Genomic DNA, 55,490 nt, shown 5'->3' on the forward strand with positions numbered 1-55,490 from the left:
CCCTGAATCATCTGGTGCAGGTCACCGAGCACAAGGCCGTGCAGGTTCACGCCTTCGTCAAGACCGGCCGCACGCACCTGATGGACGCCATGCCGGTGCGCATGAGTCAGGTGCTCAACGGCTGGTCGCAGCAGATCCGCGCCAACATCGAACATCTTCAAGGCTTGCAACCCAGCCTGCAGTCTCTGGCGCAGGGCGGTACGGCAGTCGGCACCGGGATCAATGCGCATCCCGAGTTTGCGGCCCGTTTCAGCGCGCACCTCAGCACACTGAGCGGCGTCACGTTCACGCAGGGCAAGGACCTGTTCGCCTTGATTGGCTCGCAGGACACCGCTGTTGCCGTCTCGGGCCAGCTCAAGGCAACGGCCGTTTCGCTGATGAAGATTGCCAACGATCTGCGCTGGATGAATTCCGGCCCCTTGGCGGGTCTCGGTGAGATCGAGCTTGAGGCGCTGCAGCCGGGTTCTTCGATCATGCCGGGCAAGGTCAATCCGGTGATCCCGGAAGCCACTGCGATGGTGGCCGCGCAGGTCATCGGCAACGACGCCACCATCACTGTGGCGGGCCAGTCCGGCAACTTCGAGCTCAATGTGATGCTGCCGATCATCGCCCAGAACCTGCTCAGCAGCATTGAATTGCTGGCCAATTCCAGCCGGTTGCTGGCTGACAAGGCGATTGCCAGCTTCAAGGTCAACGAGGCCAAGCTCAAGGAAGCGCTGTCGCGCAATCCGATTCTGGTCACGGCGCTCAATCCGATCATCGGATACCAGAAGGCCGCTGAAATCGCCAAAAAGGCCTATCAGGAAGGTCGTCCGGTGATCGACGTTGCGCTGGAACACACCGATCTGCAACGCGACCAGCTGGAAGTGTTGCTCAACCCCGAAAAACTCACCGCCGGCGGCATCTGATTCGGTCCGGCCAACGCACCTGGAGGTATGTCATGCAGCATTGGAAACGCACCATTGAACTGGCCAATCGCTGTTTCAATCTCGGCGAATGGGTCGAGGCCCGCGAGCTGTACCTCCAGGCGCTGGCGCTGGCACAGGTGCTGTTCGAGCGCTGGCCGGATGCCGACGAAGCCGTCGCGGCCTGTGTCATTTCCCATCACAACCTGGCCGATCTGCATTTGAGTCTGGGCCAGCCGGAGGAGAGCGCCGAATACCTCTGCGCGATCCACCAGCATCTGCTGCGAACCATGCAGGACCAGCGCCTGCAGCCTGCACTGCGCCAGGCTGCGTTGCGGCACAGCAGTAAAACCTACGTCGAACTGTTGGGTTTCATCAGTGAACACGGCGAATACCCGCGCACGCATCGACTTCTCAACAGCAGCAGTGAACACACTCGCTCGTCGTTGCAGCGCGATTCAGCGGCCAACCCCGGTCTTTTCTACGGAGCACATTGAAATGCCTTACACCCTTCCCGAACTGCCTTACGCCTACGACGCCCTGGAGCCGCACATTGATGCGCAAACCATGGAGATCCATTACACCAAGCACCATCAGACGTACATCAACAACCTCAATGCTGCGGTCGAGGGCACCGAATACGCCGAGTGGCCCATCGAAAAGCTGGTCGCCAGCGTCAAGCAGCTGCCTGAAAACCTGCGTCCAGCGGTGATCAATCAGGGCGGCGGTCATGCCAACCATTCGTTGTTCTGGGAAGTCATGGTGCCCGGCGGTGGCGGTCTGCCAAAAGGGGAGGTGGCTCAAGCGATCGACGCCCAGTTGGGCGGCTTCGACAGCTTCAAGGAAGCTTTTACCAAAGCGGCGCTGACCCGTTTCGGCAGCGGCTGGGCCTGGCTGAGCGTGACGCCGGACAAGAAACTCGTGGTGGAGAGCAGTGGTAATCAGGACAGCCCGTTAATGAGCGGCAATACGCCGATTCTCGGTCTCGATGTGTGGGAGCACGCCTACTACCTGCGCTACCAGAACCGTCGCCCGGAATACATCAATGCGTTCTACAACGTCGTCAACTGGGACGAGGTGTCCCGACGTTATCAGGCCGCACTGGCCTGATCTTTCCAACACGAACCAGGGCCGTTTATGCGTTCTGAAATACTCGCTGTCAGCAGTGTCCGGTTGTTTCGTCTTGCAGTAGGCACCGTGCTGCTTTTGGCGGGTATGGCGTTACTGGTGGCTCAAGGGCTGGCCTGGCTGAATCTTGAGCCGCGCCTGTTGCGTGCTCTGGAAGGTGGCGCTATCTGCGCTCTGGGCACGGCACTGGGCGCCGTGCCGGTGTTGGTGATCCGCAAGATGCCGATCATGGTGTCGGACGGTTTGCTGGGTTTCGGTGCCGGGGTGATGCTGGCTGCGACGGCGTTCTCGCTGATCGTGCCGGGCCTCGCCGCTGCCGAAGGCCTTGGGTTTACACCGTGGGGCGCTGGGGGCCTGATCAGCCTTGGACTCGTTCTGGGTGCCCTTGGCCTGTTCGCGGTGGATTACAGCGTATCCCAGGGCGCGCAGTCGGGAGGCATTCAGGATCACCCGGCAATTGCACCGCGCATCTGGCTATTCGTGATCGCCATCGTGGCGCATAACATTCCAGAGGGCATGGCAATTGGTGTGTCGGCAGGCGGCGGGTTGTCGGAAGCCGACAGTCTGGCCATCGGCATTGCCTTGCAGGATGTACCCGAGGGGCTGGTGATTGCCATGGTGCTGGCGGGGGCGGGGATGTCTCGGATAAGGGCGTTTCTGATCGGTGCGGCGTCCGGGCTGGTCGAGCCGCTGTTCGCGCTGCTGGGCGCCTGGCTGGTGGCGATTGCCGAACCCTTGTTGCCGTTCGGTCTGGCACTGGCAGCGGGTGCCATGTTGCTGGTGGTGACCCACGAAATCATCCCGGAATCGCGTCTGAACGGACACAACAAAATCGCCAGCCTGGGCTTGATTGCAGGGTTCTGTCTGATGATGGTGATGGATACAGCGCTTGTCTGACGATCAGCGATCATCGTTATACACAAGTCATCTGGCTACCCAGTGAGGCAGCGACCCCCGAATCAGTGTCAGGACGAAGGAACCCCGGCGAAGCCGGGGCCGGAACCGGAGCAAAAGGCTTTGCTTACTTTGGCATTTCAAAGTAAGTCGCCGAGGGGCGAAAAGGTGACTTGAGCCATGCGCTCGGCTCACTGAGTCCGCAGTCTGTNGGGAGCGTCACGGGTGGCATGCCCACGCGGAGCGATGGGCACGATCAGTGTTGAGGCGAACTTGTGTATAACGATGAGCGATCAGCGCCGTGCAGGGAGTTCGTTTACTCGCCTTCGTCAAACTTGTTGTTGATCAGCTCGACCAGGCCATCCAGTGCTTCCTGCTCGCCTTCGCCTTCAGTCGACAGATGGATCTCGGTGCCTTTGCCAGCCGCCAGCATCATCACGGCCATGATGCTTTTGCCGTCGACCATGCTCTCAGGCGAGCGGCCAACCCGTATCTGGCAAGGGTGTTTGCCGGCGACGCCTACGAACTTGGCGGCTGCGCGGGCATGCAGGCCCAGTTTGTTGATGATGGTGATTTGACGAGCGGGCATCGCAGAGGTGTTCCTTTCAGCTGAGGTCGCGGTGGCGAACCTGAACGTTCTTGAGTAATGGTTGCAGGACCTGACCCAGTCGCTCCGTCAGATAGACAGACCGGTGATGCCCGCCCGTGCAGCCAATGGCAATGGTCACATAGGAACGATTGCTTGCGGCGAAGCGGGGCAGCCATTTGGCGAGATAGGAAGAGATGTCCTGAAACATTTCTTCGACGTCGGGCTGTACCGCCAGATAATCGATGACAGGTTGCTCAAGTCCCGAATGATCACGCAGCTCGGGTTTCCAGTACGGATTGGGCAGGCAGCGCACATCAAAGACCAGGTCCGCATCGACCGGCATGCCGCGCTTGAAGCCGAACGACTCGATCAGAAAGGCAGTGCCTGGCTCCGGCTTGTTCAGCAGGCGCAGCTTGAGCGTATCGCGCAGCTGGTAGAGATTAAGGTGGGTCGTGTTGATCTTGAGATCGGCCAGATCGATGATCGGCCCGAGCAGCGTACTCTCGTCACGTATTGCCTCGGCCAGCGAACGGTCCGATGTACTCAGCGGATGGCGGCGGCGGGTCTCGGAAAAGCGCTTGAGCAGGGTGGCTTCGTCGGCATCCAGATACAGCACATCGCACTGGATATTGCGCCCACGGACCTCATCGAGCATGGCAGGGAAGCGGGTCAGGTGACTGGGCAGGTTGCGGGCATCGATGGAAACCGCCAGCAGCGGTTCGGCCAGTTCGGTATTGATCAAGGCGCGCTCGGCGAGCTCCGGAAGCAATCCGGCAGGCAGGTTGTCGACGCAGTAGAAGCCGCTGTCTTCCAGTACATCGAGCGCCGTGCTTTTGCCCGAGCCGGAGCGGCCACTCACGATGATCATGCGCATGTTCAGTTGCCGTTCTGCACGTCTAGCACCACTTGATAGAGCGCTTCATTGGTCTTGGCGCTGCGCAGGCGTGTCCGGACATCCTTGGAGTCGAGCATGCTGGCGATCTGGCGCAGCAACTCCAGGTGCTTGTCTGTGGCGGCTTCCGGGACCAGCAGCACGAACAGCAGGTCGACAGGCGCGCCGTCGATGGCATCGAAGTCCACGGAGTCGTTGAGATGAATGACGGCACTGACAGGCTCGCCACAGGTGGCAAGACGGCAGTGAGGGATGGCAATGCCATTGCCGAAACCGGTAGATCCCAGTTTTTCACGGGCAACGAGCGCTTTGAATACTGTTTCCCAATCAAGCCCCGGTACTTCGCGGCCGATCAGTCGGGCAATATGTTCGAGTACGCTTTTCTTGCTGCCGCCCGGCACGTTCACTTCGGAACGGCCGGGGGTCAGGATTTCTTCAAGTCGGATCATGTGTGGTGAGCGTCAGCGAGCGTTTGCACCCTTGAGGATGCTTTGCTGCTTTTCCTTATGCTTGAGCAATTGTCTGTCGAGCTTGTCAGTGAGCAGGTCGATGGCCGCGTACATGTCGTCATGTTCAGCATTGGCAACTACCTCTCCACCGTGGATATGCAGCGTGGCTTCGATCTTCTGTTTCAGCTTCTCGACCGCCATCGTGACCTGCACGTTTGTAATCTTGTCAAAATGCCCTTCGAGTTTCTTGAGCTTGAGCTCAACGTATTCACGAAGTGGCTTGGTCACTTCCAGTTGGTGTCCACTGATGTTGACTTGCATACAGCTTCTCCTTTGCCAGTGCATAAAGAGGCAGGCGTGGTGCCTGCCACTGGAACGCTGTGGCTCGGCCTGCATCACATCAGTCGCTTGCGCTCGCTGGAGGGTGCAATCCCAAGAGATTCGCGGTATTTGGCAACTGTGCGACGGGCTACTTGAATGCCTTGTGCCTCCAGTAAACCAGCGATCTTGCTATCACTCAACGGCTTTTTCTGATTTTCCGCCGCGACCAGTTTTTTGATGATCGCGCGAATTGCCGTGGACGAGCACTCGCCGCCTTCCGAGGTGCTGACATGGCTGGAGAAGAAGTATTTCAGCTCGTAAATGCCGCGTGGCGTGTGCATGAACTTCTGCGTGGTCACGCGGGAAATCGTTGATTCATGCATGCCCACCGCTTCGGCGATATCGTGCAGTACCAGCGGCTTCATGGCTTCATCGCCATACTCCAGAAAGCCGCGCTGGTGCTCGACGATCTGAGTGGCAACCTTCATCAGCGTCTCGTTGCGGCTCTGCAGGCTCTTGATGAACCAGCGGGCTTCCTGCAACTGATTGCGCATGAAGGTGTTGTCGGCGCTGGTGTCTGCGCGGCGCACGAAGCCTGCATATTGAGGATTGACTCGCAGGCGCGGCACTGACTCCTGGTTCAGCTCGACGAGCCAGCGTTCGTTGTCCTTGCGCACGATGACGTCGGGAATGACGTACTCGGCTTCGGTGGACTCGATCTGCGAGCCTGGGCGCGGATTCAGACTCTGCACCAGTTCGATGACCTGACGAAGTTCGTCTTCCTTGATCTTCATGCGGCGCATGAGCTGGGCGTAGTCACGGCTGCCCAGCAGGTCGATATAATCTGTGACCAGACGCTGCGCTTCGCTCAGCCAGGGCGTTTTTGCCGGCAGCTGGCGCAGTTGCAGCAGCAGGCATTCGCTCAGGGTGCGAGCGCCGATGCCGGCCGGTTCGAATTGCTGTATGCGGTGCAGAACGGCTTCGATCTCATCGAGTTCGATATCCAGCTCGGGATCGAAGGATTCGAGAATCTCTTCAAGGGTCTCGTCGAGATAACCCTGATTGTTGATGCAGTCGATCAGCGTGACGGCGACCAGGCGGTCCTTGTCGGACATCGGAGCGACGTTGAGCTGCCAGAGCAGATGGCTTTGCAGGCTTTCGCCAACAGATGTGCGGGTGGTGAAATCCCATTCATCATCGTCATTGCTGGGCAGGCTGCTGGCGCTGGTTTGGTAGATGTCTTCCCAGGCGGTATCGACGGGCAGCTCGTTGGGAATGCGCTCGTTCCATTCACCTTCTTCGAGGTTGTCTACGGTAGGTGCAGATTCCTGATAGGTCGGTTCCTGAACATCGGGGTTGGGCTTTTGTTCGATGTTGTCCGCCATCGGGTCGGAGTTATCGAAGTCGTCGCCTTCCTCCTGGCGTTCCAGCATCGGGTTCGATTCCAGCGCCTCCTGAATCTCCTGCTGGAGGTCCAGTGTGGATAGCTGAAGTAAGCGGATTGCCTGTTGCAGCTGCGGTGTCATCGTCAGCTGCTGGCCCATTCTCAAGACTAGCGATGGTTTCATGGCAGGGGCTAAACACCTTATTCGCCGGCGCTCTCGCGCCATCCACTACAGGCGCCGAAACGCCAACTTAAGCAGATTATATGCCTGAAAGCAGGGCGTTTGCCTAGAGCGTTACTAGAAATAATACGTTGTCAACAAGCCGCACCGGTATTGGAGGCCTGGATAGGCCGGATGCGGCTTTTTCGAATGCGGCTTTTACAGGCGGAATTCGTGACCCAGATAGACTTCTTTAACCAGTTGGTTGGCCAGAATGGTTTGCGAGTCGCCCTCTGCGATCAATTGCCCGTCGTTGACGATATAGGCTGTTTCACAGATATCCAGCGTCTCGCGAACGTTGTGGTCAGTGATCAGCACGCCAATGCCCTTGGCCTTGAGGTGGTGAATGATCTGCTTGATGTCGCCTACCGAAATAGGGTCCACGCCCGCGAAGGGTTCGTCCAGAAGGATGAACTTTGGGGCTGTCGCCAGTGCACGTGCAATCTCGACGCGGCGACGTTCGCCACCCGAGAGGCTCATGCCGAGGTTGTCGCGAATGTGCGTGATGTGGAACTCCTGCAGGAGGCTTTCCAGTTCCTTGCGCCGCGCAGCGGCATCGAGTTCCTTGCGGGTCTCGAGGATCGCCATGATGTTGTCGGACACCGACAGCTTGCGGAAGATCGAGGCTTCCTGCGGCAGGTAGCCGATACCTGCACGGGCGCGGCCGTGCATGGGCTGATGGCTGACGTCCAGATCATCGATCAGCACGCGGCCCTGATCGGCCTGTACCAGCCCGACAATCATGTAGAAGCAGGTGGTCTTGCCGGCGCCGTTGGGGCCCAGCAGACCGACAATCTGGCCGCTGTCGATGGAAATGCTCACATCGCGCACGACCTGACGGCTTTTGTAGCTTTTAGCCAGATGCTGGGCTTTAAGCGTCGCCATTACTGGGCCTTCTGCGGTTGATCGGTTTTCTTTTTAGGCTGAATGACCATGTCGATCCGTGGACGTGGCGTGGTCACTTTCGCGCCACCATTGGCACGGCCCGCACTGACGACCTGCCTGACCGTGTCATAGACGATCTTCTCGCCTTCGGACGTGTTGCCGTCGTTGACGACCTTGGCCTTGTCGATCAGGACTATACGGTCCTGAGCGGCGTAATACTGAATGGTGACGGCATATGCCTGCACGATCGGCTTGTCCACCGACGGCTTCTGCTCGTAGTAGGCCAGGTTGCCGACAGACGTGAAGATATCCACTTCGCCCTGAGCGTTGCGTGTGATGGTCACGGTGTTGCCTGTGATCTTCATCGAACCCTGCGTGATGATGACGTTGCCCTTGTAGGTGGCCACGCCTTTCTTGTCATCAAGCTGCGCATCGTCGGACTGGATGTGGATTGGCTGATCACGGTCGGTTGGCAGGGACCAGGCGCTCGCGCTTCCCAGTGCTGCGCCCAGGCCGAGCAAAAAAGGAAGAGTTTTAACGAGCCTCATACTGTCCTCTGACGTTGGACAGCAGGTCCATCCTGCTGTCTTTCAAATATGCTTTCATTCCCTTGGCCGTAGTGACACCGCCCGCGGCGTCGATTCTAACGTCTTGGTCGGTCTGCGCATATTGCTTCTGTGGGAATACGGTCATGCGACTACTGGTGATGATAGTCGTACGTTGTTTTTCGTCAGTGCGCGCAACGCGAACCGAGTCGATCAATTCTACCTGTTCGCCTCCCGGGGAGACCTCGCCCTGTTTGCTCTGCACATGCCAGGGGAACTCGGTGCCGCGGTACATCTGCAGGTCGGGGGTGGTCAGTAGGGTCACGTCAGTGGCCTTGATGTGCTCGACCTTGTCAGCCGTCATTTCGTACTGAAGGCCACCGTCGGGCAGGTACTGATGGGTGTGCGTATTGACCGCATAGTAGTCAATGACGTTCTCGTCGACCGAGCTCACCGGCTGGTCCATGAAGCTTTCCGGGTTGATGTTCCAGTAGCCTACGGCACCGAACAGCAGTACCAGCACCCCGAAAAACACCAGCTTTCGAATTTTCTTGCTGAACATAAATGGCTTCTATAGATAGGCGGAGTGGGCCGCTTCAAGGTTGCCCTGCGCGCTCAGGATCAGTTCGCAGAATTCGCGTGCAGCACCTTCGCCACCGCGCGCCTGCGTAACGCCATGAGCGTGTTGGCGGACAAAGCCGGCCGCATTGGCAACCGCCATGCCCAGACCGACGCGTCGTATGACCGGCAAGTCTGGCAGATCATCGCCCAGATAGGCGACCTGTTCGTAACTCAGGTTCAATTCGGCCAGCAGTTGGTCCAGCACTACCAGCTTGTCTTCACGACCCTGATAAAGGTGTTCGATGCCGAGGTTTTTTGCCCTGCGCTCGACCACAGGTGTCTTTCTGCCGCTGATAATGGCAGTTGTCACTCCGGAGGCTATCAGCATTTTGATGCCTTGGCCGTCGAGTGTGTTGAATGTCTTGAATTCGCTGCCGTCTTCCAGGAAGTACAGCCGGCCATCGGTCAGTACGCCATCGACGTCGAAAATCGCCAGTTTGATGGCTTTGCCGCGTTGCATCAGTTCGCTGTTCGCTGCCTGAGTCTGCATTTACATCACTCCCGCGCGCAGTAGATCCTGCAGGTTGAACGCACCCGTCGGTCGGTCGTTCGCATCAACTACGATCAGCGCGCCAATCTTGTAGTCTTCCATGATTTTCAGGGCTTCGGCGGCCAGCATGTCTGCATGGGCTGTCTTGCCATGAACTGTCATGACCTCATCGATGGTCGTTTCACGGATGTCGACCGGGCGATCCAGTGTGCGACGCAGATCGCCGTCGGTGAATATTCCGGCCAGCGTGCCATCGGCTTCCAGAATTACAGTCATGCCCAGGCCCTTGCGCGTCATTTCCAGCAACGCATCACGCAGCAGCGTGCCGCGTTGAACCACGGGCAGGGCATCGCCGGAATGCATGACGTGTTCGACCTTGAGCAGCAGGCGTCGTCCCAGCGCACCTCCCGGATGGGAGAAGGCAAAGTCTTCGGCTGTGAAGCCGCGGGCTTCAAGCAGCGCAACGGCCAGCGCATCACCCATCACCAGCGTAGCGGTAGTCGATGAGGTTGGCGCCAGATTCAACGGGCAGGCTTCGTGTTCGACCTGCACGTTCAGATTGACGTCTGCGGCCTTGGCCAGGGTCGACTCGGGGTTGCCGGTCAGGCTGATCATCCTGATGCCCAGTCGTTTGATCAGAGGCAGCAGGGTGACGATCTCGTTGGTAGTGCCCGAGTTGGACAGCGCAAGGATGATGTCGTCACGGGTGATCATGCCCATGTCGCCATGGCTCGCTTCGGCCGGATGAACGAAAAAGGACGTGGTGCCGGTGCTCGCCAGCGTCGCGGCGATCTTGTTGCCGATGTGTCCGGACTTGCCCATTCCGACCACGACGACACGTCCCTTGCTGGCCAGGATCATCTCGCACGCACGCACGAAATCGGCATCAAGACGGCCCAGCAAGCCTTCTACGGCTTCGATCTCGAGGCGGATGGTGCGCTGCGCGGATTGAATCAGGTCACTGGATTGGTTCATAACTTGAAATGGTCGGCCTGCTGAAAGGCGGCGATTATAGCGGTAATGTACGATTCCCTCACGTCTGATCGTCGTTGTGTTTTTTATAAACGAATTTCCTACGCTTTGGAGGGTCTGTAGCTGGGCGGTGCAGGTTGCACTGCAAACGGCGCTGCTGATGGGGCGCTTAATGGTTATCCGGTGAATATCTGAACCTACTGGTTCTCTTCTTGGGTGGCGTGTCGCTGCGATGGTATAGTCCGCCGCTCGTTCGGCCCGCCTGGACGGCTTGTCTCCCTTTGGGGGTTGGCGGCTGAGGAGGGAGGCTGTATCGCAAGGAGTTTAGATGAGTCCTGATAACGCTTACGCGGTCGAGTTGAAAGGGGTTTCCTTCAAACGCGGCACGCGCAGCATTTTCAATAATGTCGATATTCGTATTCCTCGGGGCAAAGTCACCGGGATCATGGGGCCTTCCGGCTGCGGCAAGACTACATTGCTGCGCCTGATGGGCGCACAACTGCGTCCAAGCGAAGGTCAGGTGTGGGTCAACGGCCAGAACCTGCCGGATCTGTCGCGCAGTGACCTGTTCGACGCGCGCAAGCAGATGGGCGTGCTGTTTCAGAGCGGCGCGCTGTTCACCGATCTGGACGTGTTCGAAAACGTGGCATTCCCGCTGCGTGTTCACACCGAACTGCCGGAAGAGATGATCCGCGATATCGTGCTGCTCAAGCTGCAGGCCGTCGGGCTGCGCGGGGCGGTCGAACTGATGCCTGACGAGCTGTCAGGCGGCATGAAGCGCCGTGTTGCGCTGGCGCGTGCCATTGCCCTTGATCCACAGATTCTCATGTACGACGAACCCTTTGTCGGGCAGGACCCCATTGCAATGGGCGTTCTGGTGCGTCTGATCAGGCTGCTCAACGATGCACTGGGCATTACCAGCATCGTTGTGTCCCATGACCTGAGCGAAACCGCGAGCATTGCCGATTATCTGTACGTCGTCGGTGACGGACAGGTGCTGGGGCAGGGCACGCCGCAGGAACTGATGTCCTCGGACAATCCGCGTATTCGTCAATTCATGACCGGCGAACCAGACGGCCCTGTGCCATTTCATTATCCTGCGCCGGATTTCCGCGAAGACCTGTTGGGGAAGCGCTGATGCGCAAAAAGTCATTGATGGACCGTATCCGCCTGCTTGGGCGTGCGGCCATAGATATCGTTACCGTGCTGGGCCGTTCGGGAATATTTCTCGGCAATGCCCTGCTGGGGCGCGGCGGGACCGGCAGCAGTTTTCAATTGCTGGTCAAGCAGCTGTATTCGGTCGGCGTCATGTCGCTGGTTATTATTGTCGTCTCCGGTGCATTCATTGGCATGGTGCTGGCGCTTCAGGGTTTCAGCATCCTGACCAAGTACGGTTCCGAGCAGGCGGTCGGGCAGATGGTTGCGTTGACGCTGTTGCGTGAACTGGGGCCGGTCGTGACCGCTCTACTGTTCGCTGGCCGTGCGGGTTCCGCACTGACCGCCGAGATCGGCAACATGAAGTCTACGGAGCAGTTGTCGAGCCTGGAGATGATCGGTGTCGATCCGCTCAAGTACATCGTTGCGCCGCGTCTGTGGGCAGGTTTCATTTCGTTGCCGATTCTGGCGATGATTTTCAGCGTGGTCGGCATCTGGGGTGGATCCTGGGTAGCGATCGACTGGCTGGGCGTCTATCAGGGCTCCTTCTGGTCGAACATGCAGAACAGCGTTTCCTTCACGAACGATGTGCTCAATGGGGTCATCAAAAGCGTCGTATTTGCTTTTGTGGTGACATGGATTGCCGTTTTCCAGGGTTATGACTGCGATCCCACTTCCGAGGGGATCAGCCGTGCGACGACCAAGACCGTGGTGTATGCCTCGCTTGCAGTGTTGGGCCTGGACTTTATTTTGACCGCCTTGATGTTTGGAGATTTCTGATGCAAAACCGCGCCATCGAAACCGGTGTCGGCCTGTTCCTGCTGGCCGGGATACTGGCTCTGCTCTTGCTGGCCCTGCGAGTCAGTGGTCTGAGCACCAGTGCGACCAACGACAGTTATAAACTTTATGCCTACTTCGACAATATTGCCGGTTTGACTGTCAGAGCCAAGGTAAGCATGGCTGGTGTCACGATCGGCCGGGTCACCGCGATCGATCTGGATCGCGACACCTATACCGGTCGTGTCACGCTGGAGATCCAGAAGAAGGTAGACAATCTTCCGGCAGACTCCACGGCGTCGATCCTGACGGCGGGCCTGCTGGGTGAGAAATACATTGGTTTGAGCGTAGGTGGCGATCAAGCGCTGCTCAAGGATGGCTCGACCATCCATGACACGCAGTCATCCCTCGTTCTTGAGGACCTGATCGGGAAGTTCCTGCTCAATACTGTAAGCAAAGACGCCAAATGAGGAGCTATAAATGATCTCGATTCTGCGCCGTGGCCTTTTGGTATTGCTGGCCGCACTGCCGATGCTGGCCAATGCAGCACCAGCAACGTCGGCCCACGACCTTGTGGATCGCACCACCAAGGAATTGCTGAGCGATCTGGCGACCAACAGAGAGCAGTACAAAGCCAATCCAGGCGCCTTCTATGATGCCCTGAACCGCATCGTCGGCCCTGTGGTGGATGCCGACGGCATTTCCCGCAGCATCATGACGGTCAAGTATTCGCGCAAGGCCACGCCTGAGCAGATGCAGCGCTTTCAGGAAAACTTCAAGCGCAGCCTGATGCAGTTCTACGGTAACGCCTTGCTGGAGTACAACAATCAGGGCATTACCGTTTCGCCTGCCAAGCAGGAAGGTGCCGACCGGACCAGCGTAGACATGCAGGTCAAAGGCAATAACGGTGCGGTTTACCCGGTTTCCTACACCCTTGAGATGGTCAATGGTGAGTGGAAGGTGCGTAACGTCATCATCAACGGTATCAACATTGGTAAATTGTTCCGCGATCAGTTCGCCGACGCCATGCAGCGCAACGGCAACGATCTGGACAAGACAATCAATGGCTGGGCTGGCGAAGTTGCCAAGGCCAAGGAAACCACCGACGAAGCTGCACAGAAGCCTGCGCAATGAGTGAGACAGCTGTCCGTCTGGTCGGGCCTGGCGAGCTGAAGCTGGTCGGGGTTCTGGATTACCGCAGCGGGCCGCAACTGCGCAAGCAGGGCGCGGCGCTGATCAGGTCCGGCGACCTCGACACCCTGACGCTGGATTGTTCAGGCGTCGAGAAATCCAGCAGCGTGGGCCTGGCCCTGCTGCTGGCGTTCATGCGTGACGCCAGCGAAGCCGGCAAGTCGATCAAGGTGCAGTCGCTGCCCGAAGACATGCGTAAAATTGCCCAGGTTTCCGGACTGAACGAGCTTCTGGACATCCATTAACAGGTCAATCGGAAAAGCCCTCTGTCCGGCACCCCATCATCGGGGTTCGCATAGCATGGGCTTTTTTGTATCATGGCCGACCCGCGCGCGTTCAGCGCCGATCGAGGTTAAGCATGCAGGCCCTAGAAGTGAAAGCCTTCCTTGAAGGAAAGCTGCCCGAAATCAACGTGGAAGTCGAAGGCGAAGGCTGCAACTTCCAGCTGAACGTGATCAGTGACGAGATGGCCACATTGAGCCCCGTCAAACGTCAGCAACAGATTTATGCCCATCTGAACCCTTGGATTGCCGATGGCAGTATCCACGCGGTGACTATGAAATTTTTCAGCCGCGCTGCCTGGGCCGAGCGCACCTGAGCCAATTGGTGTCGAGATTCTAATGGATAAATTGATTATTACCGGTGGCGCTCGCCTTGATGGCGAAATTCGCATCTCCGGGGCAAAGAACGCTGCGCTGCCGATTCTGGCTGCGACCCTGCTGGCCGATGGGCCGGTTACCGTTCAGAACCTGCCGCACCTGCACGACATCACCACCATGATCGAGCTGTTCGGTCGCATGGGCATCGAGCCTGTGATCGACGAAAAGCTGAGCGTGGAAATCGATCCTCGTACCATCAAGACCCTGATCGCACCTTACGAACTGGTCAAGACCATGCGTGCGTCGATCCTGGTACTCGGCCCGATGGTCGCCCGCTTCGGCGAAGCGGAAGTCGCACTGCCTGGCGGTTGCGCCATCGGTTCGCGTCCGGTCGATCTGCACATCCGTGGTCTTGAAGCCATGGGCGCGATCATCGACGTCGAAGGCGGCTACATCAAGGCCAAGGCGCCTGAAGGCGGCCTGCGCGGTGCCAATTTCTTCTTCGATACCGTGAGCGTGACCGGCACCGAGAACATCATGATGGCCGCGAGCCTTGCGAACGGTCGCAGCGTGCTGCAGAACGCCGCACGTGAGCCTGAAGTGGTCGATCTGGCCAACTTCCTGATCGCCATGGGTGCAAAAATCCACGGCGCAGGCACCGACACCATCACCATCGATGGCGTGAAGCGTCTGGGTTCGGCGACCTACAAGGTCATGCCTGACCGTATCGAAACCGGTACCTATCTGGTTGCCGCTGCCGTCACTGGCGGTCGCGTCAAGGTCAAGGACACTGATCCGACCATCCTGGAAGCTGTGCTGCTCAAGCTCCAGGAAGCCGGCGCCGAGATCACCACCGGCAACGACTGGATCGAACTGAACATGCACGGCAAGCGGCCCAAGGCTGTGAACGTGCGGACCGCCCCTTACCCGGCGTTCCCGACCGACATGCAGGCGCAGTTCATTTCGCTCAACGCCATCGCTGAAGGCACTGGCGCCGTGATCGAGACCATCTTCGAAAACCGTTTCATGCACGTGTACGAAATGCACCGCATGGGCGCGCACATTCAGGTGGAAGGCAACACGGCCATCGTGACCGGCATGCCAAGCCTCAAGGGCGCGCCAGTGATGGCGACCGACCTGCGTGCTTCGGCCAGTCTGGTGATTTCGGCTCTGGTCGCTGAAGGCGATACCCTGATCGACCGCATCTACCACATAGACCGTGGTTACGAGTGCATTGAAGAGAAACTGCAGATGCTGGGCGCCAAGATTCGTCGCGTTCCGGGCTAGTGGTGAACGACCCTGGCGCTCCAAATGCGCCGGGGTCGTCGTTCGATAGCAGGTGTGATTTCTGATTCGTTTCACCTCGGGCATCCTGTGCCGGAGGGTTGTCATGCGCCGTTTGCGTCATGCCAAAAGTTTCCTGATAAGGACTTACGTTTCCCATGTTGACCATCGCACTGTCCAAGGGCCGCATTCTTGACGACACCCTGCCGCTTCTCGCTGAAGCGGGCATCGTGCCGACCGAGAATCCGGACAAGAGCCGCAAGCTCATCATTCCCACGACCCAGCCTGACGTACGTCTGCTGATCGTGCGTGCCACTGACGTACCTACGTATGTCGAGCATGGCGCCGCCGACCTGGGTGTGGCGGGCAAGGATGTGCTGATGGAATATACCGGTCAGGGCCTTTACGAGCCGCTGGATCTGCAGATTGCCAAGTGCAAGCTGATGACCGCCGGTGCCATCGGCGCTGTAGAGCCCAAGGGCCGTCTGCGCGTCGCTACCAAATTCGTCAACGTCGCCAAGCGTTATTACGCCGAGCAGGGTCGTCAGGTCGACATCATCAAGCTGTACGGCTCGATGGAACTGGCTCCGCTGATCGGTCTGGCCGACAAGATCATCGATGTGGTCGACACCGGCAACACACTGCGTGCCAATGGTCTTGAACCGCAGGAACTGATCGCGACCATCAGCTCGCGTCTGGTGGTCAACAAGGCTTCCATGAAAATGCAGCACGCGCGTATTCAGGCGCTCATCGACACCCTGCGCAAGGCAGTGGAGTCGCGACACCGCGGCTGACCCGATCACGCAACGTTGAGTTGCGTCCAGCTATCCGTGTCATAGCCAAATTTCTCAGGTGCCTGCGCGGATAGCTTGGTAGCTTTAGGCTCCTGAGCATCCGCCAATTATTGAGGCCCTCGCCATGACCACTTCCACCGCTATTCGCCGACTCGATGCTGCCGACCCGGATTTCGCCCGACATCTGGATCATCTGCTGAGCTGGGAAAGTGTGTCTGACGACTCGGTCAATCAGCGCGTGCTCGACATCATCAAGGCCGTGCGTGAGCGAGGCGACGCTGCCCTGGTCGAGTTCACCCAGCGCTTCGATGGTCTGCAGGTCGCCTCGATGGCCGATCTGATCCTGCCCCGCGAACGTCTGGAACTCGCGCTGACTCGCATCACGCCAGTCCAGCGTCAGGCGCTTGAGAAAGCCGCCGAGAGGGTTCGCAGCTACCACGAAAAGCAAAAGCAGGATTCCTGGAGCTACACCGAGGCCGACGGCACCGTGCTTGGCCAGAAGGTGACGCCGCTGGATCGTGCCGGTCTGTACGTACCGGGCGGCAAGGCGTCCTACCCGTCATCGGTGTTGATGAACGCCATTCCCGCCAAGGTGGCGGGTGTGACCGAGGTGGTCATGGTCGTGCCGACGCCGCGTGGCGAGATCAATGAACTGGTGCTGGCTGCGGCCTGCATTGCGGGCGTTGACCGTGTATTCACCATTGGTGGCGCGCAGGCTGTTGCCGCACTGGCCTACGGCACCGAGAGCGTGCCGAAGGTCGACAAGGTGGTCGGCCCGGGCAACATTTATGTCGCCACGGCCAAGCGCCACGTGTTTGGCCAGGTGGGCATCGACATGATCGCAGGTCCCTCCGAGATTCTGGTGGTGTGTGACGGTCAGACCGATCCTGACTGGATCGCCATGGACCTGTTCTCCCAGGCCGAGCATGACGAAGACGCGCAGGCGATTCTGGTCAGTCCGGACGCTGAGTTCCTGGACAAGGTCGCGGCCAGCATCACTCGTCTGCTGCCAACGATGGAGCGTGCGGCCATCGTCGAGACATCCATCAATGGTCGCGGCGCGCTGATCAAGGTGGCTGACATGGCGCAGGCCATTGAAGTGGCCAACCGCATTGCCCCCGAGCACCTGGAGTTGTCGGTGGCCGACCCTGAAGCCTGGCTGCCGCAGATTCGTCACGCCGGTGCGATCTTCATGGGCCGTCACACGTCCGAGGCGCTGGGCGATTATTGCGCCGGCCCCAACCACGTATTGCCAACCTCCGGCACTGCGCGTTTCTCGTCGCCGCTGGGTGTCTACGATTTCCAGAAGCGCTCCTCGATCATTTATTGCTCGCCGGAGGGCGCATCGGAACTGGGCAAGACGGCATCCGTGCTGGCCCGTGGCGAATCGCTGAGCGGCCATGCCCGCAGCGCCGAATACCGAATTACCGACCCGAGCTGGAAAGCCGGCAGCACAGAGGAAGGCAACTGATGAGCAAATTCTGGAGTCCCTTCGTTCGCGATCTGGTGCCTTATGTGCCGGGCGAGCAGCCGAAGCTGAGCAAGCTGGTCAAACTCAACACCAATGAAAATCCCTACGGCCCGTCGCCCAAGGCGCTTGAAGCCATGCGCGCTGCGCTGACCGACGACCTGCGTCTTTACCCGGATCCCAACAGCGATCTGCTCAAGCAGGCTGTGGCCCGTTATTACAGCGTCGAGCCGAACCAGGTGTTTCTGGGCAACGGCTCAGATGAAGTGCTGGCGCATATTTTCTACGGGTTGTTCAAGCACGATGCACCGCTGCTGTTCCCGGACATCAGCTACAGCTTCTACCCGGTCTATTGCGGCCTGTACGGCATTGATTATGAAGCCGTGGCGCTGGACAAGCAGTTCCAGATCCGTGTCGAGGATTATGCGCGTCCGAATGCCGGGATCATCTTCCCCAACCCGAATGCGCCCACCGGCTGCCTGATGGCGCTGGAGGCAGTCGAGCAGATCATCAAATCCAGCCCGGATTCGGTCGTGGTCGTGGACGAGGCGTACATCGACTTCGGCGGCGAGACCGCGATTTCGCTGGTCAATCGTTATCCGAACCTGCTGGTGACCCAGACCTTGTCCAAATCGCGTTCGCTGGCAGGCCTGCGCGTCGGTCTTGCGGTCGGTCATCCTGATCTGATCGAAGCGCTGGAGCGGGTCAAGAACAGCTTCAACTCCTACCCGCTGGACCGTATGGCCAACGTGGGCGCTGCTGCGGCATTCGATGATATCGAGCACTTCGAGGTGACGCGCAACAAGGTCATCGAAAGCCGTGAAGTACTGGTTGGACAGTTGCAGGCCAAGGGGTTCGAGGTCCTGCCTTCAGCCGCCAACTTCATCTTCGCTCGCCACCCACAGCACGATGCTGCCGGATTGGCTGCGAAACTGCGCGAGCAAGGCGTGATCGTGCGCCACTTCAAGCAGCAGCGCATCGCACAGTTCCTGCGCATCAGTATTGGTACGCCGGAGCAGCATCAGGCGCTGCTGGAAGGATTGAGCGACATCTGAGGGATGTGACGCCCTGCGTCGCATTCGACAGCGGACGCAGAGCGGCGTAAGCGCGCTGGAGCGCTCGTTGTTATACACAAGTCCGTCTCAACACTGATCGTGCCCACGCTCCGCGTGGGCATGCCGCCCGGGACGCTCCGCGTCCCATCTGGTCTGATCACGCAACAGGATCAGTCATCCCGTCCGTTTCAAATCACTCGGGATTCGCAGCAGGCGTCGGCGCAGGAGGTGGGCGTAGGCCTACTTCGGCGCTGAGGCGCAGTTCCTTGCCGTTACGCATCACGTCGATGGCAATCTTGTCCTTGGGTTTGGTGCGCGCCACCTGGTTCATCGAGCGACGGCCATCGCCGGCCGGTTCGCCATTGATACTCAGAATGACGTCACCCAACTGTAGCCCGGCTTTCTGCGCCGGTCCGTCGCGGAAGATACCGGCGACCACGATGCCCGGACGATCTTTCAGTCCAAACGACTCGGCCAGTTCCTGAGTCAGCGGTTGGACCTCGATACCCAGCCAGCCACGAATGACCTGACCGTGCTCGATGATCGACTTCATGACGTCCATCGCCAGTTTGGTCGGGATGGCAAAACCGATGCCTTGCGAGCCACCGGACTTGGAAAAGATCGCCGTGTTGATGCCGGTCAGGTTGCCGCTGGCATCCACCAGCGCGCCGCCCGAGTTGCCGGGGTTGATAGCCGCGTCGGTCTGAATGAAGTCTTCGTAGGTGTTGAGCCCCAACTGGTTGCGGCCCGTGGCGCTGATGATGCCCATGGTCACTGTCTGGCCGACGCCGAACGGGTTGCCGATGGCCAGTGCCACATCGCCGATGCGAATGCCGTCAGAGCGGGCAATGGTGATCGACGGCAGGTTTTTCAGATCTATTTTCAGGACTGCCAGATCGGTTTCAGGGTCGTTGCCGATTACCCGTGCGATGGTTTCGCGACCGTCCTTGAGTGCCACGACAATCTGGTCTGCGCCGATGGTCACGTGGTTGTTGGTCAGCAGGTAGCCTTCCGGACTCATGATCACGCCAGAACCCAGGCTGGATTCCATGCGCTTCTGCTTGGGCGTGTTGTCGCCGAAAAAGCGACGAAACTGGGGGTCTTCGAACAGTGGGTTGGCACCCTTGTTTACCATCTTGGTGGTATACAGGTTCACCACCGCGGGCGCGGCCGCGCTCACCGCGTCTGCGTAAGAGGAAGGACCTTGCATGATATTGGTCGTCTGCGGCGCCTGTTGCAGATTGACATCCAGGCTGGGCAATCCGACCCATTGTGGATAACGCTGAATGATCAGCATGGCGATAAGCACACCGGCCAGCAGTGGCCAGCCGAAAAAGCGCAGTGCTTTAAGCATTGAACAAGTCCTGGTGGTTTTGGCGCAGAAATTTTTGCCACGGGTGCGCCATAATGGCGGGCATTATACGAGCACAAAGCAGCTCTGAACTGCATATTTAGGAGTCTTTTATGGCTGTTGCCCTGAGCACCCTGGTAGAAGAAGCCGACCGTTATCTCAATAGCGCCCGTATTCAGGATTACTGCCCCAATGGCCTGCAGGTCGAAGGCCGTCCGCAGGTGATGCGGATCGTCAGCGGCGTCACGGCGAGCCAGGCGCTGCTGGACGCGGCGGTCGAGGCGCAGGCTGATCTGATTCTTGTGCACCACGGCTATTTCTGGAAGGGCGAGAACCCTTGCGTTGTCGGCATGAAGCAGCGTCGCCTGAAAACCTTGCTCAAGCACGACATCAGCCTGCTGGCCTATCACCTGCCGCTCGACGTGCATCCCGACGTGGGCAACAACGTGCAGTTGGCGCGTCAACTGGATATCACCGTCGAAGGTCCCCTGGATCCGGAAAACCCCAAAGTGATCGGTCTGATCGGTTCCTTGTCCGAGGCCGTGACCCCGCGCGATTTCGCCCGTCGTGTCCAGGAGGCGCTGGGTCGCGAGCCGTTGCTGATCGAAGGCAGCCAGATGATTCGTCGCGTCGGCTGGTGCACGGGAGGCGGTCAGGGTTACATCGACCAGGCAGTGCTTGAAGGCGTCGATCTGTTCCTGAGCGGCGAAGCGTCAGAGCAGACCTTTCACAGTGCCCGGGAAAACGACATCAGTTTCATTGCCGCCGGACACCACGCCACCGAACGTTATGGTGTTCAGGCGCTGGGTGATTATCTGGCGCGGCGCTTTGCCGTCGAGCACATTTTCATCGACTGCCCAAACCCGATCTGATCCATCAAACGGCGGAGCATATGCATAGATCGTTTCGATCTAGCCGCCGCGCTGATTAGCGATATCGTGCATGATAAAGTGCACGGCTCGAATACGGCCCGCAGGCCGCCCCGGGTTTTCCCGGTCCAACGAACGTGAGTAACCATGGTTGATAAACTGACGCATCTGAAACAGCTGGAGGCGGAAAGCATCCACATCATCCGCGAGGTCGCCGCCGAGTTCGATAACCCGGTGATGCTGTACTCGATCGGCAAGGATTCGGCCGTGATGCTGCATCTGGCGCGCAAGGCTTTCTTTCCGGGCAAGCTGCCGTTTCCTGTCATGCATGTCGATACCCGCTGGAAATTCCAGGAGATGTATCGCTTCCGCGACAAGATGGTCGAGGAAATGGGCCTGGACCTGATAACCCACATCAACCCCGATGGTGTGGCACAGGGTATAAACCCGTTCACCCACGGCAGCGCCAAGCACACCGATATCATGAAAACCGAGGGCCTCAAGCAGGCGCTGGACAAGCATGGTTTCGACGCAGCTTTCGGTGGCGCACGTCGCGACGAAGAGAAGTCCCGCGCCAAGGAGCGCGTGTATTCCTTCCGCGACAGCAAGCACCGCTGGGACCCGAAGAACCAGCGTCCCGAGCTGTGGAACGTGTACAACGGCAACGTCAACAAGGGCGAGTCGATCCGCGTGTTCCCGCTGTCGAACTGGACCGAGCTGGACATCTGGCAGTACATCTACCTTGAAGGCATCCCGATTGTGCCGCTGTACTTCGCGGCCGAGCGTGACGTGATCGAGAAGAACGGCACGCTGATCATGATCGACGACGATCGTATCCTCGAACACCTCACGGACGAGGAAAAGGCGCGCATCGTCAAGAAGAAGGTGCGTTTCCGCACGCTTGGCTGCTACCCGTTGACCGGTGCTGTCGAGTCCGAAGCCACCAGCCTGACTGACATCATTCAGGAAATGCTGCTGACGCGAACTTCCGAACGTCAGGGCCGGGTCATCGACCACGATGGCGCAGGCTCGATGGAAGAAAAGAAACGTCAGGGTTATTTCTAAGGGGGGTGTCACATGTCGCATCAATCTGATTTGATCAGTGAGGACATCCTCGCTTATCTGGGCCAGCACGAACGCAAGGAAATGCTGCGCTTTCTTACCTGTGGCAACGTCGACGACGGCAAGAGCACGTTGATCGGACGCCTGCTGCACGATTCCAAGATGATCTACGAAGACCATCTGGAAGCCATTACCCGTGATTCCAAGAAGTCCGGCACCACAGGCGACGACGTCGACCTGGCGTTGCTGGTTGACGGTTTGCAGGCCGAGCGCGAGCAGGGCATCACCATCGATGTCGCTTACCGCTACTTCTCCACGGCCAAGCGCAAATTCATCATTGCCGATACCCCGGGCCACGAGCAGTACACCCGCAACATGGCCACCGGTGCATCGACCTGCGATTTGGCGATCATTCTTGTGGACGCGCGTTACGGCGTGCAGACCCAGACCCGTCGCCATAGCTATATCGCGTCCCTGCTGGGCATCAAACACATCGTGGTCGCCATCAACAAGATGGACCTCAACGGCTTCGATGAGAGCGTGTTCGAGTCGATCAAGGCCGATTACCTGAAGTTTGCCGAAGGCATCGCCTTCAAGCCGACCACCATGGCTTTCGTGCCGATGTCGGCGCTCAAGGGCGACAACGTGGTCAACCGCAGCGAGCGTTCGCCGTGGTACACCGGCCAGTCGCTGATGGAAATTCTGGAAACGGTCGAAATCGCCAGTGACCGCAACTACACCGACCTGCGTTTCCCGGTGCAGTACGTCAACCGTCCGAACCTCAACTTCCGTGGCTTTGCCGGTACGCTGGCGAGCGGCCTCGTGCACAAGGGCGATGAAATCGTCGTGCTGCCGTCGGGCAAGAGCAGCCGCGTGAAATCCATCGTCACCTTCGAAGGCGAGCTGGAGCAGGCCGGTCCCGGTCAGGCCGTGACGCTGACCATGGAAGACGAGATCGACATCTCCCGTGGCGACCTGTTGGTGCATGCCGACAACGTCCCGCAGGTCAGCGACGCGTTCGACGCCATGCTGGTCTGGATGGCTGAAGAGCCGATGCTGCCGGGCAAGAAATACGACATCAAACGCGCCACCAGCTACGTGCCGGGTTCGATTGCCAGCATCACTCATCGCGTTGACGTGAACACGCTGGTCGAAGGTCCTGCCAGTTCGCTGCAGTTGAACGAGATCGGCCGCGTCAAGATCAGCCTCGACGCGCCTATCGCGCTGGACGGCTACGACAGCAACCGCACCACCGGTGCGTTTATCGTCATCGACCGTTTGACCAACGGCACGGTAGCGGCGGGCATGATCATCGCCAAGCCGGTCAGTGCCGGTGGCTCGACGCATCATGGCGACTTCGCGCACGTGACCACTCAGGAGCGCGCTCAGCGCTTCGGTCAGCAGCCAGCCACCGTGCTCTTCAGCGGCCTCTCGGGCGCGGGTAAAAGCACGCTGGCCTACGCGGTTGAGCGCAAGCTGTTCGACATGGGCCGCGCCGTATACGTGCTGGATGGCCAGAACTTGCGTCATGACCTGAACAAAGGTCTGCCGCAGAACCGTGCCGGCCGTACCGAAAACTGGAGCCGTGCCGCTCACGTGGCGCGTCAGTTCAACGAAGCCGGTCTGTTGACCCTGGCCGCGTTCGTGGCGCCGGATGCCGAAGGCCGTGAACGCGTGAAAGCGCTGATCGGCAAGGAACGCCTCGTGACGGTCTACGTCCAGGCATCGCCTGCCATCTGCCGTGAGCGTGATCCTCAGGGCCTGTACGCTGCCGACGGCGACAACATCCCGGGCGAGTCCTTCCCGTACGACGTGCCGCTGGATGCCGATCTGGTGATCGACACCCAGACGCTGACCGTGGATGAAGGCGTGAAGCGGGTGCTGGACGTGTTGCGCAGCCGCGGCGCGATCTGAGTCTCAGCCTGTTACAGAAACCCGCCGATGATGGCGGGTTTTTTGTTTGATCGTGGCGCCAGGGATTGAGTCGCATGACCTTGAAAAGCCCGTGCGGGCAATCAAGGATTGATCGGACAACCTCCCCGGTGCGGATCCATTGTGCATGCATGTTCAAGGTCCGGGATGCTGTGTTTGATCAGATAGCAGTCTTTCTCGCAGTCTCCTGACACGCAGCCAGACAGCATGGCGAGCATAAGCAAACAGATGATTTTTCGCATGGAGTCTCCCTCTCGGCGCTTTTATTCTCTGGATACGAAGGTAACAAACCACTTTCAATCGCCATTCATGCATTTTCGCGATGACGATGAAATGGGGCTGTCTCGCATTTGAGTGTCAGTCGGGTCTCTGGCTTGAGCTGAAAGATGTAGCAGTCCTTTACGCAATCGCCAAGAACGCAGCTGGCTGTGAGCACGCATCCCCAAGAAAATTCTATTCATCGATTCCTCCTTGAGTAGGCAGGAAGATACGGAGGCGGGGCGATGGCAGGTAGAGCGTGTAGTCCCTGACGGTCGTAGGAATTTTCTGCGTTGTCTGAGAGTCTTTGAAATCTTACGTAGTAGCTATGGCAGACATAAAAAAGCCGCCGTTCATTTCGAATGGCGGCCTTCGGTAGGACTGGCGGTTTCGTTACTTCTTCAAACCGTAATGCTCGTCCAGCATGCCCGGGGTGTCAGGCGATTTTGGCGCGTAATCCTTTGGGGCTTCGGTGTTGCGTGGCGGTGTCAGGCGGTCGCGAGGAGCCTGGTTGGCCTCCGGGTGCAGAGCGGCCAGCAAACGTTGGCGGGTCAGTTCGTCAAGGGCCAGACGGTTGGCGCCCTCGGCGAGATGCTCCTGTACGTCGTGGTAGCTTTGCGAAAGCTTCTGGACCAGATTAGCCGTACTGTTGAAGTGAGTGACCACCTCGTTCTGATAGGTATCGAAACGCTCCTGAATGTCATCCAGCTGGCGCTGGGTGCTGTTCGGAACGGTGTTGGGCAGCAGACGTGCGACCAGGAAACCAATGACGACACCGGCAACCAGGGCGAGAGTCGGCAGCAACCAGACTAAGAGCGAGTGTTCCACGAGTCCTTCCTCTATAAACGGCTTTGCTTTACGTTAACGGCTCGAACCTGCGCTGTATACCCGCGACGTGTCGTTGATATGCAAGCCACAGACAATCAGCTAGACGAGTTGACCCATTTCGAGGTCACGGAGTTCTTTTTGCTCATGCGCGAAACCCCACTATTCATCGATGGCCCCGAGGGCCAGATCGAAGCACTGTATCAGGACGTACCCGATGCCAGAGGCGTCGCACTGATCTGCCATCCTAACCCGATCCAGGGTGGAACGATGCTCAATAAAGTCGTCTCCACGTTACAGCGCACTGCGCGGGACGAAGGCCTGATCACCCTGCGCTTCAATTATCGTGGCGTCGGCGCCAGTGCCGGAACGTCAGTGGCAGGGCCTGGCGAGATCGATGACGCACAGGCTGCCGCCAAATGGCTACGTGAAAAACACCCGGATCTTCCAATGACCCTGTTCGGCTTTTCCTTCGGCGGTTACGTCGCGGCGAATCTGGGTGGCCGGCTTGAAGCACAGGGCGAAAAACTCAAGCACCTGTTTCTGGTCGCCGCCGCCGCTTCTCGCCTGCAGGACCACAGTGTGCTGCCGCAGAATTGCCCGCTGACGGTGATTCAGCCCGAAACCGACGAAGTCATCGAACCGGAAACCGTCTACGCCTGGTCGGCTGCGCTGCAGCGTCCCCATGAGCTGCTGAAAGTGGCAGAATGCGGACACTTTTTTCACGGCAAGCTGACCGATCTCAAAGAATTGATCCTGCCGCGTCTCTCCAATTGATTGCAGCCCATAGATAAGCGACCTGCCATGACCACTCGTATCCTGACCGGTATCACGACCACCGGCACCCCCCATCTGGGTAACTACGCGGGCGCGATTCGCCCGGCCATCGTCGCCAGCCGTCAGAGCGGCTTCGACTCGTTCTATTTTCTGGCCGATTACCACGCGCTGATCAAATGCGATGACCCGCTGCGCATTCAGCGCTCGCGTCTGGAAATCGCAGCGACCTGGCTGGCTGCGGGTCTGGACGTTGATCGCGTGACGTTCTACCGTCAGTCCGACATCCCGGAAATTCCTGAGCTGACCTGGCTGCTGACCTGCGTGGCCGCCAAGGGCCTGCTCAACCGTGCGCATGCCTACAAGGCGTCGGTGGACAAGAACGTCGAAGGTGGCGAGGATCCGGATTCCGGCATCACGATGGGGCTGTACAGCTATCCGGTGCTGATGGCGGCAGACATCCTGATGTTCAACGCACATCAGGTTCCGGTGGGACGCGATCAGATTCAGCACGTCGAAATGGCGCGTGATATCGGCCAGCGCTTCAACCACCTGTTCGGCAAGGGCAAGGAATTCTTTGTCATGCCCGAAGCGCTGATCGAGGAGAGTGTCGCGACGCTGCCCGGTCTGGACGGCCGCAAGATGTCCAAGAGCTACGACAACACCATCCCGTTGTTCAGCAGCGCCAAAGAGATGAAGGATGCGATTTCGCGCATCGTGACTGACTCGCGCGCGCCGGGCGAAGCGAAGGATCCGGACAATTCCCATCTGTTCACGCTGTATCAGGCCTTCTCCACGCCCGAGCAATGCGCAGCGTTCCGTACCGAGTTGCTGGAAGGTCTTGGCTGGGGTGAGGCGAAAAATCGTCTGTTCACGTTGCTGGACGCCGAGTTGGCCGAGAAGCGTGAAAAGTATCTGGGCCTGATCGAGCGTCCAGCCGATCTGGAAGACATTCTGTTGGCGGGTGCCGAGAAGGCCCGTCGTGTCGCCACACCGTTCCTCGGCGAACTGCGTGAGGCAGTCGGCCTGCGCTCGTTCCGTACCGTGGTGCAGGGCGCGGACACCGGCAAGAAGAAAGCCGCCAAGGGTGCACGCTTCGTCAGCTTCCGTGAGGATGACGGCAGCTTCCGTTTCCGTCTGCTGGCGGCCGATGGGGAACAGTTGCTGTTGTCGCGCAATTTTGCCGACGGCAAGGCGGCGGGTGCAGTGAGCAAACAGTTGCAGCAGGGCGGTGAGCTCGATCTGCGTACTGAAGCTGATCGTTTCACGCTCTGGCTGGATGACGCGTGCGTGGCCGACAGTCCGGTGTTTGCCGATGCTGCCGCACGCGACAGCGCCATCCAGACCCTCAAGTCGGCACTCGCTCCTCAACAGGACTGATTGCCATTCCCCGGGGTCGTCGTTACAGTGACGGCCCGTTTTTGTTGCCTTGCTAACGAATATGACGCCCCTAGAACGATATCAAGCTGATCTCAAGCGCCCGGACTTTTTCCATGATGCCGCGCAGGAGAATGCTGTGCGTCATTTGCAGCGCCTGTACGACGATCTGATCGCTTCCCATGACAGCAAGCCCGGCCTGTTCGGCAAGCTGTTCGGCAAGAAAGAGCCGACCCTGGTCAAAGGCCTTTATTTCTGGGGCGGAGTAGGGCGCGGCAAAACCTATCTGGTCGATACCTTCTTCGACGCACTGCCGTTCAAGGACAAGGTCCGTACTCACTTCCACCGCTTCATGAAGCGCGTGCACGAAGAGATGAAGACCCTCAAGGGCGAGAAAAACCCGTTGACGATCATCGCCAGGCGTTTTTCCGATGAGGCACGCGTGATCTGCTTCGACGAGTTCTTCGTGTCCGATATCACTGACGCGATGATCCTCGGCACCCTGATGGAAGAACTGTTCAAGAATGGTGTGACGCTGGTCGCGACGTCCAACATCGTGCCGGACGGCTTGTACAAGGATGGCCTGCAGCGTGCACGCTTCCTGCCAGCCATCGCGCTGATCAAGCAGAATACCGACATCGTCAACGTCGACAGTGGCGTCGACTATCGTCTGCGTCATCTGGAACAGGCTGAACTGTTCCACTTCCCACTCAATGAAGCGGCGCAGGACAGCATGCGCAAAAGCTTCAAGGCGCTGACGCCGGAATGCGCAGAAACCATCGAGAACGATGTTTTGGTGATCGAGAATCGCGAGATTCGTGCCTTGCGCACCTGTGACGACGTGGCCTGGTTCGATTTCCGCGAATTGTGCGACGGCCCGCGTAGCCAGAACGACTACATTGAGCTGGGCAAGATTTTCCACGCCGTGCTGCTCAGCGGTGTCGAGCAGATGGACGTCTCGAAGGACGACATCGCCCGTCGCTTCATCAACATGGTCGACGAATTCTACGATCGCAACGTCAAGCTGATCATCTCGGCGGAAGTCGAGCTGAAGGATTTGTACACCGGCGGTCGACTGATGTTCGAATTTCAGCGGACCCTCAGCCGTTTGCTGGAAATGCAGTCCCACGAGTTTCTGTCGCGGGCGCACAAGCCTTGACGGTTTGAAAGCCAGATACGGGAAGGCCTGCATTGCAGGCCTTTTTTGTTTTTGCGTCTCGCAGGTTCCAGCCGGTCAGGCGGCCTGCTGAAATTGCTGGCGATACTGATTCGGTGACAGTTCGGTGTGTTGGCGGAACAGGCGCGCAAAGAAGCTGGCGTCGTCGTAACCGACCTCGTAGCTGATGGTCTTGATGCTTTTGCGCGAGCCGGACAACAGACCCTTGGCGGTTTCGATGCGCAGGCGTTGCAGGTAATGCAACGGCTTGTCACCGGTGGCGGTCTGGAAGCGGCGCATGAAGTTGCGAATGCTCATGCCATGTTCCCTTGCCACATCTTCGAAGCGAAACTTGTCCGCGAAGTGTTCCTCGAGCCAGTGCTGGATCTGCAGAATGATCACGTCCTGATGCAGCTTCTGACCACCGAAGCCGATTCTGCCCGGTGAGTAAGTGCGCCGCACTTCATAAAGAATGTCGCGGGCCACGGCCTGTGCGACGTTTGCACCGCAGAACCGCTCGATCAGGTAGATGTACAGGTCGCAGGCAGACGTGGTGCCGCCCGCGCAATACAGGTTGTCGGCGTCGGTCAGGTGTTTCTCCTGATTGAGCAGCACGTTCGGGTAGCGCTCGGCGAACTGGTTGAAAAAACGCCAGTAGGTGGTCGCTTCCTTGCCGTCGAGCAGTCCGGCCTCGGCGAGCCAGAAGACCCCGGTGGCTTCTGCGCACAGGACTGCGCCCCGGGCATGCTGCTCACGCAGCCACGGCAGGACCTGAGGGTAATGCTGGCAGAGCGCGTCGAAATCATCCCAGAATGCCGGGATCACGATGATGTCGCTCTGGCAAAGGTCGCCATCCACCGGCAGCGTGACGTCGCTGAAGCTGCCGACGGGCTGACCGTCCGGGCTGACCAGGCGTATTTCGAAAGCGGGGACCAGGCCGTGACCCAGTTGTCTGCTGTACCTGAGGCTGGCCAGGTGGAAAAAGTCCTTGGCCTGCATCAGGGTCGAGGCGAACACCTTGTCGGTGGCCAGAATGCTGACGCGCCGCAGAGGCGTTGAGTGTTGGGTTGGCATAGTCTTTATTCTTATATGGGTAAATGGTCAATCAACGGCTGGATCGTCTTATTTTTTCTCGGGCGTGTCCAGTCAGGTTGCAGGCAGTCCGAAGTGCGCGGCCCTTCCTAAGGCTGCATGGCAGGCGGCAAATATCCTCCATCACGGCGGTCCGGAGCAATAAACAGAACGTGAACGAAAAACCGGTTGAGGTTATTTTTTCAGCCTGTATAATCCGCCAGCTCTTTGCAGTGGAAGTGATGCGCCGTCTGCCGAAGAATCTTGCCGTAGAACGGACGCGCTGACCCGAGCCCCCGATAGCGTCTGTTTCCGGCTGCCTTTGACTTGTCAAAGTACGCACTATTCAGTAAGATCCGCCGTCTCATTTTCAGGGCGGCCCCTGAGGCTATAAAGAATGAAAACTTTTACTGCTAAACCGGAAACAGTTAAGCGCGACTGGTTCGTCGTCGACGCTGCTGGTCAGACCCTGGGTCGTCTGGCCACCGAAATCGCGAGCCGTCTGCGTGGCAAGCACAAACCGGAATACACTCCGCATGTTGATACCGGCGACTACATCGTCGTGATCAATGCCGAGCAGATCCGCGTTACCGGTGCCAAGACTACCGACAAGATCTACTACTCACACTCCGGTTTTCCGGGCGGGATCAAGTCGATCAACTTCGAAAAGCTGATCGACAAAGCTCCTGAGCGCGTGATCGAGACCGCGGTCAAAGGCATGCTGCCTAAGAACCCGCTGGGTCGCGACATGTATCGTAAGCTGAAAGTCTATGCGGGCGCTGTACACCCTCATACTGCTCAGCAGCCCCAAGAACTGAAGTTTTAACGGAATAGTTCATTATGTCGGCGACTCAAAATTACGGCACTGGCCGTCGCAAGACCGCAACCGCACGCGTTTTCCTGCGTCCGGGTACTGGTAACATCTCGATCAACAACCGCACTCTGGAATCGTTCTTCGGTCGCGAAACTGCCCGCATGGTAGTTCGTCAGCCGCTGGAACTGACCGAGACCGTTGAAAAGTTCGACATCTACGTCACTGTTATCGGTGGCGGTGTAAGTGGTCAGGCTGGCGCAATCCGCCACGGTATCACTCGCGCTCTGATGCAGTACGACGAAACCCTGCGTGGCGCGCTGCGTAAAGCAGGCTTCGTGACTCGCGATGCTCGTGAAGTTGAACGTAAGAAAGTCGGTCTGCGTAAAGCGCGTAAGCGTCCGCAGTACTCGAAGCGTTAATTCGTTCTTCGTTCAAAAAGAACGCCCACCTCGTTTATCGAGTTGGGCGTTTTTTTATGGGCCGGTTTTTTTGTCCAGTCGATTTTGTGCAGGCGAGGGCATGGCTGTAACGTCTCACTTACAGTCAGTCGAGCTTTTGAGGCGGTCGTCTGCTGAAGGGTGTTTTTACCCTCCGGCAGCGTTTATAACAGCTAAATTGTTATCAGACAGACGCCTGCGTTCGACAGGTCGGATCGCTGATGGGAGAAGGTTGAATGAGCAATGACGGCGTGAATACGGGCCGGCGTCGCTTTCTCGTAGCTGCCACGTCCGTGGTGGGTGCCGCCGGGGCTGTGGGCGCTGCGATTCCGTTCGTGGGCTCATGGTCTCCGAGCGCCAGGGCTCGTGCGGCAGGCGCGCCGGTCAAGGTCAACATCAGCAAGATAGAGCCGGGCCAGCAGATGGTCGCTGAATGGCGTGGTCAACCTGTGTTCATCCTGCGGCGCGGCCCCGAGATACTGGACAACCTTGGCAAGCTGACCGGGCAGTTGTCCGACCCCGAATCCAGGGCTTCAGTCCAGCCAGGCTATGTCGATCCGGCGCTGCGCTCGATCAGGCCGGATATCGTGTTGCTGGTCGGCATCTGCACGCACCTGGGATGCTCGCCGACCTTCCGTCCTGAAGTGGCCCCTGCCGACCTTGGCAAGGACTGGGTGGGCGGCTATTTCTGTCCATGTCACGGCTCTCACTACGATCTGGCCGGGCGGGTATACAAGTCTCAGCCCGCGCCTCTGAATCTGCCAGTTCCCCCGTATTCCTACGAGTCGGACACGGTCATCGTCATTGGCGTCGATCAGGAGGGCGTGTAATGGGCAGGCTGGTGGACTGGATCGATGCGCGCTTCCCCGCCACGCGGATGTGGGAAGACCATCTCAGCAAATACTACGTACCGCGCAACTTCAATTTTCTGTATTTCTTCGGCTCGCTGGCATTGCTGGTGCTGGTCAATCAGATACTGACCGGTATCTGGCTGACGATGAGTTACACGCCCACGGCGGAGGGGGCGTTTGCCTCGATCGAATACATCATGCGTGACGTGGAGTACGGCGCCATTTTGCGGCTTCTGCACTCCACAGGTGCCTCGGCGTTCTTCATCGTCGTGTATATGCACATGTTTCGTGGATTGCTGTACGGCTCCTATCAGAAGCCTCGTGAGCTGGTCTGGATCTTCGGCATGCTGATCTACCTGAGTCTGATGGCGGAGGCCTTCATGGGGTATCTGCTGCCCTGGGGGCAGATGTCCTACTGGGGCGCGCAGGTGATCATTTCGCTGTTTGGTGCAATTCCGGTCATAGGTGAAGACCTGACCCAGTGGATCCGGGGCGACTATCTGGTGTCAGGCATCACCCTGAACCGTTTCTTCGCGCTGCATGTCGTGGCGCTGCCCATCGTGATCCTGGGGCTGGTCGTTTTGCACATTCTTGCGCTGCATGAAGTGGGCTCCAATAACCCGGACGGCATCGACATCAAGAAGCACAAGGATGAACACGGCAAGCCTCTGGATGGCATCGCCTTTCATCCGTATTTCACCCTGAAGGATCTTGTCGGCGTCGTGGTGTTTCTGTTCGTTTTTTGTACGGTTGTGTTCTTTTTTCCAGAAATGGGTGGCTACTTTCTGGAGAAGCCGAATTTCGAGCCGGCCAACGCGTTCAAGACCCCGGAGCACATCGCGCCCGTGTGGTACTTCACGCCGTTCTACGCCATCCTGCGCGCCGTGCCAGACAAACTGATGGGCGTCATGGCCATGGGGTCGGCCATTGCGGTGCTGTTCGTGCTGCCGTGGCTTGATCGCAGTCCGGTCAGGTCCATGCGTTACAAGGGCTGGATGAGCCGCCTGGCGTTGGTCCTGTTCTGCGTGTCATTCGTGACGCTCGGCTACCTGGGCGTTCAGCCGCCGACGCCTGAGGGTACGGTCGTGGCGCGCATATGCGCCTGCCTGTACTTTGCCTACTTCCTGTTGATGCCGTTCTACACCCGGCTGGAGCGCACGCGGCCGGTTCCGGAGAGGGTAACGGGGCCATGAGAAAATTTCTGGCTGTGTTGATCCTCGCGGCGCTGCCAGCGCTTGTGTTCGCGGCGGAAAGTGGAGCGCCGCTTGAGCATGTCGACATTGATGTGTCCGACAAGGCGGCCCTGCAGGACGGCGCGCGTACCTTCGTCAATTACTGCATGGGCTGCCATGGCGCCAAATACCAGCGGTATGAGCGTGTGGCCGACGATCTGGGTATTCCTCATGAGGTGATGCTGGAAAAGCTGGTCTTCACTGGCGCCAAAATCGGCGATCACATGCAGACCGGTATGCATCCGGCAGATGCGAAAGCGTGGTTCGGCACTGCACCGCCTGATCTGACGCTGGTGGCGCGTGTGCGAGGTACCGATTGGCTTTATGGCTACCTGCGTTCGTTCTATGAGGATCCGGCGCGGCCCTGGGGCGTCAACAATAAGGTTTTCCCTGATGTGGCAATGCCGAATGTGCTGGTGGGGCTACAGGGGCGCCAGGTGATCGGCTGCAAGCAGGTGCAAATCGAGGAGGACGGCAAAAAACGCTATGACCCATTGAGTGGCGCGCCTCTGACTCATGAGGCGTGTGATCAGCTGACCATCGTGCCCGGTTCGGGAAGTCTGACGCATGCGCAGTTCGATGAAAAAATCAGGAATCTGGTGACCTTTCTCGATTACTCGGCCAACCCCGTCAAGCTGCGGCATCAGCGTATCGGCACGTATGTGCTGCTGTACCTGGCCTTTCTACTGGTCTTCGTTTACCTGCTCAAACGCGAATACTGGAAAGATGTTCATTGAGCGGGTGTCATGTCTGCCTTACATAAATGCGTCATCGCGGTCGCAATGTGGATCAAATACGCGGTGAACAGCATAGCGGGGCAAGATTACAGAATTTAGCGGGCATAAATGAGCTATCGTGTCGCCCGCAGTGAGCACCTGCCCTGTCGCGCGCTTTATAAAAGGCTTTCTGTGGGCAGGTTTTCAATCTGTCCGATAAATTTCAACAAGCGAGGAGGATCGCCATGGGCGTGACCAACCGGTTGGCCTGTTACTCCGACCCCGCCGATCACTATTCACATCGTGTGCGCATTGTGCTCGCCGAGAAAAGTGTCAGCGCTGAAATCATTGATGTTGTGGCCGGGCGTCATCCGCCGCAGCTGATTGAAGTGAACCCCTACGGCAGTGTGCCAACCCTGGTCGATCGCGATCTGGCGTTGTACGAGTCTACGGTGGTAATGGAATACCTGGATGAGCGCTATCCGCATCCTCCGCTGTTGCCGGTCTACCCGGTGGCGCGTGCCAACAGTCGTCTGCTGATCCATCGCATCCAGCGTGACTGGTGCGGGCTGGTGGATCTGATTCTTGATCCGCGCAGCAAGGAGCCGGCACGTGTGCAGGCGCGCGAGGAATTGCGTGAGAGCCTGACCGGGGTTTCCCCGTTGTTCGCGGAAAAGGCTTTTTTCCTGAGTGACGAGCAAAGTCTTGTCGATTGCTGTCTACTGCCCATACTCTGGCGTCTGCCGATTCTGGGTATCGAATTGCCGCGGCCTGCCAAGCCGCTGCTTGATTACATGGAGCGCCAATTTGCGCGTGAGGCTTTTCAGGCAAGTCTGTCTGCCGCCGAACGTGAAATGCGCTAAGGCTTAAGGAGCCGTTGATGAACTCCAGTCGCCCTTATCTGGTTCGCGCTCTTTATGAGTGGATCGTTGATAACGATTGCACCCCGCATATGCTGGTCAATGCGGAGTACCCGTCCGTGCAGGTCCCACAAGGGTTTGCCAATGACGGACAGATTGTCCTGAATGTTTCGCCGAGTGCAGTGCGTCATCTGCACATGGATAACGAAGCAGTCAGTTTCGAAGGCCGCTTCGGCGGTGTGCCGCATACCCTTTACGTCCCTGTCGGTGCGATTCTGGGTATTTATGCCCGCGAGAATGGCCAGGGGATGGTTTTCGATCTGGAGCCTTCCCTTGAGGAGGATGAAGAGATCGAGCTGGACGACGGCGACGACACGCCGCCAGACAGCGATCCGCCTCGTCCTACGGGCAGGCCGAGCCTTAAAGTGGTGAAATAAAAAAAGGCGATCCGCAAGGATCGCCTTTTTCATGTCTGCCATTCAGCTGTCAGTCGATGTACTCGAACAACTTGACGATTTTCTGCACGCCGGACACGCCCTGCACCAGATTGGTGGCGCGATTGGCTTCGTCCTGAGTCACCAGACCCAGAAGGAACACAATGCCGTTCTCGGTCACGACCTTGATGCGCGAGCCGGGGATGGACGCATCAGCGATCATCTGGCTTTTGACTTTGGTGGTCAGCCAGGCGTCGTTGTTGCGGGCCAGCAGCGAGGAGGGCGCCATGACCTGCAGCTCGTTGTTGACCTTCTTGACGCGCTGTACGGAGCTTGCAGCCTGTTCGGCAATGGCCTTGAGGTCTGCGCGTGGGACCTGGCCTGCCAGCAGGACGATACCGTTGAAGCTGGTAACGACGATGTGCGAGCCTTCGGCCAGGTCAGGGTTGGCCTTGGAGATGTTCACCGCCGCCTTGGTTTCGATCAGTGAGTCGTCGATCTTGCTGCCAAAAGTGCGTGTGCCTCGATCATCCTCGATCGGCTTGTCGCGACTTGCGGTAATAACCGAGCTGCATCCGGTCACGCTCAGGCACAGTGTCAGAACCAGTAGGCTAAGACGATTAGGGGTCATTCTTCACTCCCGAACAGTTGGCTGTCGATCAGATCGCATAAGCAATGGATCGCCAGCAGATGGACTTCTTGTATGCGTGCCGTAACGGTCGCCGGCACACGAATTTCCACATCTTCCGGCAGCAGCAGTGAAGCCATTCCGCCACCGTCGCGTCCCGTCAATGCTACGACAATCATTTCGCGATCATGTGCGGCCTGGATGGCCTGAATAATATTTGCGGAATTGCCGCTGGTGGAAATCGCCAGCAGCACATCCCCCGGCTGACCCAGTGCGCGGATCTGCTTGGAGAAGATCTCGTTGTAGCTGTAATCGTTGGCGATCGAGGTGATGGTCGAGCTGTCGGTCGTCAGCGCAATGGCCGGCAGGCTGGGGCGTTCACGTTCGAACCGGTTGAGCAGTTCGGAAGAAAAATGCTGCGCATCACCTGCCGAACCACCATTGCCGCACGAAAGCATTTTGCCTTCGTTGAGCAGGGCATTGACCATGACCTGGCTGGCTTGCTCGATAAAGGGTGCAAGGACTTCCATCGCCTGTTGCTTGGTATCGATGCTGGCTTGAAACAGCCGGCGAATCCGGGATTGCATGTCCATCAATGTGACCTTAATTAGAGCGTACGGCGGCTGCCCGGCTTGCCGGAGTGCAGCCCGCAAAGCAATAGCGAAATCGGTAGTGGTAATGGCTTCTTGCCGGTCATGACTGCGCTGCGTGCCTGTCAGCTGTCGAAAGCGTTCTTGATCCAGTTCAAAGGGGCAGAGTCGCCTGCTGTTCCTTCAACCGCGACCACGTCGAAACGACAAGGATAGCGGGCCCAGCCTGACTCTTGTTGCAGGAAGAGCTGTGCAGCGGTAACGAGCTTCGCCTGTTTGCGAAAATCGACACTTTCCACCGCGCCACCCCAGCCGGAATGGCGGCGGTAGCGAACTTCGACGAATACTACTGTATCGCCGTCGAGCATGACTAGATCAAGCTCGCCACGTTTGCATAACCAGTTTTGGGCAATCAGGCGTAAACCCTGCTGTTGCAAATGCTGCAGGGCGTAGGCTTCGGCCTCGCGCCCTGCTTTTTGGCGGGTGTTGCCTGCAATCAAGGTGCAGTGTCCGGAAGGCGCTGAATCTTGCCGTCCACGAACTCTGCCCAAGGCAGCTGGCGCTCGACCCGGCGGCCAGGGTTCATGCTCAGGCTGCCGGACAGGCCGTCGATGCGGCTGTCAGGCATGGTCTTGAGCTGACCCAGGCGTGGAGCCAGGCGATAGGCGTCGATGCCCATCGCATACAGGCGACCCAGGCTGCCAGAAGCCTGTGGCCATTGGGCGGTCACTTGCTGGCGCAGAGGATCGTTGGCATCGAGCAGCCACGGTGTTTCGCAGAAACGGACACCGTTCAGGTCCATGTACTGGGCGTGATCGTTGCTGTTGGTGAACAGGTGCGAGGTGGCATAGACCGGAACGTCACCTGCGTACTGGAACACCATGGTCGGCTTGATCTGCTGGGCCTGTTGCGGCGTGGCAGCCAGGAACATGAAATCGATGTCCTGACGACGACTCGGCTGTGCGGCTACATCAGTGCCTATCGTGCTTTGCAGGCGCTGGGCACGGCCTTCGCTCTTGCGCAGCTGGAACAGATCGGCAACCTGCTGGGCCAGTTCGACCGGCTGATCAACGTGCTCGGCAGCGATCAGAGTGCCGCCCTTGGCTTGCCAGCTCTTGCGGAAAGCATCGAGTACGCGGTCGCCCCATTCGCCTTTCGGCACCATGGCAACCGCGCTGCGCTTGCCGTCTGCCCAGGCGCGACGTGCCACTTCACGGGCTTCGTCTTCTGCGGCCAGGCCGAACTGGAACAGCTGGGGAGGGCCTTCGTTGCCTGCATCGCTGTAATTGAGCGCCAGCGTGGTGATAGGCAGTTGCTCACGGCTGTTCAATTGCTTGACCAGATTCTTTTCCAGCGGGCCGACCACCAGTTGAACGCCGGCAGCCTGGGCCTGACGGTAGAACTCATCCATCGAGGTCAGGCGCGAACTGTCGAAGACCTGAATGGCTGGAGGGTTCTGACCTGCCTGCTGAGCCTGGTAGTGCGCGGCCATGAAGCCTTCACGCAGCGCTTTTGCAACGGAAGCCAGTTGACCATCCTGCGGCAGCAGCAAGGCGATTTTGGTCAGCGGTTCGCTGGTCAGGGCGCGCAGTTGGGCAAGCGTCGTTGGCAGTTGCAGTGCAGCAGGGTGCTGCGGGTTCTGGGCTTTCCAAGTGTCGATGGCGGCCTGCTGCTGTTCCAGCGTGCCTGCACCTTTCACCGAGCGCGCAAGGCTCAGCCAGCCACCCATGTCGCCGCTCGCGTTGGCCTGCAGTTGTTCGGCGGGCAGCGAGGACACCAGTTTCCAGATGGCATCGTTGTTGGCAGTGGCGTCGGCATCTTTCAGCAGCGGACCTGCGAAGACGCGCTCGTTGGCAGCGGGCAGGATCTGGCCGTCAGCTTCCAGGGCGCGTGCCTTGACCATGTGGGTGCGCACCTGCTGCTCGACCGAGAGCTCGCCCAGGCGTTGCATGCTTGGATGGTTCAGGGCGGTCAGGGCGGCCTTGGGCTGGTTACGGCCCATCGCCAGTTCGGCGGACAGCGTGCTGGCGAAGACCTGCAGGCCGGGCTTGAGTTGATCCATCTGCACCTGGGCAAGAATCTGCGCAGCGCGACCCGCATCGTTCTGGCGGTTGGCCAGGTCGGCGGCGCTCAGGCGCGATGTGGCGGCCTGTTCAGGTGTTTTGGCAGCCGAGGCCTGATCGAGCAATTGCTCAATGCTGGCATCAGGAGTGCGAGGAAGCTCGCCAAGGCTGGACGAGGGCGAGCTGGCACAGGCTGCAAGAAGGGCAGCGAGGCAGAGGGCAGAGAACAGCCGCAGGCAGGCGATCATTGATGTGTTCCTGATACTCGAGCGAATTAACGGCGAATTGTACCCAAGCACTGGCCGGGGCGCGACTTCGAAGGCGTGGTATTGATTGTCACAGGGTGTTCTATTCGACAATCCCTGTTATTGGGGGATGCATTTTCATGCTGCTTTGAACAAAGATCATGTGTCCTTACTCCTTTTTTATAGGCTTCCCTGATGCGTAAACCGCTGATCAAGGTCGTTGCCTGTACAATGCGTCTTTTACGACACCCTGCCTGATAAACATGAGGTCTGCGCTTTGACTGTCCCGGTTGCTTCGAATTCCACCCCTGGTTCGCTTTATGTGGTGGCTACACCTATCGGCAATCTGGATGACATGAGCGTGCGGGCGCTGAAGGTTCTGCGTGAGGTTACGTTGATTGCGGCAGAGGATACGCGTCACTCGTCGCGTCTGATGCAACACTTCGGTATATCCACACCGCTGGCCGCATGCCATGAGCATAACGAGCGTGATGAGGGTAGCCGGTTTATCACCCGATTGCTGGCCGGGGATGATGTCGCGCTGATTTCGGACGCGGGCACGCCGTTGATTTCCGACCCTGGCTACCACCTTGTGCGTCAGGCGCGTGCTGCGGGTATTCCTGTCGTGCCGGTGCCGGGTGCCTGCGCTTTGATTGCCGCGCTGTCCGCAGCGGGACTGCCGTCGGATCGCTTTATCTTCGAGGGGTTTCTGCCCGCCAAGGCGGTCGGACGCAAGGCCAGGCTCGAGCAGGTAAAGGAAGAGCCGCGTACGCTGATCTTTTATGAGGCACCGCATCGTATTCTGGAATGCCTGCAGGACATGGAGCAGGTGTTCGGCGCGGATCGCCCGGCCTTGCTGGCCCGTGAAATAACCAAAACTTTCGAAACCCTGAAGGGTCTGCCATTGGGTGAGTTGCGCGCTTTCGTCGAGGCGGACAGTAACCAGCAGCGTGGTGAGTGTGTGGTACTGGTCGCAGGCTGGACGCCGCCTGAAGACGAAGATGTGATCGGCGCCGAGGCACGCAGGATTCTGGATCTGCTGCTTGAGGAAATGCCGCTCAAGCGCGCTGCGGCGCTGGCTGCAGAGATCACCGGGGTGCGTAAGAATCTGCTGTATCAGGTTGCGCTGGACAAGCAGAAAGAGTGAGAAATGCCGGTTTTTCAATGGCTCACACAGGCCGCGCAAGCTTTTAAAGCTTGTTCTCGATGGCGTGTGCCGCTAACCTTGTCGGCGGAGAGTCGATTGGACAGTCGCTGCCTCTTGTTGTTCCGCAACAAGGGGGGGAGGAAAGTCCGGGCTCCATAGGGCGGAGTGCCAGGTAACGCCTGGGAGGCGCGAGCCTACGGAAAGTGCCACAGAAAATAACCGCCTAAGCACTTCGGTGCCGGTAAGGGTGAAAAGGTGCGGTAAGAGCGCACCGCACGTCTGGCAACAGTTCGTGGCAAGGTAAACCCCACTCGGAGCAAGACCAAATAGGGTTCCTAGGCGTGGCCCGCGCTGGAACCGGGTAGGTTGCTAAAGACGTCCAGTGATGGCCGTCGTAGAGGAATGACTGTCCTCGACAGAACCCGGCTTACAGATCGACTCTCCACCTTTTTCTCCCCTTCGTTTTTCAGCAGCAAAATCCCTTCGTAAGACCAAAAAAATCTTAAACCTCACAAATCACTTTAACTTCGAGCCCTAGCGGATTGAGTTGAGTGGGATTCGTCCGTCAGAACCTTCCGTAATTTAGCTAAAACCCTCCAATACCACTCCTAAATCTGCGAAATGTAAGGCTTTTCCTTGAGAGCGTGCCTTGACGGTGTGGCAGGCGCATTCCTATAGTGTGCGCAAGTGGCAGAAAGTGGCACGAAGTGGGTTTTTTGAGCGCAAAAAGCTAATATTTGGAGAATGCGCCTGTGTTCCGTGGTGCCAACGCGATCAATCTCGATGCCAAAGGCCGTCTCGCCATGCCGAGCCGGTATCGCGACGAGTTGGATTCGCGTAGCGCCGGCCAGTTGATCGTGACCATAGATGCCGTTGACCCCTGCTTGTGTCTTTATCCGCTGTCCGAGTGGGAACTGATTGAAGCCAAACTTCGTGAGCTCGCGACGTTTCGTGAAGAAAACCGCCGTTTGCAACGGCTTTTGATTGGTAATGCAGTCGATCTGGAGCTGGATGGCAGCGGACGTTTTCTGGTTCCTCCACGTCTTCGCGAATATGCCAAGTTGGATAAGCGCGTGATGCTCGTGGGGCAACTCAACAAGTTTCAATTGTGGGACGAGGACGCCTGGAACGCACTTGCTGATGCGGACCTTGCTGCCATTCAACAACCTGGCGCGATGCCTGATGAATTACGTGACCTGATCCTGTGACTATGAATAGCGGCTTTACCCACATCACCGTACTGCTCGAAGAAGCCGTGGAGGCTCTCGCGTTGCGCGCGGATGGCTGCTATATGGACGGAACGTTCGGTCGTGGCGGGCACAGTCGACTCATTCTCAGCCACCTCGGCCCTGATGGCCGGCTGCTCGGGTTTGACAAGGACCCTCAAGCGATTGCCACGGGGCAAACGCTAGCGGCCGAAGACGGCCGCTTTGTCATTGTGCAGCGCAGCTTTGCCGAATTGGGATCCGAAGCTCAGGAACGGGGTCTTGCGGGCAAAGTGAGTGGCATCCTGCTGGACCTGGGTGTGTCCTCTCCACAGCTTGATGACCCTGAACGCGGCTTCAGTTTCATGAATGACGGTCCGCTGGATATGCGTATGGATCCGACGCGTGGTGTCAGCGCTGCCGAATTCATCGCCACGGCACCTGCCGAGGAAATCGCCCGGGTCTTCAAGGAATACGGTGAAGAGCGCTTTGCCAAACGTATGGCCAACGCCGTCGTACAACGCCGCGAAGTCCAACCTTTCGAGCGCACTGCCGACCTCGCAGAAGTCCTCAAGGTTGCCAACCCTGCCTGGGAAAAAGGCAAGAATCCTGCGACGCGCGCCTTTCAGGGGCTGCGTATCCACGTCAACAACGAACTGGGCGATCTTGAAGCGGGCCTCGACGCTGCGCTGGACGCACTGGAAATCGGCGGCCGTCTGGTGGTCATCAGCTTTCACTCGCTGGAAGACCGCATCGTCAAACTGTTCATGCGCAAGCTCGCCAAGGGCGAAGCCGATAACATGCCGCGCAACCTGCCGATCCAGTACAAGGCGTTCGAGCCGAAGATCCGCATTCACGGCAAGGCCCAATTTGCATCGGACACCGAAACCAAAGCCAATCCACGCTCGCGCAGTGCTGTCATGCGCGTAGCGGAGAAGCTCAGGTGAGCCGTCTTTTCCTGAAACCCTTGCCCGGTGGCAGCTTCATTATGCTGCTGCTGTTCATCGCCGTCCTCGTTTCGGCGATTGGCGTTTCCTATAGCGCGCATTTGAACCGTCAATTGCTCAACTCGCTGTATTCGGAAATGAGCGTGCGCGACAAGGCACAGGCCGAGTGGGGCCGCCTCATCCTTGAACAAAGCACCTGGACAGCCCACAGCCGTATCGAGCAGTTGGCGACCGAACAATTGAAAATGCGCATTCCCAATGCGGCCGAAGTACGGATGGTGGCGCCATGATGAAGCTTGACGGCGCACTTTACCCGTGGCGTTTTCGGGTTGTCGTGGGATTACTGGTCAGCCTGGTGCTCGCCATCTGCTGGCGCATCGTCGATCTGCAGGTCATCGACCATACGTTCCTGAAGGAACAGGGCGATGCGCGCAGCCTTCGTCACATCCCCATTCCGGCTCACCGTGGTCTGATCACCGACCGTAACGGCGAGCCTCTGGCTGTCAGTACGCCTGTCACTACGCTGTGGGCCAACCCGCGCGAAATGCAGCAGGACAAGTCCAAGTGGCCGATGCTTGCTGCTGCCATGGGGCAGGACCTCAAGGCAATGACCGAGCGCCTCGATTCCCAGGCCACCAAGGAATTCATTTATCTGGTCCGCGGCCTGACACCTGAACAGGGTCAGTCGGTACTTGATCTCAAAGTCCCCGGTGTCTATGGCATCGAGGAATTTCGTCGTTTCTACCCCGCAGGCGATGTGACCGCCCACATGGTCGGCTTTACCGACCTGGACGATCATGGCCGCGAAGGGGTCGAACTGGCTTATGACGACTGGCTTGCCGGAGTGCCCGGCAAGCGGCAGGTCATCAAGGACCGGCGAGGCCGACTGATCAAGGACGTACAGGTGACCAAGAACGCCAAGGCCGGCAAGACCTTGGCTTTGTCTATTGACCTGCGTCTGCAATATCTGGCGACCCGTGAACTGCGCAATGCCATCGTCGAAAACGAGGCCAAGGCAGGCAGTCTGGTGATCATGGACGTCAAGACCGGCGAAGTGCTGGCGATGGTCAACCAGCCGACCTACAACCCGAACAACCGCCGCACCATGGTGCCGGCCGCCATGCGCAACAGGGCGATCATCGACGTGTTCGAGCCGGGTTCGACCATGAAGCCTATTTCGATGACGGCCGCACTGGACAGCGGTCGCTGGAAACCGACCGACAAGGTCGAGGTGTATCCGGGCACGCTGCAGATCGGTAAATACACCATCCGCGACGTGACCAAGACGGAAGGTCCGGTGCTTGACCTCACCGGCATCCTGATCAACTCCAGTAACGTCGGCATGAGCAAGGTCGCGTTCGATGTGGGCGGCGAATCGATTTTCCGTGCGATGCAGCGCGTCGGCTTTGGTCAGTACACCGGCCTGGGTTTCCCGGGCGAACGTGTAGGGAACCTGCCGAACTATCGCGAATGGCGCAAGGCTGAAACCGCCACGCTGTCCTACGGCTACGGCCTGTCGGTCACCGCGTTGCAGCTGGTGCACGCCTATGGCGCGCTGGCCAACAACGGCCGCATCGTGCCGTTGACCATTCTGAAAAGTGATGCAGCGCCGACAGCGGTTCAAGCGATTCCGGAAGCGACCGCCAAGACGCTGCAAGGCATGTTGCAACAGGTGATCGAAGACCCGCGCGGCGTCTATCGCGCTCGTGTGCCGTCCTATCACGTCGGCGGCAAGAGCGGCACGGCACGCAAGACGTCCATCGGCACCAAGGGTTACGCCGAGAATTCCTACCGTTCGCTGTTCGCCGGATTCGGTCCGATGAGCAACCCTCGCTACGCCATCGTTGTGGTGATCGACGAGCCGAGCAAGGGCGGTTACTACGGCGGCCTGGTTTCGGCCCCGGTATTCAGCAAGGTCATGTCCGGCACGTTGCGTTTGATGAACGTTTCTCCGGACAACCTCGCACCTGAGCAGGTCAACACTGCCCCGGCAGTCGTCAAAGGAGGGCGTGGTTGATGGCTTTTAATCTGAGCAAGCTTTTCGCTCACACCGACCGCGATGCATTGATTCGCGAGTTGACGCTGGACAGCCGCAACGTGCGTCCGGGCGATCTGTTTCTGGCAATCCCTGGCCTCAAGGTCGATGGGCGTGCGCACATCGCCGACGCGCTCAAGCGTGGCGCAGCCGCCGTTGCCTATGAAGCCGAAGGCTCGACCGTGTTGCCAATCACCGACGTGCCATTAATTCCGGTCAAGGGCCTGGCGGCGCAGCTGTCTGCCATCGCAGGACGTTTCTATGGCGATTCGAGCCGCAGCCTGAATCTGGTCGGCGTAACCGGCACCAACGGCAAGACCAGCGTTACTCAGCTGGTTGCCCAGGCGCTCGATCTGCTGGGTCAGCATTGCGGCATCGTCGGCACGCTGGGCACCGGCTTTTATGGCGCGCTGCAAAGCGGACGTCATACCACGCCAGACCCGATTGCCGTTCAGGCCACGCTCACTGACCTGAGAAAAGCCGGTGCTCGCGCTGTTGCGATGGAAGTGTCTTCCCATGGTCTCGATCAGGGTCGTGCGACTGCGCTGGCCTTCGATGTGGCGGTGCTGACCAACCTGTCCCGTGACCACCTTGACTACCACGGCACCATGGAAGCGTATGGCGCGGCCAAGGCGAAGCTGTTTGCCTGGCCTGATCTGAGTTGCCGGGTCATCAATCTGGATGACGAATTCGGTCGCGCGCTGGCGGCAGAAAAGCAGGAGTCACGGCTGATTACCTACAGCCTGCTGGACAGCTCGGCTTATCTGTATTGCCGCGACGCAAAGTTCGACGACGATGGTGTGCGCGCCACATTGGTGACCCCGCAAGGTCAACATTTCCTGCGCAGCAGCCTGCTGGGTCGCTTCAATCTGAGCAATGTTCTGGCTGCGGTCGGCGCCTTGCTCGGTCTGGATTACGCGCTGGACGAAATTCTCAAGGTACTGCCAAAACTGGAAGGTCCGGTCGGTCGCATGCAGCGTCTGGGTGGTGCCGACAAGCCGCTGGTGGTAGTCGACTACGCCCACACGCCGGATGCGCTGGAAAAAGTGCTTGAAGCCTTGCGCCCGCACGCGAAGGGCCAGTTGCTGTGCCTGTTCGGCTGTGGCGGCGACCGCGATCGCGGCAAGCGACCGCTGATGGCCGAGGTCGTCGAGCGTCTGGCCGACGGTGTTCTGGTCACCGACGACAACCCTCGTACAGAAGCACCGTCGCAGATTTTCGATGACATCCGTGGCGGTTTCAGCACGGCGAATAACGTGAAGTTCGTTGAAGGTCGCGGTCAGGCCATCGCGCAACTCATTGCCGGTGCCAAGGCCGACGACGTCGTTGTGCTGGCTGGCAAGGGGCATGAGGACTATCAGGAAATCGACGGTCAGCGTCACGCATTCTCGGATCTGGAAGAAGCTGCCAAAGCGTTGGCCGCATGGGAGCCTGCGCATGCTTAAGCCATTGTCCTTCAACGAACTGGTTGCACCGCTCGACGCACGCATTGTGGGCAACGATTGCAGCTTTGACGGTGTGAGCACCGACAGCCGCGCCATCATACCGGGTCAGTTGTTCATCGCACTGACCGGTCCGCGTTTCGACGGTCATGAATACCTCGATCAAGTCGCTGCCAAGGGTGCTGTCGGTGCGCTCGTCGAGCGCGAAGTGCCGGATTCGAAGCTGCCGCAACTGGTCGTGCTGGACACCCGCAAGGCACTGGCGCAACTGGGTGCGATGAACCGCAATGCGTTTGTTGATCGTCCGGTAGCGGCGGTCACCGGTTCCAGCGGCAAGACCACGGTCAAGGAAATGCTCGCCAGCATTCTGCGCACGCGCGGCCCCGTTCTCGCGACCCGTGGCAATCTGAACAATGAGCTGGGCGTGCCGTTGACCCTGCTGGAACTGGGCGCCGAGCATACGTCTGCAGTCATCGAACTGGGCGCGTCGCGTGTCGGGGAAATCGCTTTCACCGTCAGCCTGACCAAGCCGCACGTCGCCATTCTCACCAATGCGGGCACGGCCCATGTCGGCGAGTTCGGCGGCCCTGATCGCATCGTCGAAGCCAAGGGCGAGATCATCGAAGGTCTCGATGCCAACGGCACGGCGGTTCTGAATCTCGACGACAAGGCGTTCCCGATCTGGCAAGCACGTGCCGGTGACAGCAAGGTCCTGACGTTTGCACTGAACAACGAAGCAGCAGATCTGCATGCCAGTGATCTGACTCGCGACGATCGTGGCTGCCCGGGTTTCACGCTGCACAGTCCGTCAGGCTCCGCGCAGGTACAACTGAATCTTCTGGGCACGCACAACGTGACCAACGCCCTGGCCGCCGCAGCCGCTGCCTGCGCGCTGGGCGTCAGCCTGGACGGCATCGTCGAAGGCTTGAACAACGTACAGCCGGTCAAGGGCCGCGCCGTACCGCACATCGCCAGCAATGGCATGCGCGTGATTGATGACACCTACAACGCCAATCCGTCTTCTGTGAATGCCGCCGTTGATCTGCTGACCAGCTTTGCAGGGCGGACCGTTCTGGTGCTGGGCGACATCGGCGAGTTGGGCGAATGGGCCGAGCAGGGCCACCACGATGTGGGCGCATACGCGGCTGGCAAGGTCTCGGCGCTGTATGCCGTCGGCCCGCTGATGACCCATGCGGTCAGTGCCTTTGGCCCGCACGCACGTCATTTCATCACTCAGGCCGAGCTGATCGAAGCGCTGGGCGCTGAGCAAGACAAAAACACCACTTTATTGATCAAGGGCTCGCGTAGCGCTGCGATGGAAAACGTCGTGGCTGCTTTGTGCGGTTCTAGCCTGGAGAAACATTGATGCTGCTGCTGTTGGCTGAGTTCTTACAACAGTTCTACAAAGGCTTCGCAGTCTTTCAGTACCTGTCGCTGCGCGGGATCCTTGGCGTGCTCACTGCGCTGACGCTGTCGCTGTGCCTGGGCCCGTGGATGATCCGCACCTTGCAGATGCGTCAGATCGGCCAGTCCGTGCGCAACGACGGTCCGCAGTCGCACCTGTCCAAATCGGGCACGCCCACCATGGGCGGCGCACTGATTCTTTCTTCCATCGGCATCAGCACCTTGTTGTGGGCTGATTTGACCAACCGCTATGTCTGGGTCGTGCTGCTCGTCACCTTCCTGTTCGGTGCCATCGGTTGGGTCGACGATTACCGCAAGGTGATCGAGAAGAACTCCCGTGGCCTGCCGAGTCGCTGGAAGTATTTCTGGCAATCGGTATTTGGCCTCTGCGCCGCGATCTTCCTTTATACGACCGCGCCGTCGGCGACCGAAACCACACTGATCGTACCGATGCTCAAGGACGTCCGTATCCCGCTGGGCATCGGCTTCGTGGTGCTGACCTATTTCGTGATCGTCGGCTCCAGCAACGCGGTGAACCTCACCGACGGCCTGGACGGTCTGGCGATCATGCCGACCGTGATGGTCGGTGGCGCGCTGGGCATCTTCTGCTACCTGTCCGGCAACGTGAAATTCGCTGAATACCTGCTGATCCCATACGTACCGGGGGCGGGTGAGCTGATTGTGTTCTCCGGGGCGCTGATCGGGGCGGGACTGGGGTTCCTCTGGTTCAACACCTATCCGGCCCAGGTCTTCATGGGCGACGTCGGCGCGCTGGCGCTGGGCGCTGCGCTGGGCACCATGGCCGTGATCGTTCGTCAGGAAATCGTCCTGTTCATCATGGGCGGCATCTTCGTGATGGAAACCCTTTCAGTGGTCATTCAGGTTGCGTCTTTCAAACTGACCGGTCGCCGGGTTTTCCGCATGGCGCCCATACACCACCACTTTGAACTCAAAGGCTGGCCCGAGCCACGCGTGATCGTCCGTTTCTGGATCATCACCGTGATTCTCGTGCTGATCGGCCTTGCCACGCTGAAACTGAGGTAGAGCGAGTGTCCCTGATCGTTTCCGACCGCTTCCGCATTGTCGTGGGTCTAGGCAAAAGCGGCATGTCCCTGGTTCGCTTCCTGGCGAACCGGGGCGTGTCCTTTGCCGTGGCCGACACGCGGGAGAATCCGCCGGAACTGGCGACCTTGCGCCGGGATTATCCGCAGGTGGAAGTGCGTTGTGGCGAGCTGGACGTGGAATTCCTCTGCCGTGCCGACGAAGTCTATGTCAGCCCCGGTCTTGCCCTCGCGACGCCTGCCTTGCAGCAGGCGCAGGCGCGTGGCGTGAAGATGGCCGGCGATATCGAGCTGTTCGCGCGTTACGCCAAGGCCCCGATTGTTGCCATCACCGGCTCCAATGCGAAAAGCACTGTGACGACACTGGTAGGCGAGATGGCAGCAGCGGCAGGCAAGCGCGTCGCAGTGGGTGGCAACCTGGGTACTCCGGCGCTTGATCTGCTCAGTGATGACGTCGAGTTGTACGTGATGGAGCTGTCCAGCTTTCAACTGGAGACCACCGATCAGCTCAACGCTGAAGTGGCGACCGTGCTGAACATCAGCGAAGACCATATGGACCGTTACAGCGGTCTGCCTGCCTACCACCTTGCCAAGCACCGGATCTTCCGTGGCGCGCGGCAGGTGGTGGTCAACCGCCAGGATGCGTTGTCCCGACCGTTGATTGGCGAAGGTTTGCCGTGCTGGACGTTCGGTTTGAACAAGCCTGACTTCCATGGCTTTGGCCTGCGCGAAGAGAACGGCGAAAAGTATCTGGCCTACCAGTTCGAAAACCTGATGCCGGTTCGCGATCTGAAAATGCGCGGCTCGCACAACCATGCAAACGCGCTGGCAGCTCTGGCGCTGGGCCATGCGGTCGGCCTGCCATTCGATGCCATGCTTTCGGCGCTGCGTGAGTTCTCGGGTCTCGAGCACCGCTGTCAGTGGGTCCGGGAGCTGAACGGCGTTCATTATTACAATGACTCCAAGGCCACCAACGTGGGCGCTGCACTGGCTGCCATCGAAGGCCTGGGCGCAGACATTCCGGGCAAGCTGGTGCTGATCGCCGGTGGCGACGGCAAGGGCGCCGATTTCAGCGGCTTGCGTGCTGCCGTTGCTGCGCATTGCCGCAGCGTCGTGCTGCTGGGGCGTGATGCCGAACGACTCGCTCAGGCACTGGGCGACGCTGCACCGCTGGTGCATGTCGACACGCTGCAGCTTGCAGTTGAACGCAGCGCCGGACTGGCTCAGGACGGCGATGCCGTTCTGCTGTCCCCGGCCTGCGCCAGTCTGGACATGTTCAAGAATTATGAAGAGCGCGGACGAGTGTTCGCGCAGGCAGTGGAGTGCTTGTCATGATCTTCGGTGTGATCAAGCCGTATCCATCTCCCCTGATCAGCGGACGGGGCATCGACCTCGACTTCCCGATGCTGGTCGGTTGCCTTGCCTTGCTGGGCCTCGGTCTGGTGATGATCACCTCCGCGTCGTCGGAAGTCGCCGCCGTGCAGTCGGGCAACACGCTGTACATGATGACCCGTCACCTGGTGTACCTGTTGATCGGTCTGGGCGCGTGTGGTGTGACCATGATGATCCCGGTCGCCACTTGGCAGCGCCTGGGCTGGCTGATGCTGCTCGGCGCGTTCGGCTTGCTGCTGATGGTGCTGGTGCCGGGTATCGGACGCGAGGTTAACGGGTCCATGCGCTGGATCGGATTTGGCGCGTTCAACGTGCAGCCTTCCGAGATCGCCAAGGTCTTCGTGGTGATCTTTCTGGCCGGATACCTAATCCGTCGTCAGCAGGAAGTGCGCGAAAGCTGGATGGGCTTCTTCAAACCGTTCATCGTGCTGCTGCCCATGGCCGGCCTGTTGCTGATGGAGCCTGACTTCGGTGCAACCGTCGTGATGATGGGCGCTGCGGCCGCGATGCTGTTCCTCGGCGGCGTAGGGCTGTTCCGCTTCTCGCTGATGGTCGTGCTGGCCGTCGCCTCGGTGGTGGTGCTGGTTCAGGCCCAGCCTTACCGGATGGCGCGTCTGACCAACTTTACCGACCCGTGGGCCGACCAGTTCGGTTCCGGCTACCAGTTGACCCAAGCGCTCATCGCCTTCGGACGAGGCGAATGGTTCGGTGTCGGTCTGGGCAACAGCGTCCAGAAACAATTCTATCTGCCGGAAGCGCATACGGACTTCGTGTTCTCTGTGCTCGCTGAAGAACTGGGTGTCGTGGGTTCGTTGCTCACGGTTGCGCTGTTCCTGTTCGTCAGTATTCGTGGCATGTACATCGGTATGTGGGCAGAAAGGGCCAAACAGTTCTTCGGTGCCTACGTTGCCTACGGTCTTTCTTTCCTGTGGATCGGTCAGTTCCTGATCAACATTGGCGTGAACGTCGGTCTGTTGCCGACCAAGGGGCTGACCTTGCCGTTCCTGAGTTACGGCGGCAGCTCGTTGGTGATCTGCTGTGCCAGCCTTGGGCTGCTGCTGCGCATCGAATGGGAATCGCGCAACAACATGGGCAGTGAAGAAGCCGAGTTCAAAGAGAGCGACTTCGCCGAGGAGACGCCTCATGGACGCTAACGTGCTGATCATGGCGGGCGGCACCGGCGGGCATGTGTTCCCGGCGCTGGCCTGCGCCCGCGAATTCCAGTCGCGCGGCTACAAGGTTCACTGGCTGGGCACCCCGCGTGGCATCGAGAACGAACTCGTGCCTCAGGCAGGGCTGACCCTGCACCTGATCAATGTCACCGGCTTGCGTGGCAAGGGACGTCTGTCCCTGCTCAAGGCGCCGCTGATGTTGTTCAAGGCGTTGATGCAGGCCCGCAAGGTGGTGCGTGAGCTCAAGCCTGTGTGCGTGGTCGGTTTCGGTGGCTATGTCACCGGTCCCGGTGGTCTTGCCGCGAAGCTGGCAGGCGTGCCTTTGATCATTCATGAGCAGAACGCTGTAGCCGGTACTGCCAACCGCAGTCTCGCGTCGTTCGCCAGCCGAGTGTGCGAGGCGTTCCCGGACACCTTCGCGGCGTCGAAGAAACGCCGCACGACCGGCAATCCGGTGCGTGTCGAGCTGTTTCTTGAAACGCCGCGTCAGGCCCTGGCCGGTCGCAAGGCACGCCTGTTGGTGCTGGGCGGCAGCCTGGGTGCCGAGCCGCTGAACAAGCTGCTGCCCGAAGCGCTGGCGCAATTGCCTGTGGATATCCGTCCTGAAGTGTTCCATCAGGCGGGCAAGAATCACGACGAAATTACCGCTGAGCGTTATCGCAACGTGGGCGTCGAGGCGCAAGTGGCGCCGTTCATCCAGAACATGGCTCAAGCGTACAGCTGGGCCGATCTGGTGGTCTGCCGCGCAGGCGCACTGACCATCAGCGAACTGGCGGCCGCAGGCCTGCCGTCGCTGCTGATCCCGTTGCCCCATGCGATCGATGACCATCAGTCCCGTAACGCTGACTATCTGGCCCGCGAAGGCGCAGCCTTTGTCATGCCGCAAGCGACAACTGGCGTAGCCGAGATGGCCGCACGCCTGAAAGAGGTTTTGATGCAACCCGAACAATTGAACAGCATGGCCCGCACGGCACGTCGCCTGGCCAAGCCCGATGCAACCAATACCGTGGTCGATGTCTGTGTGGAGGTGGTCAATGGTTGAGAATCAGCGCGCCATGCCGCAACCCGAAATGCGCCGCATCCGTCGCATCCACTTCGTCGGTATCGGCGGTGTCGGCATGTGCGGCATTGCCGAGGTGCTATTGAACCTGGGCTACGAAGTGTCGGGTTCCGACCTCAAGAGCTCTCCAGTGACCGAACGTCTCGAATCGTTCGGCGCGCAGATTTTCCTCGGCCATCGTGCCGAGAACACCATGGGTGCCGATGTGCTGGTTGTGTCCAGTGCGGTCAATACCTCCAACCCGGAAGTGGCTACCGCGCTGGAACGTCGTATTCCGGTTGTGCCACGCGCCGAGATGCTGGCCGAGCTGATGCGCTATCGCCACGGCATCGCGGTGGCCGGTACCCACGGCAAGACCACCACCACCAGCCTGATCGCTTCGGTGTTCGCGGCCGGTGGCCTCGACCCGACGTTCGTGATCGGTGGTCGTCTGAACGCTGCGGGCACCAATGCCCAGCTGGGCACCAGCCGCTATCTGATCGCCGAAGCCGACGAAAGCGATGCCAGCTTCCTGCACCTGCAGCCGCTGGTCGCTGTGGTCACCAATATCGACGCCGATCACATGGCGACCTACGAAGGCGACTTCAACAAGCTGAAGAAAACCTTCGTCGAATTCCTGCATAACCTGCCGTTCTATGGGCTGGCGGTGATGTGCATCGATGATCCTGTGGTCCGTGAAATCCTGCCGCAGGTCAAGCGTCCGATCCTGACCTACGGTTTCAGCGAAGAAGCCGATGTGCGCGCAATCAATGTGCGCCAGGACGGCATGCTGACGTTCTTTACCGTGCTGCGTCGCGACCGCGAGCCGCTGGATGTGTCCGTGAACATGCCGGGCAATCACAACGTGCTCAACTCGCTGGCGACCATTGCAATCGCGACCGACGAAGGCGTCAGTGACGAGGCCATCGTTCAGGGCCTGTCGGGCTTTCAGGGTGTAGGCCGTCGCTTCCAGGTCTATGGCGAACTGCCGGTCGAAGGCGGCAACGTGATGCTGGTCGACGACTACGGTCACCACCCGCGTGAAGTCGCTGCGGTGATCAATGCTGTGCGCGGTGGCTGGCCGGATCGTCGTCTGGTCATGGTTTACCAGCCGCACCGTTTCAGCCGGACCCGTGATCTGTACGACGATTTCGTCCAGGTGCTGGCCGATGCCAATGTGCTGTTGCTGATGGAAGTCTACCCGGCCGGTGAAGAACCGATCCCCGGTGCGGACAGCCGTAACCTGTGCCACAGCATTCGTCAGCGTGGTCAGCTTGATCCGATCTACATCGAGCGTGGCGTTGAGCTCGCACCGCTGGTCAAGCCGCTGCTGCGCGCCGGCGACATCCTGCTGTGCCAGGGCGCGGGCGACATCGGTGGTCTGGCTCCGCAATTGCTCAAGAGTCCGCTGTTCGTCGGCGCAAAAGTGGCTTCAACCGAAGGTAAGCTGAAATGACAGCCGTCGCCCCGTCTTCCCTGTGCTCGACACTCGAGCCGAAAAGCTTCGGCCGCGTTGCCGTACTTTTTGGCGGCAAGAGTGCCGAGCGGGAAGTGTCCCTGAAATCCGGACAGGCAGTGCTTGAGGCACTGCAGGCTGCCGGTGTGGATGCGTTCGGCATCGACGTGGGCGACGATTTCCTGCAACGACTGGTGAGTGAAAAGATCGACCGTGCGTTCATCGTGCTGCACGGTCGCGGCGGCGAAGACGGCACCATGCAGGGGCTGTTGGAGTGCCTGGAAATCCCCTACACCGGCAGCGGCGTACTCGCTTCTGCTCTGGCGATGGACAAGCTGCGTACCAAGCAGGTTTGGCAGAGTCTGGGCCTTGCAACGCCTTTGCACGCGGCACTCGTCAGTGAGCAGGATTGTATTTCTGCCGCGACGGAACTGGGCTTCCCTTTGATCGTCAAACCGGCCCATGAAGGCTCAAGTATCGGTATGGCTAAAGTGACCAGCGTCGACGAATTGATCGCCGCCTGGAAAGCCGCCAGTACCTACGATTCGCAAGTGTTGGTCGAGCAGTGGATTCAGGGGCCGGAGTTCACTGTGGCTTCTCTGCGTGACCAGGTGCTCCCGGTCATCGGCCTGGGCACTCCCCACAGTTTTTACGACTACGACGCCAAGTACCTGGCTTCCGATACCCAGTACCGGATTCCATGCGGGTTGAGCGACGAGCGTGAGCAGGAGCTCAAACAACTGACAGCACGCGCCTGCGAAGCCATTGGCATTGCTGGCTGGGCGCGCACGGATGTCATGCAGGACGCGCAAGGCAAGTTCTGGCTGCTGGAAGTCAATACGGTGCCGGGCATGACCGATCACAGCCTGGTTCCGATGGCGGCGCGTGCTGCGGGTCTGAATTTTCAGCAACTGGTGTTGGCGATTCTGGCCGACAGCGTTCAGGCGAGGGCTTAAGGCATGAACGCTTCGGCACGCCATCAGCCCCCTGCACCGAACCGCAAGCCGGTGCCTCGTGGCGCCAGCCGGATGGTGGCCAAGGAGCCGCTGTCTGCGCGTATGCCAAAACCGAACTTCAGTTTCCTGAAGCGTCTGTTCTGGCCGGTGATGCTGGTCGTGCTGGGTTTTGGTACGTACGAAGCGGCGCTGCGGATCATGCCGTATGCCGACCGCCCGATCACCCGCATCAATGTGCAGGGCGATCTGAGCTACATCAGTCAGCAGGCCGTGCAGCAGCGGATTGCACCGTTCGTGGCGTCGAGCTTTTTCAAGATCGATCTGGCCGCCATGCGCACCGAGCTTGAACAGATGCCATGGATTGCACACGCCGAAGTCAGACGTGTGTGGCCGGATCAGGTGGTGATTCGCCTGGAAGAGCAGCTGCCCGTTGCCCGTTGGGGTGACGAGTCGCTGCTGAACAACCAGGGGCAGGCTTTCACGCCGCGTGAACTGTCCAATTATGAACATCTTCCCCAGTTGTTCGGCCCGCAGCGGGCCCAGCAGCAGGTGATGCAGCAGTACCAGGTGTTGAGTCAGATGTTGCGCCCCATGGGCTTCTCCATCGTGCGCCTGGAATTGCGCGAGCGTGGCAGCTGGTTCCTGACAACAGGTGCCGGTAGTGCTGGGCCGGGTATCGAGTTGTTGCTGGGACGCGACCATCTCGTCGAAAAAATGCGCCGCTTCATCGCGATTTACGACAAAACGCTTAAAGACCAAATCACGAATATTGCGCGCATCGACCTGCGTTACGCCAACGGCCTGGCGGTTGGCTGGCGTGAACAGGCAGCGCCGACGACGGACAAACCCGCCGTCGCGAAGAATTGATAAGAGGCAGGACCATGGCAAATGTGCAAAGCGGCAAAATGATCGTCGGGCTGGATATCGGTACCTCCAAGGTGGTGGCACTGGTAGGCGAAGTCGCGGCCGATGGCTCGCTGGAAATCGTGGGTATCGGTACCCATCCCTCCCGCGGCCTGAAGAAGGGCGTGGTGGTGAACATCGAATCGACCGTTCAGTCGATCCAGCGCGCTGTCGAAGAGGCCCAACTGATGGCTGGCTGCCGTATTCACTCGGCATTCGTCGGCGTCGCGGGCAACCACATCCGCAGCCTGAACTCCCACGGCATCGTGGCGATCCGCGACCGTGAAGTGAGCTCTGCGGATCTGGAGCGTGTACTCGACGCCGCCCAGGCCGTTGCCATTCCTGCCGACCAGCGTGTCCTGCACACGCTGCCCCAGGACTACGTGATCGATAACCAGGAAGGCGTTCGTGAGCCACTGGGCATGTCGGGCGTACGTCTGGAAGCCAAGGTCCACGTAGTGACCTGCGCAGTGAACGCCGCCCAGAACATCGAAAAGTGTGTGCGTCGCTGCGGTCTGGAAGTCGACGACATCATTCTGGAGCAACTGGCCTCGGCCTATTCGGTCCTGACCGATGACGAGAAAGAGCTGGGCGTCTGCCTGGTGGACATCGGCGGCGGCACCACTGATATCGCGATCTTTACCGAAGGCGCGATCCGGCACACCGCGGTGATCCCGATTGCGGGCGATCAGGTGACCAACGACATCGCCATGGCGCTGCGCACACCGACCCAGTACGCCGAAGAAATCAAGATTCGTTATGCCTGCGCCCTGGCCAAACTGGCCGGCGCCGGCGAAACCATCAAGGTACCGAGCGTGGGCGACCGTCCACCTCGCGAGCTGTCGCGCCAGGCCCTGGCCGAAGTGGTTGAGCCTCGTTACGACGAGTTGTTCACCCTGATCCAGGCCGAACTGCGTCGCAGCGGTTATGAAGATCTGATCCCGGCCGGCATCGTGCTGACCGGTGGTACCTCGAAAATGGAAGGTGCGGTGGAACTTGCCGAGGAAATCTTCCACATGCCGGTGCGCCTGGGCGTTCCGCATAGCGTCAAAGGGCTCGCTGATGTCGTCCGCAACCCGATCTACTCCACAGGCGTAGGCCTGTTGCTGTACGGGCTGCAGAAACAATCCGATGGCATTTCGCTGTCGGGGATTGTCGGCAACAGCAG

General features: G+C 59.2%; 59 protein-coding genes and 1 other RNA gene (2 of these 60 running past the window's edge). 43 read left to right on the top strand and 17 right to left on the bottom strand.

Going from position 1 to position 55,490, the window contains the following annotated elements:
- The 4 genes in view from AO065_RS11565 to AO065_RS11580 are tightly spaced (at most 32 nt apart) and all read left to right on the top strand, a layout consistent with a single transcriptional unit that may run on beyond the window.
- Nucleotides 1-908, top strand: partial view of a class II fumarate hydratase gene (locus AO065_RS11565; RefSeq protein WP_004881558.1) — the 3' portion only. The gene continues 469 nt to the left of window position 1, outside the view; the window shows 908 of its 1,377 coding nt (coding positions 470-1,377); its start codon lies beyond the left edge, outside the window; it ends in the stop codon at nucleotides 906-908.
- Between the two features lie 32 nt (nucleotides 909-940).
- A complete protein-coding gene (locus AO065_RS11570) occupies nucleotides 941-1,402 on the top strand; it encodes a tetratricopeptide repeat protein (protein ID WP_004881557.1) in 462 nt (153 codons plus the stop codon).
- Nucleotide 1,403: 1 nt separating this feature from the next.
- Nucleotides 1,404-2,015 (top strand): superoxide dismutase, encoded by a 612-nt coding sequence (locus AO065_RS11575; RefSeq protein ID WP_004881556.1) that lies wholly within the window; start codon nucleotides 1,404-1,406, stop codon nucleotides 2,013-2,015.
- A 27-nt stretch (nucleotides 2,016-2,042) separates the two neighbouring features.
- Nucleotides 2,043-2,930, top strand: coding sequence for a ZIP family metal transporter (locus AO065_RS11580; protein ID WP_004881555.1), 888 nt, complete (start codon nucleotides 2,043-2,045; stop codon nucleotides 2,928-2,930).
- Between the two features lie 313 nt (nucleotides 2,931-3,243).
- Here AO065_RS11580 and AO065_RS11585 read toward each other — a convergent pair whose 3' ends face one another.
- The 10 genes from AO065_RS11585 to AO065_RS11630 form a co-directional block, all read right to left on the bottom strand.
- Nucleotides 3,244-3,516 (bottom strand): HPr family phosphocarrier protein, encoded by a 273-nt coding sequence (locus tag AO065_RS11585; protein ID WP_004881554.1) that lies wholly within the window; start codon nucleotides 3,514-3,516, stop codon nucleotides 3,244-3,246.
- A gap of 16 nt (nucleotides 3,517-3,532) precedes the next feature.
- Complete coding sequence (rapZ, locus tag AO065_RS11590; protein ID WP_004881553.1) at nucleotides 3,533-4,390, bottom strand: RNase adapter RapZ; 858 nt, start codon at nucleotides 4,388-4,390, stop codon at nucleotides 3,533-3,535.
- Nucleotides 4,391-4,392: 2 nt separating this feature from the next.
- A complete protein-coding gene (gene ptsN / locus AO065_RS11595; RefSeq protein WP_004881552.1) occupies nucleotides 4,393-4,857 on the bottom strand; it encodes a PTS IIA-like nitrogen regulatory protein PtsN in 465 nt (154 codons plus the stop codon).
- A gap of 12 nt (nucleotides 4,858-4,869) precedes the next feature.
- A complete protein-coding gene (gene hpf, locus AO065_RS11600; RefSeq protein WP_004881551.1) occupies nucleotides 4,870-5,178 on the bottom strand; it encodes a ribosome hibernation-promoting factor, HPF/YfiA family in 309 nt (102 codons plus the stop codon).
- Nucleotides 5,179-5,252: 74 nt separating this feature from the next.
- Nucleotides 5,253-6,746: an RNA polymerase factor sigma-54 gene (locus tag AO065_RS11605; protein ID WP_004881550.1), complete on the bottom strand. Its 1,494-nt coding sequence runs from the start codon at nucleotides 6,744-6,746 to the stop codon at nucleotides 5,253-5,255.
- Nucleotides 6,747-6,941: 195 nt separating this feature from the next.
- Nucleotides 6,942-7,667 (bottom strand): LPS export ABC transporter ATP-binding protein, encoded by a 726-nt coding sequence (gene lptB / locus AO065_RS11610; protein WP_004881549.1) that lies wholly within the window; start codon nucleotides 7,665-7,667, stop codon nucleotides 6,942-6,944.
- On the bottom strand, nucleotides 7,667-8,215 hold the full coding sequence (lptA, locus tag AO065_RS11615) for a lipopolysaccharide transport periplasmic protein LptA (protein ID WP_004881548.1): 549 nt from the start codon (nucleotides 8,213-8,215) through the stop codon (nucleotides 7,667-7,669). The genes lptB and lptA overlap by 1 nt, the downstream gene beginning before the upstream one ends.
- Nucleotides 8,202-8,774, bottom strand: a complete 573-nt coding sequence (lptC, locus tag AO065_RS11620; RefSeq protein ID WP_004881547.1) for an LPS export ABC transporter periplasmic protein LptC — start codon at nucleotides 8,772-8,774, stop codon at nucleotides 8,202-8,204. The genes lptA and lptC overlap by 14 nt, the downstream gene beginning before the upstream one ends.
- Before the next feature lie 9 nt (nucleotides 8,775-8,783).
- Nucleotides 8,784-9,323: a KdsC family phosphatase gene (locus tag AO065_RS11625; protein WP_004881546.1), complete on the bottom strand. Its 540-nt coding sequence runs from the start codon at nucleotides 9,321-9,323 to the stop codon at nucleotides 8,784-8,786.
- Nucleotides 9,324-10,298, bottom strand: coding sequence for a KpsF/GutQ family sugar-phosphate isomerase (locus tag AO065_RS11630; protein ID WP_004881545.1), 975 nt, complete (start codon nucleotides 10,296-10,298; stop codon nucleotides 9,324-9,326).
- A gap of 325 nt (nucleotides 10,299-10,623) precedes the next feature.
- Between AO065_RS11630 and AO065_RS11635 the strand changes: the two genes are divergently transcribed.
- From AO065_RS11635 to hisC, 10 genes are all read left to right on the top strand, one after another.
- Nucleotides 10,624-11,433 carry an ATP-binding cassette domain-containing protein gene (locus AO065_RS11635; RefSeq protein ID WP_004881544.1) on the top strand — a complete coding sequence of 270 codons (810 nt, stop codon included), beginning with the start codon at nucleotides 10,624-10,626 and terminating at the stop codon, nucleotides 11,431-11,433.
- Entirely contained in the window at nucleotides 11,433-12,230 is a 798-nt protein-coding gene (gene mlaE, locus AO065_RS11640; RefSeq protein ID WP_004881543.1) for a lipid asymmetry maintenance ABC transporter permease subunit MlaE, read from the top strand. The genes AO065_RS11635 and mlaE overlap by 1 nt, the downstream gene beginning before the upstream one ends.
- Nucleotides 12,230-12,697 carry an outer membrane lipid asymmetry maintenance protein MlaD gene (gene mlaD, locus AO065_RS11645; protein ID WP_004881542.1) on the top strand — a complete coding sequence of 156 codons (468 nt, stop codon included), beginning with the start codon at nucleotides 12,230-12,232 and terminating at the stop codon, nucleotides 12,695-12,697. Before mlaE ends, mlaD begins: the two co-directional genes overlap by 1 nt.
- Before the next feature lie 10 nt (nucleotides 12,698-12,707).
- Nucleotides 12,708-13,361: an MlaC/ttg2D family ABC transporter substrate-binding protein gene (locus AO065_RS11650; protein ID WP_004881541.1), complete on the top strand. Its 654-nt coding sequence runs from the start codon at nucleotides 12,708-12,710 to the stop codon at nucleotides 13,359-13,361.
- Complete coding sequence (locus tag AO065_RS11655; RefSeq protein ID WP_004881540.1) at nucleotides 13,358-13,663, top strand: STAS domain-containing protein; 306 nt, start codon at nucleotides 13,358-13,360, stop codon at nucleotides 13,661-13,663. The genes AO065_RS11650 and AO065_RS11655 overlap by 4 nt, the downstream gene beginning before the upstream one ends.
- Before the next feature lie 113 nt (nucleotides 13,664-13,776).
- Nucleotides 13,777-14,016 (top strand): BolA family protein, encoded by a 240-nt coding sequence (locus AO065_RS11660; protein ID WP_004881539.1) that lies wholly within the window; start codon nucleotides 13,777-13,779, stop codon nucleotides 14,014-14,016.
- A 22-nt stretch (nucleotides 14,017-14,038) separates the two neighbouring features.
- Nucleotides 14,039-15,304, top strand: a complete 1,266-nt coding sequence (gene murA / locus AO065_RS11665; protein ID WP_004881538.1) for a UDP-N-acetylglucosamine 1-carboxyvinyltransferase — start codon at nucleotides 14,039-14,041, stop codon at nucleotides 15,302-15,304.
- A gap of 155 nt (nucleotides 15,305-15,459) precedes the next feature.
- Nucleotides 15,460-16,095 (top strand): ATP phosphoribosyltransferase, encoded by a 636-nt coding sequence (hisG, locus tag AO065_RS11670; RefSeq protein ID WP_004881537.1) that lies wholly within the window; start codon nucleotides 15,460-15,462, stop codon nucleotides 16,093-16,095.
- A gap of 124 nt (nucleotides 16,096-16,219) precedes the next feature.
- Nucleotides 16,220-17,566 (top strand): histidinol dehydrogenase, encoded by a 1,347-nt coding sequence (gene hisD, locus AO065_RS11675; RefSeq protein ID WP_004881536.1) that lies wholly within the window; start codon nucleotides 16,220-16,222, stop codon nucleotides 17,564-17,566.
- On the top strand, nucleotides 17,566-18,618 hold the full coding sequence (hisC, locus tag AO065_RS11680) for a histidinol-phosphate transaminase (protein ID WP_004881535.1): 1,053 nt from the start codon (nucleotides 17,566-17,568) through the stop codon (nucleotides 18,616-18,618). Before hisD ends, hisC begins: the two co-directional genes overlap by 1 nt.
- Before the next feature lie 193 nt (nucleotides 18,619-18,811).
- Here the strand turns inward: hisC and algW are convergent, their stop codons facing one another.
- Nucleotides 18,812-19,972, bottom strand: coding sequence for a Do family serine endopeptidase AlgW (gene algW / locus AO065_RS11685; RefSeq protein WP_004881534.1), 1,161 nt, complete (start codon nucleotides 19,970-19,972; stop codon nucleotides 18,812-18,814).
- Between the two features lie 110 nt (nucleotides 19,973-20,082).
- Here algW and AO065_RS11690 point away from each other — a divergent pair, with 110 nt between their 5' ends.
- The 3 genes from AO065_RS11690 to cysN all read left to right on the top strand — a co-directional run bounded on the left by AO065_RS11690 (nucleotide 20,083) and on the right by cysN (nucleotide 23,814).
- On the top strand, nucleotides 20,083-20,841 hold the full coding sequence (locus AO065_RS11690; RefSeq protein WP_004881533.1) for a Nif3-like dinuclear metal center hexameric protein: 759 nt from the start codon (nucleotides 20,083-20,085) through the stop codon (nucleotides 20,839-20,841).
- A gap of 144 nt (nucleotides 20,842-20,985) precedes the next feature.
- Nucleotides 20,986-21,903 (top strand): sulfate adenylyltransferase subunit CysD, encoded by a 918-nt coding sequence (gene cysD / locus AO065_RS11695; RefSeq protein ID WP_004881532.1) that lies wholly within the window; start codon nucleotides 20,986-20,988, stop codon nucleotides 21,901-21,903.
- 12 nt (nucleotides 21,904-21,915) lie between these two features.
- Nucleotides 21,916-23,814 carry a sulfate adenylyltransferase subunit CysN gene (gene cysN / locus AO065_RS11700; protein ID WP_004881531.1) on the top strand — a complete coding sequence of 633 codons (1,899 nt, stop codon included), beginning with the start codon at nucleotides 21,916-21,918 and terminating at the stop codon, nucleotides 23,812-23,814.
- Between the two features lie 669 nt (nucleotides 23,815-24,483).
- Here cysN and AO065_RS11705 read toward each other — a convergent pair.
- Entirely contained in the window at nucleotides 24,484-24,918 is a 435-nt protein-coding gene (locus AO065_RS11705) for a Z-ring associated ZapG family protein (protein ID WP_004881530.1), read from the bottom strand.
- 144 nt (nucleotides 24,919-25,062) lie between these two features.
- Between AO065_RS11705 and AO065_RS11710 the strand changes: the two genes are divergently transcribed.
- The 3 genes from AO065_RS11710 (at nucleotide 25,063) to zapE (ending at nucleotide 28,225) form a co-directional block, all read left to right on the top strand.
- A complete protein-coding gene (locus AO065_RS11710) occupies nucleotides 25,063-25,692 on the top strand; it encodes an alpha/beta hydrolase (protein WP_032650795.1) in 630 nt (209 codons plus the stop codon).
- Nucleotides 25,693-25,719: 27 nt separating this feature from the next.
- The gene (locus AO065_RS11715; protein ID WP_004881528.1) at nucleotides 25,720-27,069 is read left to right on the top strand and encodes a tryptophan--tRNA ligase; all 1,350 of its coding nucleotides are present in this window, start codon (nucleotides 25,720-25,722) and stop codon (nucleotides 27,067-27,069) included.
- Between the two features lie 61 nt (nucleotides 27,070-27,130).
- On the top strand, nucleotides 27,131-28,225 hold the full coding sequence (gene zapE, locus AO065_RS11720; protein ID WP_004881527.1) for a cell division protein ZapE: 1,095 nt from the start codon (nucleotides 27,131-27,133) through the stop codon (nucleotides 28,223-28,225).
- Between the two features lie 75 nt (nucleotides 28,226-28,300).
- Here the strand turns inward: zapE and AO065_RS11725 are convergent, their stop codons facing one another.
- A complete protein-coding gene (locus AO065_RS11725) occupies nucleotides 28,301-29,197 on the bottom strand; it encodes a GlxA family transcriptional regulator (protein ID WP_162234367.1) in 897 nt (298 codons plus the stop codon).
- Nucleotides 29,198-29,690: 493 nt separating this feature from the next.
- Between AO065_RS11725 and rplM the strand changes: the two genes are divergently transcribed.
- From rplM to AO065_RS11760, 7 genes are all read left to right on the top strand, one after another.
- The gene (gene rplM, locus AO065_RS11730; protein WP_004881525.1) at nucleotides 29,691-30,119 is read left to right on the top strand and encodes a 50S ribosomal protein L13; all 429 of its coding nucleotides are present in this window, start codon (nucleotides 29,691-29,693) and stop codon (nucleotides 30,117-30,119) included.
- Between the two features lie 14 nt (nucleotides 30,120-30,133).
- A complete protein-coding gene (rpsI, locus tag AO065_RS11735) occupies nucleotides 30,134-30,526 on the top strand; it encodes a 30S ribosomal protein S9 (protein ID WP_004881524.1) in 393 nt (130 codons plus the stop codon).
- A 254-nt stretch (nucleotides 30,527-30,780) separates the two neighbouring features.
- Nucleotides 30,781-31,374: a ubiquinol-cytochrome c reductase iron-sulfur subunit gene (gene petA, locus AO065_RS11740; protein ID WP_004881523.1), complete on the top strand. Its 594-nt coding sequence runs from the start codon at nucleotides 30,781-30,783 to the stop codon at nucleotides 31,372-31,374.
- A complete protein-coding gene (locus AO065_RS11745; RefSeq protein ID WP_004881522.1) occupies nucleotides 31,374-32,588 on the top strand; it encodes a cytochrome b in 1,215 nt (404 codons plus the stop codon). Before petA ends, AO065_RS11745 begins: the two co-directional genes overlap by 1 nt.
- The gene (locus AO065_RS11750; RefSeq protein ID WP_004881521.1) at nucleotides 32,585-33,364 is read left to right on the top strand and encodes a cytochrome c1; all 780 of its coding nucleotides are present in this window, start codon (nucleotides 32,585-32,587) and stop codon (nucleotides 33,362-33,364) included. The genes AO065_RS11745 and AO065_RS11750 overlap by 4 nt, the downstream gene beginning before the upstream one ends.
- A 224-nt stretch (nucleotides 33,365-33,588) precedes the next feature.
- Nucleotides 33,589-34,206: a glutathione S-transferase N-terminal domain-containing protein gene (locus AO065_RS11755; RefSeq protein WP_004881520.1), complete on the top strand. Its 618-nt coding sequence runs from the start codon at nucleotides 33,589-33,591 to the stop codon at nucleotides 34,204-34,206.
- 17 nt (nucleotides 34,207-34,223) lie between these two features.
- A complete protein-coding gene (locus AO065_RS11760; protein ID WP_004881519.1) occupies nucleotides 34,224-34,640 on the top strand; it encodes a ClpXP protease specificity-enhancing factor in 417 nt (138 codons plus the stop codon).
- A 49-nt stretch (nucleotides 34,641-34,689) separates the two neighbouring features.
- On the opposite strand, the gene AO065_RS11765 is transcribed toward AO065_RS11760, so the two are convergent.
- The 4 genes from AO065_RS11765 to AO065_RS11780 form a co-directional block, all read right to left on the bottom strand.
- The gene (locus AO065_RS11765; protein ID WP_004881518.1) at nucleotides 34,690-35,268 is read right to left on the bottom strand and encodes a BON domain-containing protein; all 579 of its coding nucleotides are present in this window, start codon (nucleotides 35,266-35,268) and stop codon (nucleotides 34,690-34,692) included.
- Nucleotides 35,265-35,858 carry a phosphoheptose isomerase gene (locus AO065_RS11770; protein ID WP_025996304.1) on the bottom strand — a complete coding sequence of 198 codons (594 nt, stop codon included), beginning with the start codon at nucleotides 35,856-35,858 and terminating at the stop codon, nucleotides 35,265-35,267. Before AO065_RS11770 ends, AO065_RS11765 begins: the two co-directional genes overlap by 4 nt.
- A gap of 122 nt (nucleotides 35,859-35,980) precedes the next feature.
- Entirely contained in the window at nucleotides 35,981-36,352 is a 372-nt protein-coding gene (locus AO065_RS11775; protein ID WP_162999960.1) for a YraN family protein, read from the bottom strand.
- Nucleotides 36,352-38,166 carry a penicillin-binding protein activator gene (locus tag AO065_RS11780; protein WP_004881515.1) on the bottom strand — a complete coding sequence of 605 codons (1,815 nt, stop codon included), beginning with the start codon at nucleotides 38,164-38,166 and terminating at the stop codon, nucleotides 36,352-36,354. The genes AO065_RS11775 and AO065_RS11780 overlap by 1 nt, the downstream gene beginning before the upstream one ends.
- Nucleotides 38,167-38,440: 274 nt before the next feature.
- Here AO065_RS11780 and rsmI point away from each other — a divergent pair, with 274 nt between their 5' ends.
- The 16 genes from rsmI to ftsA form a co-directional block, all read left to right on the top strand.
- On the top strand, nucleotides 38,441-39,310 hold the full coding sequence (gene rsmI / locus AO065_RS11785) for a 16S rRNA (cytidine(1402)-2'-O)-methyltransferase (RefSeq protein WP_004881514.1): 870 nt from the start codon (nucleotides 38,441-38,443) through the stop codon (nucleotides 39,308-39,310).
- 88 nt (nucleotides 39,311-39,398) lie between these two features.
- An RNA gene (gene rnpB, locus AO065_RS11790) (RNase P RNA component class A) lies at nucleotides 39,399-39,756 on the top strand.
- Nucleotides 39,757-40,062: 306 nt separating this feature from the next.
- Nucleotides 40,063-40,518, top strand: coding sequence for a division/cell wall cluster transcriptional repressor MraZ (mraZ, locus tag AO065_RS11795; RefSeq protein ID WP_004881513.1), 456 nt, complete (start codon nucleotides 40,063-40,065; stop codon nucleotides 40,516-40,518).
- Between the two features lie 2 nt (nucleotides 40,519-40,520).
- Nucleotides 40,521-41,462 (top strand): 16S rRNA (cytosine(1402)-N(4))-methyltransferase RsmH, encoded by a 942-nt coding sequence (gene rsmH, locus AO065_RS11800; RefSeq protein WP_074454600.1) that lies wholly within the window; start codon nucleotides 40,521-40,523, stop codon nucleotides 41,460-41,462.
- Entirely contained in the window at nucleotides 41,459-41,752 is a 294-nt protein-coding gene (gene ftsL / locus AO065_RS11805) for a cell division protein FtsL (RefSeq protein WP_004881511.1), read from the top strand. The genes rsmH and ftsL overlap by 4 nt, the downstream gene beginning before the upstream one ends.
- A complete protein-coding gene (locus AO065_RS11810) occupies nucleotides 41,752-43,479 on the top strand; it encodes a peptidoglycan D,D-transpeptidase FtsI family protein (protein WP_162234368.1) in 1,728 nt (575 codons plus the stop codon). Before ftsL ends, AO065_RS11810 begins: the two co-directional genes overlap by 1 nt.
- On the top strand, nucleotides 43,479-44,942 hold the full coding sequence (locus AO065_RS11815; RefSeq protein ID WP_004881509.1) for a UDP-N-acetylmuramoyl-L-alanyl-D-glutamate--2,6-diaminopimelate ligase: 1,464 nt from the start codon (nucleotides 43,479-43,481) through the stop codon (nucleotides 44,940-44,942). Before AO065_RS11810 ends, AO065_RS11815 begins: the two co-directional genes overlap by 1 nt.
- Nucleotides 44,935-46,305: a UDP-N-acetylmuramoyl-tripeptide--D-alanyl-D-alanine ligase gene (locus AO065_RS11820; RefSeq protein ID WP_004881508.1), complete on the top strand. Its 1,371-nt coding sequence runs from the start codon at nucleotides 44,935-44,937 to the stop codon at nucleotides 46,303-46,305. The genes AO065_RS11815 and AO065_RS11820 overlap by 8 nt, the downstream gene beginning before the upstream one ends.
- Nucleotides 46,305-47,387 carry a phospho-N-acetylmuramoyl-pentapeptide-transferase gene (gene mraY / locus AO065_RS11825; RefSeq protein ID WP_004881507.1) on the top strand — a complete coding sequence of 361 codons (1,083 nt, stop codon included), beginning with the start codon at nucleotides 46,305-46,307 and terminating at the stop codon, nucleotides 47,385-47,387. The genes AO065_RS11820 and mraY overlap by 1 nt, the downstream gene beginning before the upstream one ends.
- 5 nt (nucleotides 47,388-47,392) lie before the next feature.
- Nucleotides 47,393-48,739 (top strand): UDP-N-acetylmuramoyl-L-alanine--D-glutamate ligase, encoded by a 1,347-nt coding sequence (gene murD, locus AO065_RS11830; RefSeq protein ID WP_004881506.1) that lies wholly within the window; start codon nucleotides 47,393-47,395, stop codon nucleotides 48,737-48,739.
- Nucleotides 48,736-49,950: a putative lipid II flippase FtsW gene (gene ftsW / locus AO065_RS11835; RefSeq protein WP_004881505.1), complete on the top strand. Its 1,215-nt coding sequence runs from the start codon at nucleotides 48,736-48,738 to the stop codon at nucleotides 49,948-49,950. Before murD ends, ftsW begins: the two co-directional genes overlap by 4 nt.
- Entirely contained in the window at nucleotides 49,940-51,010 is a 1,071-nt protein-coding gene (gene murG, locus AO065_RS11840; protein WP_004881504.1) for an undecaprenyldiphospho-muramoylpentapeptide beta-N-acetylglucosaminyltransferase, read from the top strand. Before ftsW ends, murG begins: the two co-directional genes overlap by 11 nt.
- Nucleotides 51,003-52,463: a UDP-N-acetylmuramate--L-alanine ligase gene (gene murC, locus AO065_RS11845; RefSeq protein WP_004881503.1), complete on the top strand. Its 1,461-nt coding sequence runs from the start codon at nucleotides 51,003-51,005 to the stop codon at nucleotides 52,461-52,463. The genes murG and murC overlap by 8 nt, the downstream gene beginning before the upstream one ends.
- Complete coding sequence (locus AO065_RS11850) at nucleotides 52,460-53,419, top strand: D-alanine--D-alanine ligase (RefSeq protein ID WP_004881502.1); 960 nt, start codon at nucleotides 52,460-52,462, stop codon at nucleotides 53,417-53,419. The genes murC and AO065_RS11850 overlap by 4 nt, the downstream gene beginning before the upstream one ends.
- 3 nt (nucleotides 53,420-53,422) lie before the next feature.
- Nucleotides 53,423-54,286, top strand: coding sequence for a cell division protein FtsQ/DivIB (locus AO065_RS11855; protein ID WP_004881501.1), 864 nt, complete (start codon nucleotides 53,423-53,425; stop codon nucleotides 54,284-54,286).
- Nucleotides 54,287-54,300: 14 nt separating this feature from the next.
- Nucleotides 54,301-55,490: the 5' portion of a cell division protein FtsA gene (gene ftsA / locus AO065_RS11860; RefSeq protein ID WP_004881500.1), read on the top strand. It continues 67 nt past the right edge of the window; 1,190 of the gene's 1,257 nt are visible here — the first part of the coding sequence; its start codon is at nucleotides 54,301-54,303; its stop codon lies off the right edge, out of view.

The organism is Pseudomonas viridiflava, assembly GCF_001642795.1.
GTDB lineage: Bacteria > Pseudomonadota > Gammaproteobacteria > Pseudomonadales > Pseudomonadaceae > Aquipseudomonas > Aquipseudomonas viridiflava.

Bases quoted from the DNA above. Each gene is read 5' to 3' on its own strand.
- AO065_RS11745 (WP_004881522.1), top strand. From the start codon at position 31,374: ATGGGCAGGCTGGTGGACTGGATCGATGCGCGCTTCCCCGCCACGCGG.
- AO065_RS11755 (WP_004881520.1), top strand. From the start codon at position 33,589: ATGGGCGTGACCAACCGGTTGGCCTGTTACTCCGACCCCGCCGATCAC.
- AO065_RS11575 (WP_004881556.1), top strand. From the start codon at position 1,404: ATGCCTTACACCCTTCCCGAACTGCCTTACGCCTACGACGCCCTGGAG.
- AO065_RS11815 (WP_004881509.1), top strand. From the start codon at position 43,479: ATGGCTTTTAATCTGAGCAAGCTTTTCGCTCACACCGACCGCGATGCA.
- AO065_RS11635 (WP_004881544.1), top strand. From the start codon at position 10,624: ATGAGTCCTGATAACGCTTACGCGGTCGAGTTGAAAGGGGTTTCCTTC.
- hisC (WP_004881535.1), top strand. From the start codon at position 17,566: ATGAGCAAATTCTGGAGTCCCTTCGTTCGCGATCTGGTGCCTTATGTG.
- AO065_RS11650 (WP_004881541.1), top strand. From the start codon at position 12,708: ATGATCTCGATTCTGCGCCGTGGCCTTTTGGTATTGCTGGCCGCACTG.
- AO065_RS11750 (WP_004881521.1), top strand. From the start codon at position 32,585: ATGAGAAAATTTCTGGCTGTGTTGATCCTCGCGGCGCTGCCAGCGCTT.
- ptsN (WP_004881552.1), bottom strand. From the start codon at position 4,857: ATGATCCGACTTGAAGAAATCCTGACCCCCGGCCGTTCCGAAGTGAAC.
- murC (WP_004881503.1), top strand. From the start codon at position 51,003: ATGGTTGAGAATCAGCGCGCCATGCCGCAACCCGAAATGCGCCGCATC.
- ftsW (WP_004881505.1), top strand. From the start codon at position 48,736: ATGATCTTCGGTGTGATCAAGCCGTATCCATCTCCCCTGATCAGCGGA.
- algW (WP_004881534.1), bottom strand. From the start codon at position 19,972: ATGCTTAAAGCACTGCGCTTTTTCGGCTGGCCACTGCTGGCCGGTGTG.
- hisG (WP_004881537.1), top strand. From the start codon at position 15,460: ATGTTGACCATCGCACTGTCCAAGGGCCGCATTCTTGACGACACCCTG.
- murA (WP_004881538.1), top strand. From the start codon at position 14,039: ATGGATAAATTGATTATTACCGGTGGCGCTCGCCTTGATGGCGAAATT.
- rsmH (WP_074454600.1), top strand. From the start codon at position 40,521: ATGAATAGCGGCTTTACCCACATCACCGTACTGCTCGAAGAAGCCGTG.
- AO065_RS11570 (WP_004881557.1), top strand. From the start codon at position 941: ATGCAGCATTGGAAACGCACCATTGAACTGGCCAATCGCTGTTTCAAT.
- AO065_RS11625 (WP_004881546.1), bottom strand. From the start codon at position 9,323: ATGCAGACTCAGGCAGCGAACAGCGAACTGATGCAACGCGGCAAAGCC.
- rplM (WP_004881525.1), top strand. From the start codon at position 29,691: ATGAAAACTTTTACTGCTAAACCGGAAACAGTTAAGCGCGACTGGTTC.
- AO065_RS11770 (WP_025996304.1), bottom strand. From the start codon at position 35,858: ATGGACATGCAATCCCGGATTCGCCGGCTGTTTCAAGCCAGCATCGAT.
- rapZ (WP_004881553.1), bottom strand. From the start codon at position 4,390: ATGCGCATGATCATCGTGAGTGGCCGCTCCGGCTCGGGCAAAAGCACG.
- cysN (WP_004881531.1), top strand. From the start codon at position 21,916: ATGTCGCATCAATCTGATTTGATCAGTGAGGACATCCTCGCTTATCTG.
- petA (WP_004881523.1), top strand. From the start codon at position 30,781: ATGAGCAATGACGGCGTGAATACGGGCCGGCGTCGCTTTCTCGTAGCT.
- AO065_RS11820 (WP_004881508.1), top strand. From the start codon at position 44,935: ATGCTTAAGCCATTGTCCTTCAACGAACTGGTTGCACCGCTCGACGCA.
- rpsI (WP_004881524.1), top strand. From the start codon at position 30,134: ATGTCGGCGACTCAAAATTACGGCACTGGCCGTCGCAAGACCGCAACC.
- hisD (WP_004881536.1), top strand. From the start codon at position 16,220: ATGACCACTTCCACCGCTATTCGCCGACTCGATGCTGCCGACCCGGAT.
- cysD (WP_004881532.1), top strand. From the start codon at position 20,986: ATGGTTGATAAACTGACGCATCTGAAACAGCTGGAGGCGGAAAGCATC.
- AO065_RS11585 (WP_004881554.1), bottom strand. From the start codon at position 3,516: ATGCCCGCTCGTCAAATCACCATCATCAACAAACTGGGCCTGCATGCC.
- lptC (WP_004881547.1), bottom strand. From the start codon at position 8,774: ATGTTCAGCAAGAAAATTCGAAAGCTGGTGTTTTTCGGGGTGCTGGTA.
- AO065_RS11715 (WP_004881528.1), top strand. From the start codon at position 25,720: ATGACCACTCGTATCCTGACCGGTATCACGACCACCGGCACCCCCCAT.
- AO065_RS11850 (WP_004881502.1), top strand. From the start codon at position 52,460: ATGACAGCCGTCGCCCCGTCTTCCCTGTGCTCGACACTCGAGCCGAAA.
- murG (WP_004881504.1), top strand. From the start codon at position 49,940: ATGGACGCTAACGTGCTGATCATGGCGGGCGGCACCGGCGGGCATGTG.
- mlaD (WP_004881542.1), top strand. From the start codon at position 12,230: ATGCAAAACCGCGCCATCGAAACCGGTGTCGGCCTGTTCCTGCTGGCC.
- AO065_RS11760 (WP_004881519.1), top strand. From the start codon at position 34,224: ATGAACTCCAGTCGCCCTTATCTGGTTCGCGCTCTTTATGAGTGGATC.
- mlaE (WP_004881543.1), top strand. From the start codon at position 11,433: ATGCGCAAAAAGTCATTGATGGACCGTATCCGCCTGCTTGGGCGTGCG.
- AO065_RS11580 (WP_004881555.1), top strand. From the start codon at position 2,043: ATGCGTTCTGAAATACTCGCTGTCAGCAGTGTCCGGTTGTTTCGTCTT.
- AO065_RS11655 (WP_004881540.1), top strand. From the start codon at position 13,358: ATGAGTGAGACAGCTGTCCGTCTGGTCGGGCCTGGCGAGCTGAAGCTG.
- AO065_RS11605 (WP_004881550.1), bottom strand. From the start codon at position 6,746: ATGAAACCATCGCTAGTCTTGAGAATGGGCCAGCAGCTGACGATGACA.
- lptB (WP_004881549.1), bottom strand. From the start codon at position 7,667: ATGGCGACGCTTAAAGCCCAGCATCTGGCTAAAAGCTACAAAAGCCGT.
- mraY (WP_004881507.1), top strand. From the start codon at position 46,305: ATGCTGCTGCTGTTGGCTGAGTTCTTACAACAGTTCTACAAAGGCTTC.
- AO065_RS11690 (WP_004881533.1), top strand. From the start codon at position 20,083: ATGGCTGTTGCCCTGAGCACCCTGGTAGAAGAAGCCGACCGTTATCTC.
- AO065_RS11855 (WP_004881501.1), top strand. From the start codon at position 53,423: ATGAACGCTTCGGCACGCCATCAGCCCCCTGCACCGAACCGCAAGCCG.
- AO065_RS11660 (WP_004881539.1), top strand. From the start codon at position 13,777: ATGCAGGCCCTAGAAGTGAAAGCCTTCCTTGAAGGAAAGCTGCCCGAA.
- lptA (WP_004881548.1), bottom strand. From the start codon at position 8,215: ATGAGGCTCGTTAAAACTCTTCCTTTTTTGCTCGGCCTGGGCGCAGCA.
- AO065_RS11630 (WP_004881545.1), bottom strand. From the start codon at position 10,298: ATGAACCAATCCAGTGACCTGATTCAATCCGCGCAGCGCACCATCCGC.
- zapE (WP_004881527.1), top strand. From the start codon at position 27,131: ATGACGCCCCTAGAACGATATCAAGCTGATCTCAAGCGCCCGGACTTT.
- AO065_RS11710 (WP_032650795.1), top strand. From the start codon at position 25,063: ATGCGCGAAACCCCACTATTCATCGATGGCCCCGAGGGCCAGATCGAA.
- AO065_RS11810 (WP_162234368.1), top strand. From the start codon at position 41,752: ATGAAGCTTGACGGCGCACTTTACCCGTGGCGTTTTCGGGTTGTCGTG.
- AO065_RS11765 (WP_004881518.1), bottom strand. From the start codon at position 35,268: ATGACCCCTAATCGTCTTAGCCTACTGGTTCTGACACTGTGCCTGAGC.
- AO065_RS11780 (WP_004881515.1), bottom strand. From the start codon at position 38,166: ATGATCGCCTGCCTGCGGCTGTTCTCTGCCCTCTGCCTCGCTGCCCTT.
- hpf (WP_004881551.1), bottom strand. From the start codon at position 5,178: ATGCAAGTCAACATCAGTGGACACCAACTGGAAGTGACCAAGCCACTT.